Below are 57,671 nucleotides of genomic sequence, written 5' to 3'. Positions count from 1 at the left end.
AATGGGAGGGGCTGGAAGCGGACCTTTCACGCGCGCTCTGCGAAAAGCTCGCAGACAAATGTGAATTCAAGTCGATGGCATGGGATGGCCTTATTCCATCGCTCACCGAAAACAAGGTCGATTTCATTATCGGCGCTTTCTCGGTGACGGATGAACGCCGTAAGGTTGTTGATTTCAGCACACCTTACTACACCGAAGGCACTGTCGTCGTCGGTTCGAAGTCGGATACGGACAAGGTCGGCACCGTCGCGGCAAGCGATGGCTCGGGTGAAGTCGTTGATCAGGCAGCTCTGTCGGGTAAGATCGTCGGCGTCCAGACTTCGAGCGTTCAGTCGGCTTACATGACCAAGTATCTGCCCGATGTCTCGATCAAGAGCTACGACACGGCTGACAACTCGGTTGCCGATCTTGTTGCGGGTCGCGTTGACTATGTTCTTGCGCCGGATCTGTTTGTGCAGAATTTCCTGAAGACCCCGCAGGGCGAAGATTACGAAGTCAAGCTCGTTGCGCCAAAGAGCGTAGTGCTGGGTGAAGGCGTTGCCTATGCCGTCCGTAAGGGCGATACAGCAACGCTTGAAAAGGTCGATGCAGCACTTGCAGAACTCGACAAGGAAGGCGCTCTGAAGGCGCTGGTCGACAAGTGGATTTTCGAAAAGAAGTAATCCTTTAAGGAAACGAACGCCGGTAGCGGTGTTCGGCCTTCGCTTACAGCATCGTCCCAAGGTCCAAATCGACTTTGGCCAAATCGACTTTGGAATGACGGATGCGTAAATTTAATAAGCTGGAGCGCCCCTCTTGCGTCCATAGAGATGCGTGGCGCTCCGTGCGAAGCGTCTGGCTTTTTGATCGGATTAATCTGCATGGATTCTTATTGGCAACTGTTAGCCTGGGGAAGCGAGGGCTGGGGAGACGAGTTCGCACACGGACTTCTGATGACCTTGCAGGTCTCGGCCGTGGCATTTGCAGTCTCATTCCTCTTTGGGCTCACCGCCGCATCGGGGAAGCTTTCGCGAAACCGTTTCACGAAAGCGATTGCTGATCTTTATACAACGGTGGTTCGCGCTCTTCCGGAGCTGCTTGTTATTCTGCTGCTCTATTTCTCTGTCGCGACAGGTGCGGAACGGCTTCTCAAGGCGACGGGCCTTGTCGGCAATGATTTCCAGTTTAGCGCCTTTTGGGCCGCAATTATTGCGCTGGCTTTCGTCAACGGCGCATTCATGACCGAAGTGTTGCGTGCATCTTATCTGGCAATTCCGCGAGGGCAGATCGAAGCAGCACTATCCATCGGGATGCGTCGTCGTCAGATATTTACCCGCGTCACCTTCCCGCAAATGATGCGTCATGCCGTTCCCGGCATTGGCAATCTCTGGCTTTCGATAACCAAGGAAAGCGCGATCATTTCGGTTCTCGGTTCCTTCCATGAGTTGCTTTATACGGGCTACCGCGCTGCGGCATCCACCAAGCAATATGTGTTCTTTTATGGCCTCACGGCACTTCTGTTCCTGGGCATCACACTGGTTTCAGTTCTGATAATTGCACGGCTTGAAAAACGCCTGAGCCGGGGGCACGGATAATGGAATCGATCACTAAAATCATTGAGTTCCTGCCGCCGTTGATTAAGGCGATGCCGCTGACACTGCTTTTGACGGCAACAGCAGGCGTTATCGGTCTGATCTTTGGTACGCTTAGTGCGTTGGCGCTGCTTTCAAAGAGCCGCATTCTGAAATGGCCGGCTTTTGTCTACACCTTTATTTTCCGAGGCACGCCGCTTCTGGTGCAGCTTTATCTGATCTATTATGGGCTTGGGCAGATCCTGCCAGGCACATGGGTCAGACACAGTTTCCTGTGGCCATATATGCGTGATGGCCTGTGGTATGCGGTGTTTGCGTTGAGCCTCAATCAGGGTGCTTACAATGCCGAGGTTATTCGCGGCGCTATCAAGTCAATCCCACGCGGGCAGATCGAAGCAGCACTTTCTATCGGTATGAGCCGGTTCAAGATTTTGCGCCGCGTCACCCTTCCGCTGGCCTTCCGTCATTGTATGCCGGTTCTGACCAGTGATCTTATCATCCTGCTCAAATCCACTTCGCTTGCTTCCACAATTACGATCATGGAAGTGATGGGAACCGCACGCGCGTTGCAACGCAGTTCCTTGTCGATATTCGAGCCGTTGATTGCGGCAGGTATCCTCTATTTCACCGTTGTGTTCATCCTTACCCGGATCATGAACTGGGTCGAACGGCGCATGAGCAGTTCACGCGCGTCGATGGTCTGATCTGTTTCAGGAGCAATTTAAATGACGTCCATGGCACTGACCGTCAAAAATATTCACAAGAGCTTCGCTGGTGTCGAGGTTCTAAAAGGCATCTCTTTTGAAGCCAAGAAAGGCGACGTCATATCGCTGATTGGCAGCAGTGGTTCTGGCAAAAGCACTTTGCTGCGCTGCATCAACTATCTGGAAACTCCGGATGAAGGCGAGATCGCAGTTGCGGGTGAAGTGATCCGTACCAAGGTCGGACGCGATGGAAAATCCCATGCTGCCGATCCGCGTCAGCTTGAACATGTCCGCACGCGTCTGGGAATGGTGTTTCAGAGCTTTAATCTTTGGTCGCATCGAACGATCCTTGAGAACATCATCGAAGGACCGATCCATGTTCTGGGCATGTCGAAGGCGGAAGCTTTGGCAGAAGCAGAAGTTCTGATGGAGAAGGTGGGGATCACGCCCAAACGCGATCAGTATCCTACCCAGCTTTCCGGCGGACAGCAGCAGCGCGCTGCAATTGCTCGTGCACTCGCTATGAAACCTGAAGTCATGCTGTTTGATGAGCCGACTTCTGCACTTGATCCAGAACTGGTGACCGAAGTGCTGCAGGTTATCAAAAAACTCGCCGAAGAAGGCCGGACAATGGTGATGGTGACACATGAAATGGCGCTTGCACGCGAAATTTCGAGCGAAGTCATCTTCCTGCACAAGGGGCTGGTTGAAGAGCGCGGTTCCCCTGATATCGTGATGCGGAATCCGCAGTCGCAGCGCCTACGTCAATTCTTGCACATGAATTAAGGGGGGAGATCATGACCGATAAAAAATTGGGTTCATTTGAGGATGAACTGAAAGCTATCCGCAGGCATCTGCATAGCATTCCCGAGCTGGGATTAGAGGAAGTTGAGACTTCCGACTATATTGCATCCCGCTTGCAGGAATGGGGCTATGAACTGAGCCGCGGGCTTGCCAAGACTGGCATTGTTGCCTCTCTGCGCCGGGGCAATTCAAATCGCTCCATCGGTTTCCGCGCTGATTTTGATGCGCTACCAATTCTGGAAGAAACTGGTCTGCCTTATGCAAGCAAGAATGCGGGCAAGATGCATGCCTGTGGCCATGACGGTCATACCGCAATGCTGCTGGGCGCTGCATGGTCGCTTGCAAAGGATGAAGACTTTTCGGGAACTGTTCATTTCATTTTCCAGCCCGCTGAGGAAAATTATGGCGGTGCTCAGATCATGATCGAGGAAGGGCTCTTTGAACGCTTCCCTTGCGATCAGGTGTTTGCGCTCCATAACTGGCCGGGTTTGGAAGCCGGAAAATTTGCGTCCAAGGCAGGCCCGATTGCTGCTTCCATAGATGCACTGACACTGACGGTTAAGGGCAGTGGCGGACATGGTGCAGAGCCTGAAAAGACGATTGATCCAATCGTGGTCGCGTCAAGCATTGTCATGGCCCTGCAGACCATCGTCTCTCGCACAGTCTCGCCACATCAGGCCAGCGTGATTACCGTCGGTGCGTTTAATTCGGGTGCGGTTTGTAATGTCATTCCTGATACGGCCAAGCTTGAAATCTCGATGCGTGCAACCGACCCGGTCATTCGCAAGACATTGCGTGATAAGGTCGAGCAGGTCGCAAAGATGCAAGCAGCGAGCTATGGCGCAGATGTAAGCTTTGACTGGATGACCGGCTATCCGGCAACCATCAACGATGCGGCGGCATTCGAGCAGGCGAAGGCGACAGTGACGCAGCATTATGGCGAAGATGCTTTTGAAGAGCTCGACCGACCATTTATGGGCAGCGAAGACTTTTCCTTCATGCTGGAGAAGTCGGCTGGCGCATATCTCCTGATCGGAAATGGCGACAGCTCCGGGCTACACACGGCGACCTATAATTTCAATGATGAAATATTGGAGCGCGGAGTGTCCTTTTTCCATAATCTGGCTAAGGACAGCCTCAAAGTTTGAGTTATTCGGTGAGAGGCGCGGAGTTTCCCGCGCCTCTTTCATTCGATATTCAATGTGTTCCGACGGCTTTTCCATAAACCCGGATGACATTTCTGACGGCTTCGACCATCAGCGCATGGGACGTTGCTTCCACCTTGCCGGCTGCAACAGCTGGATAAAGCGTACCGAGATACTGGCTGATCAGCGTTTCCGGAATTTTGCGACCTTCAAGACGTTTGAGCAGTGCATTGACGGCTGCTGTGGCTTCCGGATGTGGCCAGTAATAGCGAATGCGGTCGCTATAGGAGAAATGGCGCTGAAGACGTAGCTCTTGCGCATCGCCATGATAATATTTCTCCCAGTTCTTGGGCTCGTTGAGAAGCAGCTTTTCAAGCTTGCCACGAACGGTCTCTTCTTCCGGCAGTTTGTCGAGGAAAGCTGCAATCTGATCAAGGCCGTAGAGCGCTTCACGCAGCGCGAACGTCAGGCCGGGTCCGACTTTCAGAATGGCAAAGCCATCATGAACCAGCGCCGACAGCGCCTCAACCGGCTGATAGTCGGTCGAATGGGCTTCAAAGACGAATTGCGGTGTCTGGTTGAGAACGCCGCTTAAAGCACTCGCTTTGTTGCTATCGTAATAGACAACGTTTTCATTGCCGAATTCCACGCCCGGCTGCACGACAACGCCGATGGCGCGCGCGAATGCATCCTCTAAGCCAAGGGCTGCAAAAGCCTTGCGGTGAATGGCGATGGTTTCAAGGGCTGCATCTGGCTTGGTCAGTTCCAGATCTTCGATTTCTTCCATCGCGCCGCCCGGGATCGGAACTTCCGTGCCGACAATATAGACAGGCAGATCAAAGCCGGATTCAGCGGCTGCTTTTTCCGCAACCTTGGCAAGACGTGCCGCACGTTCAGCGGTCACGACATCAGGCAGTGCAACCGGTTCACCAGCACAGCCCATGGAAGTGTCGAGGTGGATTTTGGTGAAGCCTGCACGCACAAAGCCATCCATCATCACTTCGGACTTGGCCATGGCTTCTTCAGCCGACAAGTGCTTCCACGGATTTGGGCCGAGGTGATCACCGCCCAGAATAAGGCGTTTGGTGTCAAAGCCGAGACGCGCTGCGATGTCTTCGACAAAACGGCGGAAATCAGCCGGTGTCATGCCGGTATAGCCGCCATCCTGATTGACCTGATTGCAGGTGGCTTCGATCAGAACGTCGGTGTTGGTTGCAATGCCTTCAAGAAGAGCTGCTTCGATAACCAGTGGATGTGCCGAGCAGATCGAGGTGATGCCTCCACGCGCACCGCTCGCGTAGCGGGCGGGAAGTTTGCTCAAGGTCTGCGTGCTGCTCATAACGGGACTCCATATATAATGTAAATTTCAGAGAGAAATGCGCTGAAGATTGTTATCCAGAGCAAGAACTTCTGGCAGTGGCGTTCCGGCACCAAGGTTCGGTGAAGCTACGCCCATCACATCGGCAGGCACAACACAGGCCGCGCGAATGGCTTCTTCAAGCGACACGCCGACATGCTGAACGAGATTGGCAAGGCAGCCGACCATATCGATATGGGCGCCCGCTAAGGAACCGGCTGCATTAACGAGTGCGCCATCGCGCACTTCAATGCGTTCGCCATAAAGTTCGAAATGATCCGGGCCGCCAATGGTCGACATAGCGTCTGATACAAGGAACATGCGGTCACGCTTTGGGCGCGCACGCCATGCGACGCCGACCATTTCCCATGTCACATGATGTCCATCAACAATGATGCCGACGAAAGCATCGCTGCCAATTGCAGTGCCGACCACGCCCGGCTCACGCGATGTCATTGGCGGCATGGCGTTGTAAAGATGGGTGAAGCAGCTGATGCCAGCTTCAAGCCCGGCGCGCGCCTGTTCCGTTGTGCCGTTGGTGTGACCGGCGGAAACCACGACACCCATATCAGCGATCTCGCGGATCGTGTCGCCCGGCACCACTTCCGGCGCCAGCGTCAGCATGACAGGCACATCCGCCTTGCGCAGAATTTTCAGCGCTTCAAGTGTGGATGCATCCATCGGGCGGATGAATTCAACGCGATGCGTGCCCTTGCGGGCAGGATTGAGATGCGGGCCTTCAATGTGCAGGCCGAAGAAGCCATCCATGCCCTTGCATTCAACGGCTGCATGGGCTGCCTGAATGATGCGCTCCGGCTCGCAGGTAATGAGCGTTGGCAGAACCCAAGCAGTGCCGAGTTTGCGCAGTGTTGAGATGATGTGCGCGATGCCCTTTGCACTGGTGTCCGAGTTCAGCATGACGCCGCCCGCACCATTGACCTGCAGGTCGATGCAGGCTGGCATCAGCACATGCGGCGTGAAGTCCGGCGTTTCATCCGACTTGCGCGGGCGAAGACGGCTGATACCATGCTGGCCGATCTCGGCCACCAGACCAGTCTGAAGTCGCCCATTCAGAAAGACATAATCGGGGGCGACAAGACGGGTCATTGGCTTTCTCCAGAATGATTAAGTGCATAGAGCGCAACGCCGCGAGCACCTGAACTATCACCGAAACGTGCAGTTCTGATGGCGGGTATGCGTGTGGGTCCAAGCTTACGCTTTTCAAATGCCTTTGAGACGCGTTCGGCAACACCGTCCATATTGGAAAGACCGCCGCCAAGAACGAAACAATCCGGATCGATGACGAGCTGCATGGTCAGAAGCGATTCCGCCATCAGATCAGCCCAGTCATCGAGCACCTTTTCTGCGCTCGCATCGCCATTGGACGCGCGCAATGTCAATTCCTGATTGGAGATGATCTCATCGAGCTTGATCTTGGAAATATCTGCAAGGCCCGTGCCTGAAACATAGCGTTCCATGCAACCCGTCTTGCCGCAGCCGCAAGGAATCAATGGCAGGTTCTGCTCGCTCAGAACGCGCGCAGGCATACCCGTGTGACCGATTTCCAGTGCAAGACCATTATAGCGCGGCGGAATCTCGCCATTGATGACCACACCAGCGCCCATGCCGGTGCCGACAATCAGGCCAATCATCGCTTCGCTGCCTTCGGCTGCACCGCCATGCGCTTCCGAATAGGCGAAAGCCATACAGTCGTTCATCAGCGGAAAGCTGCGCCCGAAACGTTTAATCAGTGCTGTACCCACATCGCGACCGGTGATCGGAATATTGGATGCAAAGCCGTGGCCGGTGGCTGGATCTATCCAGCCCGGCAGGCTGATGCCGACGGGCAGATTTGGATTGCCCGCCGTCTCGGTCAGCCATTCAATCTGCGCCGAAAGCCCATCGATAAAGGCCTCAAAGTCGCTGACAGGCGTTGGAATACGCCGTGTCAGAACCGTTTCCATATTTGCGTCGAACAGGCGGCCCTCAATTTTGGTGCCGCCCAGATCAATGGCGCCGCAGATCATGCTGACCTCGTGTTTCATGCTGCAAAGGGGTAAATCTTAACCCCGGAAACAACGCGTGTCAGGTTGCCCTGATCAATAAATGGATTGTCGATGTTGAGATCGAGTTCTGCCGACCAGCGGGCAGACCAGATTTGCGCCAGGAGCACGTAAAGTACGGCATCCCAGCGGCTGTCGCCGGTAAGATCAAGCGTAAGATCACAGCCTTCGCCACCAACGGTCGTAACAGTCGCTGTCGGGAACTGCTGAGCAATTTCAACTGCGATGTCGCGATCATAACGCGCGGTATGCTGATCCGGGTGAATGAAGACCACAACGCGGGTGTTGCCGACAACCGAAGCTTTTGGACCATGACGGAAGCCGAGCGTGCTGTCCCAGTTTGTCATGACCTGACCTGCGGTCAGCTCCAGAACCTTGAGTGCGCTTTCGCGGGAAACGCCGGTCAGTGCGCCGGAGCCCAGGAAAATTGCGCGGTCTGGATGCGGCGCAGGCGTTGCGTCGAGCTGTGCAAGTGCCTTAGTACCGGCAGCCGAGAGCTTGTTAAGCTTGTCGGCGACATTAGCTGTGCCATCAATGCAGGCGAGTGCCGACAAAAGCATTGTCGTGTAGCTCGACGTCATTGCAAAAGCCTGATCGTGCGTTGCTGCTGGCAGAACGATCACGCGCTGTTCGCCCGGGCCTTTCGCTGCGCGAACGGCCAGTGCGCTTTCGCCATTGCAGGTGATGTTGAGGCGGTGAGCCTTCGGGAAATGCTCGTCCAGCAGGTCGAGCGTTGCGATGGTTTCCGAGCTGTTGCCGCTGCGGCCAAACTGCACGACGAGCAGTTCGCCATCATCAGACAGCGTTTCGGACGGATTGGAAACAATGTCGGTGGTTGGAATGGCGTTAAGCGAAATCGCGCCAGCCTTGACCGATGCAAGAGCCTGACCGATGAAAGCCGAGGTGCCTGCGCCGCTGAAAACGATACGCTTGATACCCTTGGCGGCGATCCATTCACGGATTTCAGCCGACTGGGTGGCAAGAGGTGCTGCCCAAGCCTGCCAGATGCCCGGCTGTGCATGAATTTCCTGCCAGGTGTGGCTCGTTTCCAGTTTAGTCATTAACGCCGTCCTCTTGAGTACTGATGACACGTACACCGCGTTCGCGGATGCGGTTGGCTATTTCGTGATTGGGTTCAAGATCGGTTATGATCGCCGTAATCCGATCCATTGCGCAGATACGATGCAGCCGTGGTTTGCTGAATTTGGTCTTGTCGGCCAGAACGATGACACGGCCAGAAGCCTCGATCATCGCGCGGTTTTCATGGGCCTCGTCTTCCAGAAAAGTGCTGACGCCCGTTTCTGGCTCAATGCTGTCTGCACCCATGACAAAGGTGTCGAAGCGCATTTCCGAAAGAGCCGTATCGACCAGTCGTCCGGAGACCGACATGGTTTCGCGGCGGATGCTGCCGCCGGTCAGCATCACCTGATGCTGCTTGTGGCGAAGCACGGTCTGCGCAACGTCGAGACTGCGGGTCATGACGATAAGGGGTGCAAGATCGCCCAGATGCGCTGCCAGTCTTTCGGTGCTGGAGCCGTTATCGAACAGCACCGCGGTATCGCCTTCAAGGAGACTGACTGCCTTGCGTCCGATTGCATCCTTGGCGTCGAAATTGACGGCGCGACGATCAACCGGATTGGCTTCCACGCCAGCGGGCACCAGGCCAGGGCGCTGGGCAAGCGACAAAGCGAGATCGATGCGGAAATCGGCAAGGCCCGCATAACCAAAGCGCTGGCAGAAGCGGATGAGAGTTGGTTCTGAAGTACCAAGCTGGTTGCACAATTCGCGTGCAGTTGAGCGAATGAAGCCTACCGGATCGTTTTCGATCAACAGGCATATGCCACGCAGCTTCGGAGTAAGCTCCGGCACTGCTGCTTGCACAGTCTGATAGAGGTCTTCTGTCGGTTGCAACTCCGGCCCTTTCCTTGTGTTGTAATTTTCTATTGAAAAGAAAATTTTACTTCAACACAAATTTCTAATGTCAGTTGTTTATTTTAACACAAATTTTGTTTTGCTCCGTTTGCATGTCCGCCATTCCTGAGCACGGATGGCTGCTTAATCAGGAAGGCGGCTGCCTGCCATCGGCAATTGCCTTGAGGGCTGCGCGCAGTTCGGCAACTTTGGCTGCCGTGGTTCTTGTTGCACCCGGCACGGCGAAGCCGAAATTTTGCAAAATCTCATCCGCATCGATTGCCGCACTGCAGGATGCATGAATTTCAGTGAGATCAGGCAATGCCGCAGCGATCGCGGCGAGTGTTCCCATATTCACGCCCGAACCCGGCATGATGGTGATTTTGTTTTTGGCAGCACTCTGCATTTCCGCAAGGCGGTCGAGGCCGGATACGGCTTTCAAGGCGCCGCCTGAACTCAAAATCCGGTTGATGCCAAGCTCGATAGCTATTCGCACGGCTTCTGCCGCGTCAGGGGTAAGATCGATTGAGCGATGCAGTGCGATCTCAAGACCATCGGCTGCATTGACCAGTCGCTGCAATGCAGGTCTATCAAGCCTGCCGTCGGGCAGATTGGCGCCAATCACAACGCCCGCGAGGCCGAGAGCTCGTGTTGCTGCAATTTCGGCTTCCATGATCTGCAGTTCATCTTCGGTCCAGACGAAGCTGCCAGCGCGGGGCCGGATCATCACCACGATCGGAATTGGCGCTTTGGCTGAAAGCTGCATGAGACCGATGGAAGGCGTCAGCCCGCCGATTGCGAGTGCTGCGCAAAGCTCAATCCGATCTGCACCGCCTTTGATCGCGGCGTCCAGTCCTTCAGCATCATCGACGCAGACTTCCAGTAATATCCGGCTCAAAGCAATCCCCTCAGTTTTTCTTGTATTCTACCTTTGCCAGTATCGCCACACCGGCCAATCCTGCGATAGCCCCCATGATGGTGACAGTTCCGTAGCCAGCAAAGCTTGTTCCAATCGCAAAAAGCGCTGTGCCGATGCCACCGCCGACAAACATGTTGATTGCGATCAGGGAAGCCGACAGGCCGGGCCGATCGTGAATGATGCCAAGCAGATAGCTTATTGGCTGGCTCACGATTGCAGCAGCGCCGATCCCCCCAATCGCTGATGCGGCGTAAATCTCCCATCGTGTGGTGAGGAATGCAAGCCAGACAAGATAGATTGCGTAAAGCAATGATGCGACGAAGAAGATGCTGATCTGGCTTTTGCGACGGCCAATGCGCGCCCAGATCAGCATGAGGATTGCTTCAAGCCCTGCCACGAAGCCCATGACCATGCCGACATCCTCTACCGATCCACCACCGCGTCCGGTAATGATCAGCGGAAGTGCAATGGCATTCACATGCAAAACCGATGTTATGAGCGCGGTTCCGATCAACCGGATGAAAACGCCGGGTGAAATCAGGCGCTGAAGATCGGCAAGGCTTGATGGGTTTGTGCTTTGCGCGTTTGTGTCCGGCTTATGATCATGGGGCATCAGCGTCATGATCGACAGAAAGCAACCGAGCGAAAGCAGTGTTGCAAAGGAATAGGCGGTCAGAGGCGAGCCGGTTCCGGCCAGCACGGCACCGACAAGGCCGGGAACGAGAATCCACGCGATTGAAATCGCCATCCGAACAATTGTGATCGAATCGCTGAGTTCAATCGGTGTCATTCCAGCCGAGTGATTGCGGATATTGGCAAAAAGCAGTGTGCTGATGACATTGAAAAGTGCAATCGGGCCAATGGTTGCCAGTGCAAAGACCCACGGCGACGGAAACAGCCAGATCAGGCCGAAACCTGCAATGCCAAGGGCTGTAACGATAACCATCGGCGCGCGATAACGCCCGATGCGGTCAGAAACCAGTCCGATGGCAATGCTTGCCGCGAGATTGGCGACGACGGCACAGAAGGCCACGACAGAATAGGTGAAGTCGCTTAAGCCGATGACGCGGATGCCGACAATCGGCTGATATGGCGTTGTGGCCGCCCCCGCGAAACCAAAAAACAGGATCGCGATCGTGCTGGCACGCACGATCGGATATTGCCGGACAAGATCGAGGCTCGAGGTCGACATTCAGTGCGCCACTATTTTCACAATAGGCTTTGTCCTGCACGGCTGAAACCGCACAGGACATGAGGATCAGAATAGCGGATGACGGCGTGCCTGCACAGCAAAGCGCAGCCAATCCTTTTCCGATGCTGGTGTCCATGCCGCTTCCGCCACCGCCAGCAGGCGCGGGAAGGTGAGGTCGTTGAAATAGGCGTGCGTGGTGAAATGTTCACACCAGATACATGCCTGAACACCCTTGAGATGCTGCGCCAGTTCTGGCGGGAAATCGCCAGCAGCTTCGTAAGAATAGCTTTCTTCCGGCGTGGAAGCGCCCGCCCAGCCAGCGCCTGGCTCCCACCAGTTATGCGACTGTGCCATATCAAGATAATAGGCCTGACCCGGCGTCATGACGACGTCATAACCCTGCTTTGCAAGCTCAATGCCAATTTCGGGTGCCTGCCATGCCATCAGCAAAGTGCCTTCCGGCTGCACGCCGCCACCATGCGCGACTTCGTTCCAGCCAGCGAGAACACGGCCGCGCTGTTCCAGCATGATCTTGAGCTTGCGCATGAACCATGATTGCAGTTCAAATGTGCCTTCAAGCCCTTCGCGTTCCATCAATTCGCGTGCAATCGGCGAGCCGATCCATGAATTATCGGCCACCTCGTCGCCGCCGATATGGATATAGCGACCCGGGAAGAGAGCGACGATACTGTCAAGGATTGTCTTCACAAACTCCCATGTCGCTGGCATGGCAGGGTTGAGCGCATTGTTCGTGAAGCCCTGAACAGTCTTGTAGGACTCATTGGCTTCATTGCGATCTTGGAGATACGGTAGAGCGGTCAGTACCGCCTTGCAATGGCCGGGCATGTCGACTTCCGGCACCACTTCAATGCCGAGTGATTGCGCGTGTTCGACAACCGAGCGAATTTGTGCCTGCGTATAGAAACCGTGCGACGGTTCAGTCGTATCGCCAAGCTGCGGCAGCATTTCACTGTTCGGAGCGCGGGTTGCGCCAATCCCTGTCAGTTCCGGCAGTTCCGGAATTTCAATGCGCCATGCTTCATCATCGGTCAGATGCCAATGGAAGGTGTTGAGGCGATACCAGGCCATGATGTCGAGGAAGCGCGTGACTTCATCATGCGTCCAGAAATGACGCGAAACATCCAGAAGGCAGCCGCGCCAATCATGGCGTGGAGCATCTTCAATTCGACCCGAAGCCGGGAATTTGAAGCGTTCTGCATCCTGCTTTGCGCCATCAAGAATGTGTGCGAGAGCGACAAGACCATGGCGCGTGCCGTCGGCATCGGCGCTCGTAACTGTGATCAGATCAGCGGCGAAATCGATGGTGAAGCCGCTCTTTTTGATGCCCGTATCGGTTTTGATAGAAACGGCGCGGCCGCCTTCGACGGGCTTGAGCGAAAAGACCTGACGCGCTTGCGGGAACAACCGCGCATGGAGTGATTCCACCAGCGAAAGCGCACGCAGACCTGCAAGATCGGTGCCCTCTGCGGGATGCAGAGCAATTGGTGTGCTGCCTGCTTCAGCCTCGAACTTCACGGGCCATGGCAGCAGGGCAAACGGAAGCGTAAGACGGCCTTCCGGCAGACGCGGGCCGGGCAGAGGGAGGTTCTGTCCCGAAAGTGCGAGTTCGCCGGTCTCAATGTGGATCAAACGGCCATCGGCACATTTGAGATAAGCCGTCTTCGCTCCGTCGTTAACATGGAACGGTGAGCGATTAAGTGGTGCGACGCTCACCGTCCATGTTCCACCCGGCTTCAATGTGAAGCCTTTGGGCGCAGCTATTTCGTTGAAGCTGCCATCATGCAGGACAAAGTGTCCATTCGTGATCTGCGGCTCTCCAACAATGCGGGTGATGCTGGTGTAGCAAAGCGAGAAATCGGTCAGGGTTTCATCCGACAGGTTAAACACTTCGATTGTCATAGTTCCGGCTGGTGCGGGATTTGCGATCCACGAATTTTCAAGTCGGAATAGGCTAGGCATGCAATTCTCCACCAGCAAATTTAAACGCATTGCGAAGGGCTCAAGCTGCTTTCGACAAATGCGCGTTCCAGATATGTGCAATCCCGCTGAGTCTCGGTCGCGTAGGCTTCAAATCATGCGGTATTGAGGGTTTGGTTTTGTTAGTAACTATATCAGCGCCTTCAATGAATTTTGTCCATCCTAAAATTCACGCGTTTATGATTTAATGGTTATTAAATTCTTTTGTTGCGGATCTAGCATGACTTCATGCGCCTCATGCAGTGAGAATTTATGGCATAAACATAGTGGTTCAGCGCGTTCTGACAGGCGAACAACGAGGAATGATCTTATTTAATCAGTTGTTTTAATTAATGAAAATTACAATTTATGCGCTCGATGATTGCAGTTTGAACATATTGATCCGATTTCGAGCAATATGATTTCTTTTAAGGCAGATGTGCAGGAATGCTGTTTCTGAACCGCTTCAAGTCTGTGTGAAAAGTTTTTGTTTTGCTAAATTCGGTGTGTTTTTTCTTGACATTTTGTGGTGTAGATTTTCATCTTACTAAAAACCGCATGGGAGTTTATCGTGAAAGTCGGCATTGTAGGACTAGGCTATCGTCTGGGTTATTTGGGTTTTGTCTTCAATGCGCTCGATCCCGATTTTCAGATTGTCGGCTATGTCGATCCTGCCCCTGCGGGCATGGCAGAACTGGATGAGCATGGCATTTCGGCTGGCAAGCAATATGCAACGCCGGAAGAGTTGATCGCCAATGAGACGTTCGATCTTCTCATGATCGGCTCGCCAAACCACATGCATCTCGATCATATTCGTGTGGGTCTTGAAGCGGGTCTTACCGTTTTCACCGAAAAGCCGATAGTATCGTCCATTGAGCAAACCTATGCGCTGGCTGAACTCCTTGCCAAGCACGGTCAGGAGCGTTTGCTGGTTGGTCTCGTGTTGCGCTACGCGCCGATGTATCGCGATCTGATGCAGGCCAAGAATGACGGTCTGCTCGGCAATATCGTTTCGGTTGAAGCCGCAGAGCACATCTATCCATATCACGGCGCATTCTTCATGCGCGACTGGCGCCGCTATTCGAAGTGGTCGGGCAGCTTCCTTCTCGAAAAATGCTGTCACGATCTTGATCTCTACAACAGCGTGATCGGTTCGCGCCCTGAGCGGGTTGCAAGCTTTGGTGGCCGCAAGACCTTCATTCCGGAAAATGATCCGCGTCGTGAAGGCATCAACGACATGTCGCTGTTCCATCGCAAGCCGACGGGCTGGGAAGGTTCGGACAAGGTTTTCGATTCCGATGGCGACATCATCGATTATCAGGTTGCGATCATTGAATATGCCAACGGCGTCGGCATGAACTTCCACACCAATCTGAATGCGCCGGACCAGTTCCGCCGCTTTGCAATTTTCGGAACCCGTGGTCAGGCTGAGGGCGACTTCATTCGCGGCTATTTCGATGTTCATGAGGTGCTGAACGAAAAGCGCACCATTCACAAGGAATATGCAACACGCACCGAGCTTTCGCAGCATTACGGCGCTGACGAAAAGATGGCGGAAGAAGTGATCGCGCATGTCATGAATGCCGGACCGCTTCCTGTTTCGCCGCTTGATGCGATGGAAGCAGGCATTCTTGCCATGGCAATGGATGAAGCGCGCGAAAAGCGCACGGTCATCGATCTGCGTCCCGTCTGGGACCGCTTTGACGCAGCTCTTCAGAAAGTTTGATCTGATAAATGGGAATGCAACGCTCCAAAGTCATCTTTGCGTGGGTCATGCTTGCGCCGGCACTCATCTATGTGCTGGCCATTGTGGCCTATCCGCTGATCGACACCTTCATCTTGTCCTTCACCGATGCATCGCTGCGTCGCACAACCAATTGGGTTGGCTGGGCCAATTATGAAAAGATCGCCAATGCGCAGTTTCTGGCCGTCATTGGTCGGACATTCATCTGGACGTTCTTTTCGGTGATGATGAAGATCACGATCGGCATGTTTGGAGCGGTGCTTCTCAACATGGCTTTGCCGGGACGTGCATTGTTCCGCCTGATGATTATGCCGCCGTGGATCGTGCCGATGGCGATTGGCATTTTCATGTGGAGCTGGATGTATAACGGACAGTTCGGCATGATTTCCGGTATGCTCCAGCGCGCGGGATTTGTCGATGGACCGGTTGCGTTCCTCGCTTATGGCAGCACGGCTTTCTGGGCAACGATTGTCACTGACGTCTGGATCGGCGTGCCAATGGTGACGCTCTATTTCCTTGCGGCCCTTCAGGCGATCCCGAAGGATCTCTTTGAAGCTGCCTGGACTGATGGCGCAGGCCGCATGTACCGTTTCCGCAGGGTGACGTTGCCACTGATGCTGCCTGCCATCATCACCATGTCGATGCTCTCGACCATTGCGACATTCAATTCGTTCGACATCATCTGGATTCTGACGCAGGGCGGCCCGAACGGCTCGACCACCACGATGATTATCGATACCTATCAGACGGCTATTGGCTCGAAGCGTTATGGCGAAGGTGCGGCGCGTGCCGTCACCATCTGCATATTCCTCTCGCTGTTCTGCCTGGCCTATTTCCGTGTCACGCGGCGCATCAGCCCCGAAAAACTTACGTAAGGGGAAACATAATGAGCCAACCGCAAAATACGCCGCTTATCGACCGCTATACATGGTATGAAAAGATCGCTGCCTATGTGGGAATTGCAGTCTTCCTGTTTTTCCTGCTGGCGCCGTTCATCGAGGGCTTTCTGGTTTCGCTGAAGCCGCTCAATCAGTTGTTCTCGTCGCCCTATACCTTTTGGCCCGAGAATGGCAGTTTCAATGCCTATTTCTCGATGTGGAAGAGCGTGCCCGAGTTCGGACGCTATATCTTCAACTCTTTCTTTATTTCGTCGGTGGTCACGATCATCGTGCTTATTCTGGTGGTTCCTGCCGCTTACGCTTTCTCGCGTTTCGAGTTTCGCGGCGCAGGGCTGATCCTTGGTGGCTTTCTGGCGATCAACATGTTTTCTGGCGCGGTCCTGCTGATCCCGCTGTTCCGCCTGATGCGCAGTTTCCAGCTGCTCAACACCTATGCGGCGATGATCGTGCCGGGTGTGGCATTCCTCATTCCGGCGGCGATCTGGCTGCTTCGCACTTACATGATGCGTATTCCGCGTGAGCTGAATGAAGCTGCCTATATGGATGGCGCGAGCCAGTTCTATACGCTGCGCCGTGTCATTCTGCCGATCGCCATGCCGGGTATCATCGTTGTGGCGATCACCACCTTCATCGGTGCCTATGCGCAGCAGTTCATCTTCGCGCTGACGTTCAATTCCAAGGCGGAATACATGCCGCTGCCGGTTGGCCTCTTTGCCTTCTTCGGCAAGCAGGAAGTCGTGTGGAATGAGCTGATGGCGGCGTCCTTTGTGGGTATCGCACCGGCGATGATCATTATCTTCGTTTTACAGCGTTACCTGGTCGGGGGTCTGACTGCGGGTGCTGTGAAGCAATAGCAATCCGTCTACACAATCTACCAACATAAGGGAGTTTCCAGAGGTGACGACGATATTCAAAATGGGGGCTGCGGCGCTTGTTCTCGCAGGCAGCACGATGCTGGGCACGCTTGGTGCATCAGCAGCAGCGCAGGAGATCTCTTGGATCTATTGCGGCGACAAGCTCGACAAGACACATGACAAATATATCAAGGCCTGGGAAGAAAAGAACCCGGATTGGAAGATCGCTGTTGAAGTGGTCGGCTGGGCACAGTGCCAGGACAAGGCAACCACACTTGCTGCTGCAGGCACGCCGCCAGCAATCGCCTATGTCGGTTCGCGCACGCTCAAGGAATTTGCTGACAACGACATGATCGTGTCTGTTCCGATGACGGATGAGGAAAAGGCAACCTATTTCCCACACGTTGTTGAAACTGTCACCTATGACGGCACCCAGTGGGGCGTTCCGATCGCGCTTTCGACCAAGGTTCTTTACTGGAACAAGGACCTGTTCAAGCAGGCTGGTCTCGATCCTGAAAAGCCACCACGGACCTGGGCTGAAGAAATCGAATTCGCCAAGATCATCAAGGAAAAGACCGGCATTCCAGGCTATGGCCTGTCTGCCAAGACCTTCGACAACACCGTTCACCAGTTCCTGCATTGGGTTTACACCAATGACGGCAAGATCGTGAACGACAAGGGTGAAGTCGTCATCAACAACCCGCAGGTTCTTGCTGCACTCAATGCCTATAACGACATCAAGGCATATGCGCAGGAAGGCCCGACGGCTTACGAACAGAACGAAGTTCGTGCGATCTTCCTCGACGGCAAGGTTGGCATGATCCAGGGCGGATCGGGTGCTGCTGTTCGCCTTCAGGACGTGAAGTTCAACTGGGGTATCGCAACGCTTCCGCTTGGCCCAGATGCCAAGGGTCCGGGTACGCTGGTCGTGACCGACTCTCTCGCAATCTTCAAGGATTCGGGCGTTGAAGAAAAGGCAGCCGAGTTCGCCAAGTACATCACTTCGCCTGCCGTTCAGGAAGAATATGAACTGGCAACCGACGAAGGCCTGACGCCAATGCGTCCGTCGCCTGCAGTTGATAAAGTGATGGTGGACATTCCTTACTGGCGCCCTCTGATCGAAGGCATTCAGTACGGTGGTGCAGAGCCACTCTTCACCGACTGGCGCGGTTTCCAGAACGTCATGATTGCCATGGTTCAGTCAGTCATTACAGGCGATGCAAAGCCTGAAGATGCACTGAAGAAGGCAGATGAAGAGCTGAAGAAGCTGAACTAAATCGATAAATGATCCGCCCTGCCGCGATTAACGGCAGGGCGGTGTATCGGACACGAATTTGCGGCCGCAGGAGAGCAGCGTGGGAAAATTATCCCTCAAGAATATTGTCAAGAGCTTCGGCCAGTTTGACGTCGTCAAGAACGTATCCCTTGAAGTGAACGAAGGCGAGTTCATGGTCTTTGTCGGACCATCGGGCTGCGGCAAGTCCACACTTCTGCGCATGATCGCAGGCCTTGAGGATACGACATCGGGCGATATCGTCATCGATGAAAAGCGCGTCAACGACCTGCCTCCGGTCAAGCGCGGCATCGCGATGGTGTTCCAGAGCTATGCGCTCTATCCGCATATGAGCGTTTACGAAAATATCGCATTCCCACTGCGTGTCGAAGGTGCCGACAACGCCACCATCAAGCGCAAGGTGGAACATGCGGCCTCGATCCTGCATCTGGATCAGCGTCTTGAACAGAAGCCTGGCATGTTGTCCGGCGGTCAGCGCCAGCGCGTGGCCATCGGCCGTGCGATTGTGCGTGAACCGAAGATTTTCCTGTTCGATGAGCCGCTCTCAAACCTTGATGCAGCGCTTCGCGCCGATATGCGTATCGAATTGACAAAGCTGCACAAGCAGCTTGGTGCAACCATGATCTATGTGACGCATGATCAGGTTGAAGCCATGACCATGGCCGATCGTATCGTTGTGCTTGAAGGTGGCAACATCTCGCAGGTTGGTACGCCGCTTGAACTGTATCATCGCCCACGCAACAGCTTCGTTGCCGGCTTCATCGGCAACCCGCGCATGAATATGCTGCCGGTGACGTTTGCTGGTTTTGAGAGCAATGGTTATGCCCGTGTGAAGCTCGCAGACAATGAACTGGTTCTGCCGGTTCTTTGTGAAGAAGCGGCTCGTCCGGAAGTTGGCCAGACGCTCACACTGGGCATTCGTCCCGAGCATGTGACGATTGGCGAAGGCTCGACCACGATCACCGTGCGCTCTTCCGTGGTTGAGCGCCTTGGACAGCAGACTATTGTTTACAGCGTGCCGGAAGGCATGAGCGAAACCTTCTGTATCATCACGCCCGGCACGGCACCAATCAGCGGTGATGCCACAATCAGGATTGGTATTGATCCGCAGTCCTGCCATTTGTTCGACAGCAAGGGCATTGCGTTTACGCGCCAGGGTGATTTTTCAGATCTGGCTGCGGCCTGAAAATAAGCGTCCGGTCAAATGTCAACATTTGGCCGGATCGGCTTTCAACCCAGATTACGGCGGTCTGATGGATAGCTATAATGAAGTGGGAAAATCAATCCGTAAGGAATGATGGATACTTCAACCGCGGGCTCGTGCTCTGCGGCTCTGTTCGCTCTGGATAGGCTTTGCTGTTTAGTTTCGCCTTTTTTGGACAGGGCGATGATGATTGATCCCCAGGCAACGAAGGGCAGCAAGGCTATCGCGATATAGACATAGCTTGTGTAATCCATTCGACCATGATGACTTGGCTTATATAGCTGAACAAGAAATCCCCTTCTCAAAGGCGGATCGTTTTTAGCTTTCTTTTCTCTATTCCGCTGCCACCATGGCTACACCCGTATCGATTGTGTAGTGGGTTGGGCGCAGCGAGACATATCCGTTGCGAATTTCAAGAACATGCGAATAGATGCTTTCACCGTTTTCCAGCGTTGGAAGTTTTTCTTCATGCATGATGCTGATGACAATAGCGTCAGGGCAGCGCGTCTTGAGTGCTGTGTGGAACCGAAGTTTCGATGCAGGATCAAGTGCGCCTGTAGCTTCATCAAGGAAGATGACAGCAGGCTTGTGCAGCAGAATGCGTGCCAGCACCAGCTTCTGCTTTTGTCCACCGGAAAGCACCATATCCCATGGCGAGCCGTCGGCATCCGCGTCGTTCATACGTTCGATAAATTCGCCAAGACCAGCTTCATGCAGCACAACAGCAATAGATAGATCGTTGAATTCTGCTTCATCATCAGGAAGGCAGACGAGTTGCTTCAGTGAGACCGAAGGAAATTTTGCTTCCTGTGTTGCATAAATTGACTTCGCATTTTGCGGATAGATGATGTCGCCGGTGCCATAGGGCCAAAGGCCGTTCAGTGCCTTGATGAACGAGGTTTTCCCTGAGCCGGACTCTCCACGCATGTAAACCCAGTCTCCACTGCGGATGTTTATCACGCCGGAACGTAGGAAAGGTGCTTCGCTGTCTGGTCCCTGCATAAGCGTGAGATCACGGACGGAAAGACCAAAGCGTGCATGCTGGGTGGAGAATTTGAAGCGGTTGACGCCCGACGTTGCATAGAATGCAGCTGGCTCCTGAACACTATCGATTGCCTGAGCAAGACCCGTCACACGAGCGGCATTCGCCCGAAGATTGGCAATGGCTGGCATGACCTGAATAAACCACGAGCAATCATTGATCATGGCTGCAACAAGTTCCGCGCCAGTCACATAATTACGGAAGCTGACAGCGCCACTCATATAGGGAACAAGGCCCGGAATATAAGCAATGATGCGGTTCGACATGAACCCATAGGCTTGCGAGAAGGCGAGATAGGCAGCATCGAAGCGATTGAGCTTGTTCCAGGTGCCATCAACGTCTTTGTAAAGACGCTTGTTCACGGACCGCTGGACGGATTCGCCTTCAGAGGCTGATATCTGGAAACTGCGGCGCAGAAGCGTGGTCCACTCTCCACGATAGGAACCTTCAGCTTTCTGCATACCGAGATTAAGACGCTCCAACTGGCGACCAATCTTGATTGCAATCAGTGTGCCGATTGGCACATAGATAATGATCGCTGTGAAAGCCAGAATTGCACCACCGTAAGAGCCGAGGAACTCAAGACCGGTTACTTCGGTCGAAATCTCCAATAGCTTCTGGCCAACGAAGAAGGCCGAAAGCACGACGCCAACAACACCCATCACAAGACCGATTGCGCCGCCCGTCATACCCTTGATGGATTCCTGCAGGCGCTGGTCAACGTTGTCGGGAAGGTTTGAGCCCTTGCCCTGCTGCAGATGGAAATGGGTGTGATTACGATCCAGCATCGCATCAGAGAAGCTGTCGTTCAGCCATTTGCGCCATTTGCGGTGCAACGTCGTAGACAAAAGATGCCGGAAGCCGACCAGAAGCACGTCCTTGGCCAACATCAACAGGATCAGCATGCCAGCATTCATGGCAATTGCCATAAGCGGGTTCTGAACTGGGGCGCTTTTGACATTGACGATAGAGTTCATCAGAAGCCCCGAAGCCTCGGCGACCCAGACAGTGGTTTTGCTGATGAAGGCGGTGAAAATGAAGATCGCGATTGTAAGGGCCCAGGCTTCTTTCCAGCGGTCGGATACCCAATAGGCGCGCATAAGGCCCCAGAACGATGTCATCTGGGACACGGCAGAGCTACTCCTTACCTGAAAGGACTGCTGTTCTATCTGCCGTATTTTTTCCAATATGCACCTCGTATCGATATGGCCTGCCAATGCGATTGTAACGCTATGTAACAGATTGCAACAAACTGTGGTTAACGAAGTGTTAATAGTCAACACAAACAGCGATCACATTTGCGGGTGCTTTTTGAAACACATTGCAAGGAGCTGAAATCATTGTGTTAATGACAACTTTCAATTTACGTGAAATCTGTGTTTAGCAAGGAGTGTGGCGTGCAGGTCACGCTCGCTTTGGCGCGCAATCTCGATTGTTTGCCGAAGCAGTGCTTCGAGAATTGCTGCAAATCACCTTTGTTTCGTGATCGATCTAGGGTCGCCGCGTCAGACCATTCGGGATATTTGACTGTCATAATCAACAATATTGAATGTGTTTGATCCCAATCAAAGAGATTGAAACGGAGTCAGTCTAAATCTCCAACAGCGCGGTTCTTCGGGCACCATCGTGATGCTGCAGAGGCCGGCCCATGGAGATGAAATTAGATGCGTAAGTTTGCAATCCCATTCGCAGCATTCGGACTTTGCTTTGCGATGGCTGCTCCCGCTTTGGCCGAAAATATTGAGGTTCACATGCTCAATAAGGGTGCTGAAGGTGCAATGGTTTTCGAGCCTTCCTACATCAAGGCAAATCCCGGCGACACGATTACATTTATTCCGGTCGACAAGGGACACAATGTCGAGTCGATCAAGGATATGATCCCGGCGGCTGCGGAAAAATTCAAAAGCAAGATTAACGAGAATTACGTTCTGTCCGTCTCCGAACCCGGCGCATATTTTGTCAAGTGCACGCCGCACTATGCGATGGGCATGGTTGCTCTGATCGTTGTCGGTGACAATCCAGCCAATCTTGACGAAATCGTTGCTGCCAAGAAGCCCAAACCCGTTCAAGCGCGTCTCGAAAAGGCAATTGCCAGTGCGAAATAATGGGTTTCAAATATGCAGCCGTGCTGCATAACTCTATAATGCTAGAGCGCAGGTAAATTCGAGATAGATACGATGCGCTCTGGCTGCGGTTCCATGATGAGGACGTCATGACAATAAAGGAAGGCCTGCTGGCCACCCCCGCAGCCTCAACTGCCCAAACAGCCCCCATAGGAATGCCCTCCGAACGTCGTGGTGCGATTGCGCGCGGCTATAAAAAGACTGGCCCCGCGATCTTCAGCTATGGGTTTCGCCCGTTTTTTCTGGGTGGTGCAATTTGGGCCGTTCTGGCCATGCTGCTCTGGATACTCTCCCTCACATTCGGTCTGACGGTTGGCGGCGCCTATGGCGCGCTCAACTGGCACGCCCATGAGATGGTGTTCGGCTTTTCGTCTGCCATTCTTGCTGGATTTCTTTTGACGGCTGTTCCGAACTGGACAGGCCGCTTGCCCGTTTCGGGAACATCGCTTGCCCTGCTGTTCAGTGTCTGGCTCCTAGGGCGATTGGTTTTTTTGGTTCCCGATCTTGTTAATCTCTATATCGCAATCGGCATTGAAAGCCTCTTTCTGCCGTTGCTTCTATTTATCGCGTCGCGCGAAATCATTGCCGGCCATCAGTGGAAAAACCTCAAGGTTCTGATCGGCGTGGCAATCGTTATGCTTGCCAATTTCTGCTTCCATTATCTGGCGATAACGAATGGCGACATAGCCACTGCCAATCGTGCCGGAATTAGTGCTTATGTGCTTCTGGTTATGTTAATCGGTGGACGGATCATCCCAAGCTTCACGCGCAATTGGCTTAATCGTATGGGGGCCAAGCGCTTTCCGGTGCCGTTTAATCGCTATGATGGTCTTGCTATTCTTGTCGGTGCCATCGCCTGCGTGAGCTGGATTGTAGTTCCAGAGCATTCGTTGACAGCTGTCATCGCAATCATCGCCGCTGGTCTGCATCTTGTACGGCTTTATCGCTGGCGCGGATGGAGCGTGGCAAAAGACAAGCTCGTTCTTGTCCTGCACGTTGCCTATTTCTTTGTGCCTGCCGGTTTCGTTGCGATAGCGCTGGCAGCACTCGAACAGCTTAATCCGTTTTCGGCTCTTCACGTTATGACCGTGGGTGTCATTGGCTGTATGATGTTGGCAGTGATGACCCGTGCCACCCGGGGGCATACGGGACGTGAACTTGTCGCTTCGCCCACAACACAAATTGCCTATCTGTGCCTGATATTGTCAGCGCTGATCCGCCCAATCGCGGAAATGATGCCAAATTTCTTTCATACTTTCCTTGCGGCATCGGCGCTTCTCTGGATGCTGGCCTTTGGGCTGTACGTTCTCGAATATGCACCCATGCTGATGACGAAACGGCGACAGCGTACTGAATAATGGCTGGTGATAATGGGCCGTTATACGGCCCATTCAACATCCGTGGTGAAGGCAATGGTCAACCAGCGATCTGGGCCTTCACCGCCAAGCGCATCGCCGACTTCATCGCGCAATGCATCCCACTCTTCGAGCTTTCGCGCGGGCTGATCGGGTGGTACGATGAAGTAGAGTTCGATCTGCTTGCCGCGCCCAACCTTGGCGACATAGGCGCGATAAGACTTGAAGCCATTGCGCTCAACGACCTCTTTTGCAACCTGATCCACATGCTGTTTGAGATCGAGAGGGGTCACAAGCAGCATGTCTGCAAGCGCCTGTTTGATGGTTCCAATCGGCATAGGAATGATGGCGATACAGACAAGGGCCAGAACAGCGGGATCGATATAAGGCGTCACCCAGTCGAGCCGGGTTCCCTGAATGAAATAACCGACCAGAAAGGCGATCAGGAGTGCAGCGGTAATGCCGCCCGACATGATCCACGCCTTGGCATCAAGCGCAATGAAGTCGGATTTCAATTTGCGGTTGGCACGGGTTTCGAGCCATGCCATGCCGAGGCAGGCAATCAGAGCAACAACTGCGTAGAAGATCGCGTAACTGAATTCGAGATCGCGGCCACCATGCATCAGACTGCCGATGGCATTGATGAGTGCGTAGATGGCAACGCCGGTCAGCATGATGCCATTGAGGCCCAGAACCATCGGCTCAAGATGCCAGAAACCCATGGTGAAGCGATCACGCAATTTCCCGCTTGGAGGCTCTGGTAGCGCAGACAATGCAATTAGCCGGGCAACAACAAGTGCAAGCCCGCTCATTGCAGCGTCGGCAAACATGTAGACCCCGTCAAAGACAATAGAAAATGAGCCAGACAAAAGGCCGAAAACGACACCAAAGCCTGCAACAAAAATAGTAACTGCTATGGATATTTGAAGAATAGATTGTTCACTACGCAATTTTTACTCCGAATTGACACGCAGTGCGCAGCAATAGACGTTGGGAGGAGAAATGCGATTGCCGGACTGCGGCTGAAATCTATAGGAATCTTCTTGAAGAGGCAAATCTGCCTTGGGGAAACTTATTCGAAGTGAAAGTCTCCCGGTGTTTCCTTCGGGAGACTTTTTAGTCAGATTACTGCGACTGCTGGTCCTTGACGAAGGTGCGATCGGTCTCGCCTTTGAAGAAGTCACGGCCATAGATAATCAGGCAGAGCACAACGCCGGTGGCAAAAGCCCAGCCAGCACCGCGCGTCGCCAGAACGGCACCAGTGACACCGGCGATGCCGAGATCACGCTGAGAGCGGGCTTCCATCACGCCGATACGCACCGAAACATAGCCCTGAATGAGCAGCGTCAGGGTTAGCGCCACGCCCAGGATCGGCTGCACGAGTGTCACGATGGGCATCAGGAACAAGCCGGTATTGGTGCCCCAGCGGAATGAGCCTGCGCCGCCGAAGATCGAGTGCATGGACTTCTTGCCTTTGGAGAAGCGTTCGCAGATGACGACCTGCATCGCAGCCCACACCGGTCCGCACATGGTTACATCGGGGCCGAGCACCGACATGCCGGTGTTTCGGATACCGAAAACGAGGTGGGCGCGGTCGGCGCTGTAATCGATCTTTTCATCCGGGCGCTGAAGCTGTGCTTCGCCGAGGATCGATTTGGTTTTCAGCACGTCACCGAAGAGAACGATATAGGTTGCGAGAACCGTCGGCAGAGCCGTCAGGAACATCGAGAGCGGTGGCATACCGAGACCAAAGATCGTGTATTCACGCCAGAGCGTCGTGAAATCCGGCGACGAGATTGTCCACTGGAATTCAGGCCATTTTGCTTCGCCAAACAATGGAGCAACAATAACGGCAAGTAAGATGCACGGCAGAACACCGAGCTTTCCGATCAGGCCGAAAAAGCCGCCATTGCGGGAAAGGCGTGCGAACTGCGGTGAGAACATCAGATAGAAGCACAGGCCGATCGAGATCGCGATGGTGAACGGGAAAATGTCGAAGTTGCCGCCAATTTTGAACACGGAAATGACCGCTGCAAAGCCTGCACCAATAATGATGCCGGATTTAATTGCCTGCGGAATAGCGGCAATGACGCGGTTTGCGATGCCTGTCGCGCCGATGAATATCGACAGTAGCCCCAATGTCATCTGGAAGGAGACAAGGGCATGAATGCGTTCCGGACCTTCAGGGAAGGTGGCGCAATATGCCATGATGAGTGGCACGGCAGGGGTGATCCAGCCCGGAACGACCGGGTCGCCGAGCAGGTGATGTGTGAGGTAGAACAGGCCGTTGAGAACGACGACGGCGAGCGCCACTTCAAATGGCATTCCCAGCAGTTCCGCCATCAGTGGAATGGCCGAGAGGTCGACCGCACACATCAGAAGGCCCTGACAGTAATCAGGCCACTCGAATTTATAATGAACGAAAGGCAGACGGATTTTGAACGGTCCGGCAGGCCAATATGGCTGCTCCTGACCATCGATGCGTTCAGTGCTCAAGATTTTACTCCGAAAGGACGAAACAGAGCTCCGGAAGAACAGCCATCAGGCGCGCTCTTCCGGGATGCTCATTAAATTAGATGTTTGGATCAGAATGCTTCGCGATAAAGCGCCAGCGCGTCAGCTTCCGTCACATCAACAGGGTTGTTACCCAGAAGACGTGTTTGAAACATTGCATCACGGGCAAGCGTTTCGAGGCTTTCTTCGGTGACGTCAACGTCACGCAGGCGGCGTGGTGCGCCAGAGCGGTTCATCAGGTCTTCCATAAAATCAACGAAAGCTGCTGAACGTTGTTCTGTCGTGCCTTCCGATTTGCCGAGCAGCAGGTCTGCAAGCTCTGCATAAAGTTCAGCTGCGCCCGCCATGTTGAAGCGCAGAACCGGTCCGAGCATCAGGGCGTTGGAGAGACCATGGGGCACATGATAGTGACCGCCGAGTGGGTAAGCCAACGCGTGAACGGCGCCAACCGGCGAGTTCGAGAAGGCCTGACCGGCATAGTTTGCGCCAAGCAGCATGGCTTCACGGGCATGGCGATCTTTGCCGTTTTCGCAGGCTGCAACCAGATTGGCCGACAGGAGTTTCAACGCTTCACGCGCGAAAGCGTCAGAAAGCGGATTTTTCTTGATGCGGCTGGTATAGGCTTCAATCGCGTGAACCATGGCGTCGATGCCGGTGGCTGCTGTGTGAAGCGCTGGCAGACCGCAGGTCAATTCTGCATCTAGAATGACGAAATCTGCATAGAGCTGGCGGGAAACGACACCCATCTTGGTGGTTTCGCCGGTGGTCAGGATCGTGATGTTGGTCACTTCCGATCCGGTGCCAGCAGTGGTTGGGATCTGGATCAGCGGCAGGCGCGTGCCCTGCACTTTGCCAATGCCGTAAAGCTCGGACAGTTCCTGCTCGGAGACGATAAGCACCGCAGCAAGCTTTGCAATATCCATCGAAGAGCCGCCGCCGAGGCCCAGCACGATATCGCAACCGGCTGTCTTGGCCTGATCGACACATTCAAACAGAACCGATTCCGGCGGATCGGCAACGACGGCATCAAAAATGCTGATGCCGAAGCCAGCCTTTTCAAGCGAAGCAAGCGCTTCGTTGAGAACGCCAGCCTTGTGCAGGCCCTTGTCGGTTACGATGAGGATTTTGCGTTCTGAGAAACGCTCGCCCAGAATTTCGCCGAGACGCATTGCAGCCCCCCACTCGACAAGCATTGAGCCGACCGTGTCGAACGAAAATGGCTTGATACCTACAGTCATAATTTCCACCCTTATTCATATTTCCCCAGCGCCGAGGTCTCTCATTCCTCGCCGGCACAAAGGCGCTGGGTTTCAAGCGGTCCGGCTTTCACGTATAGGAAAGCCAGACCGACAGTTTTCCGATGCAGCCGGTGCAGCGGTCGTCTGAAGAGATGCTTGGGAGGACCTCTTCTTAATTGTTCAATATATTGAACAATGTTCAGGATTTAATAGATCGATACAGGATATAAAGCCCGGCTGTCAAATTATCCCTTCGACCAAGACGAAGGATTTTAATCGATTCAATAGTTGCCTTGACGAGCACGTTCAGCAGGCCATTGATTTCGTTAAACTCTTTGTCGCGCAGGCCACACGGCTTTGTGAACCTAGAGCGCATCCCGAAAAGTGCTAAGCGGTTTTTGGAACAAGATGCGCTCAAAAACAAACGGGTAGTGTATTTCCAATATTTGCTCAGCACATGAACCGAGGGACGCAAATGCTGGAATCAGACCACTCGGATGCGGCTATGCCCAAAATCCTTGTACTGGACGGCCTGACAAGCTGGAATGTAAGCTCGGACCGCGCTTATTCATGCGAGCAAGGGAGGGCTTCATGGAAGTAACGATCATAACAGGTGCATCCGATGGCATCGGCGCTGAAACCGCGCGACAGCTCAGTGCGCGGGATGGTGCGAGGGCAGCGCTGGTTCTGGCTTCGCGCAATGCCGAGAAGTTGCAGGCACTTGCTGCTGAGCTTGAACAATCGGGTAGTCAGGTATTGGTCGTTCCAACCGATGTCACCGATCACAATGCCTGTATTGCGCTTATCGAAAAGACGGCCGCTGCGTTTGGGCGGATCGATACGCTGATTGTGAATGCGGGCATGTCGGCTCATGCCAATTTTGCCGAGATCAAACCGGAAGACTTGCAATGGATGCATGATCTGATGGAGCTTAACTATTGGGGCAGCGTCTGGCCGATCCATGCAGCACTCCCGCATCTGGCCAAATCCAAAGGCCGCATCGTTGCGGTTTCATCTGTTGCCGGGCTGATAGGTGTGCCGGGGCGCACCGCCTATAGTGGCACCAAATTTGCGCTCTCAGGGTTTTGCGAGGCGCTGCGATCGGAGCTTGAGCCGAGCGGTATTTCGGTGACGATCGTTTATCCGGGTGTTGTCAAAACTGACATTCGTAACACAGGTTATAGTGCCAGCGGTGGTGCTCTTGGAATGAGCGGTGTGCGCGAAGACGATATGATGTCTGTTCAGCGGGCCGTCGAGCTGATGCTGGATGGAATCACCAATCGCAAACGCGAAGTGTTGATGACGCGTCAAATGCGTTTGGGGCGCTGGCTGAAACTTCTGGCACCACATATAGTGGATCGCATGGCTTTGAAGGCCATAAAGCCCGAGTTTCGGCCCAAACCGATCAAGCCTGTGGAATAGTCGGCTACATATCCCTGCTATTCACAGGCTGGACGAAACAAAGGCTAGATTTAGTTTTTTTGATCCGTCTATCCATTGACGACTTTTTAACTTCAGATACTATATCTTGTGTTCAAGGTTCTTACGATTCGTGAGGATCAAAAGCGAAGATGGGAATACGGTGCGCGGTATCCATGATGGATGTTGTTAAGCCGTAGCTGCCCCCGCAACTGTAAGCGGCGAGTTCAAATCCAGATGTCACTGGCACAGGCCGGGAAGACGGATGCGAGCGATGAGCCGTGAGCCAGGAGACCTGCCTTGAACGAGAACGTCCACGGGCGGGGTGTCCGGTTGGCGCGCGATAAGTTATGGCATTGTACTGCCATGTCTTTTGGTGCCCCGTATATCCCTCTCATAAGCTTCGGGGTGACAAGCATGTCGAGTAATTCAAGACCAAACAGTTCCGGTCCGCCATTTACGGGCTAGTTTGGAGGATTCGCGCTGTTAAAGCGCGTTGTACCTCTCAGTTTTCGTTGCTTTTCACGCGCATTTCATCATGCGCGAACGCCTTTTTGCGCCTTCATTCGTGTGAGGCGTAGTGGATCAAAACATCTGTCTATACGCATTCTCCAACGCCAAATGCTTCTGCGACAGTGCTGGAAATGCTCCATCCCCAGTGAGGAAAAAATGAACGTTACCGTCTATAGCAAGCCCGCCTGCGTCCAGTGCACCGCAACCACCCGCGCGCTCGACCGTCAGGGCATTGAATATGCTGTCATCGACATTTCCGCCGATGCCGATGCGTATGATCTCGTTCAGGGCCTCGGATATCGTCAGGTGCCGGTAGTTGTTGCTGGTGAATCCCATTGGGCCGGTTTCCGGCCGGATATGATCAGCTCGCTGGCGTAACGCCGGTCTGCTGCCGGAGTTTGTTATGGGCCAGATCGTCTATTTTTCCAGCCGTTCGGAAAACACGCATCGCTTTGTGATGCGTCTGGGGATGCGCTCAAAGCGTATTCCGCTGGAAAGCTATGAAGACAATGCTGGTCTGTTGCGGGTGAACGAGCCTTTTGTACTCGTAACGCCAACCTATGGCGGCGGCGGTGCGAAAGGCGCTGTTCCCAAACCGGTCATCCGTTTTCTCAACGATGCGGATAACCGATCCCTCATTCGCGGTGTTATCGCCGCCGGGAACAGTAATTTCGGTGAAGGCTTTGGCCTTGCAGGTAAAATAATTTCGGAAAAATGTCAGGTTCCCTACCTCTATCGCTTTGAGCTTTTGGGAACGGATGAAGACATTGGCAATGTTAAAGACGGGATGGAACGATTTTGGACACGGCAGACACAACCCTGACCCGTGAGCGCGAGACGGTCGCCGCTTCGGAAAAGCAAGAGTCATCCCCAGCATCGGGGGCTTCATCGGGCGGCAAGCCGCAGAAGCCCACGGAGACATCGCTGGATTATCATGCGCTAAACGCCATGCTGAACCTGTATGACGATGACGGCAAAATTCAGCTGTATCGTGACCGGCAGGCTGCGCAGCAATACTTCCTTCAGCACGTCAATCAGAACACGGTGTTCTTTCACAATCTGCGTGAAAAGCTCGGCTATCTGGTCGATGAAGGCTACTACGAGAGGGAAGTGCTGGATCAGTATTCCTTCAACTTCGTGCGTGATCTTTTCGATCATGCCTATGACAAGAAGTTCCGCTTCCCGACCTTCCTCGGTGCGTTCAAATATTACACCAGCTATACGCTGAAAACCTTCGACGGTAAGCGCTATCTCGAGCGCTACGAAGACCGCGTTTGCATGGTGGCGCTTGCGCTTGCGCGTGGCAATGAACAGCACGCACGCGAAATGGTCGATGAAATCATTGCGGGCCGTTATCAGCCGGCAACGCCGACCTTCCTCAATGCAGGCAAAAAGCAGCGCGGCGAACTGGTCTCGTGCTTCCTGTTGCGCGTTGAAGACAACATGGAATCGATTGGTCGCTCCATCAATTCCGCCCTGCAGCTTTCAAAGCGCGGTGGCGGTGTGGCACTGAGCCTGACCAATATTCGTGAATCCGGCGCACCGATCAAACAGATCCAGAACCAGTCTTCGGGCATCATTCCGGTGATGAAGCTGCTGGAGGATTCATTCTCTTATGCCAACCAGCTTGGCGCACGCCAGGGTGCGGGCGCGGTTTATCTGCACGCCCATCACCCCGACATCATGCGCTTCCTCGATACCAAGCGCGAAAATGCAGACGAAAAAATCCGCATCAAGACGCTGTCGCTTGGCGTTGTAATCCCGGACATTACGTTCGAACTCGCAAAGAACGACGAAGATATGTACCTCTTCTCGCCTTATGACGTCGAGCGCGTCTATGGCGTGCCGATGACCGAGATTTCGATCACCGAAAAATACCGTGAAATGGTTGATGACGGCCGTATCCGCAAGAAGAAGATCAACGCGCGTGATTTCTTCCAGGTGCTAGCGGAAATCCAGTTTGAATCCGGTTATCCTTACATCATGTTCGAAGACACGGTGAACCGCGCCAATCCGATTGATGGACGCATCACCATGAGCAATCTCTGCTCGGAAATTCTTCAGGTGAGCGAAGCCAGCATCTTCAATGATGATCTTTCTTATGAGCATCTCGGCAAGGATATTTCCTGCAATCTCGGCTCGCTCAATATTGCAGCAGCTATGGATAGCCCGGATTTTGGCAAGACCATCGAAACCTCAATCCGTGCTCTGACGGCCGTTGCAGACATGAGCCATATCGGTTCTGTCCCTTCGGTTGCGCGCGGCAATGATGAAAGCCATGCTATCGGCCTCGGCCAGATGAACCTGCACGGCTATCTCGCTCGCGAACGTATTTTCTATGGTTCGGAAGAAGGCGTCGATTTCACCAATATCTACTTCTACACGGTGGCCTATCACGCAGTTCGCGCTTCCAATCTGATCGCTGTTGAACAGAAAAGCTCGTTCAAGGGCTTTGAGAAATCGAAATACGCGACAGGCGAATATTTCGACAAATATACCGATCAGGTCTGGGAGCCTGCAACTGAGAAGGTTCGCGAGATTTTCGAGAATGCCGGTATTGCGATCCCGACGCAGGAAGACTGGCAGGAACTGAAAAAGGCCGTCATGGAAGGCGGGCTTTATAATCAGAACCTGCAAGCCGTGCCGCCAACAGGCTCGATCTCCTACATCAACCATTCGACCTCTTCGATCCATCCGATTGTTTCCAAGATTGAAATCCGTAAAGAGGGCAAGATTGGCCGCGTTTATTACCCGGCTGCTTTCATGACGAATGATAATCTCGAATATTATCAGGATGCCTATGAGATTGGCCCGGAAAAGATCATCGACACTTATGCAGCGGCAACGCAGCATGTCGATCAGGGTCTGTCGCTGACGCTTTTCTTCCGTGATACCGCCACCACACGCGATATCAACAAGGCGCAGATCTACGCCTGGAAGAAGGGCATCAAGACGATTTATTACATCCGCCTGCGCCAGATGGCGCTCGAAGGTACGCAGGTTGAAGGCTGCGTTTCCTGCGCCCTATGACCAAGGTGAAATCTATGAACATGCAGTTCAAAAACAACAATGCGAAAAAGCCGGCGGTTGTGCGGGCCATCAACTGGAACCGCATCGAAGACGACAAAGACCTTGAAGTCTGGAACCGTCTGACCGGCAATTTCTGGTTGCCGGAAAAGGTGCCGCTTTCCAATGATATTCAATCATGGGAAACGCTGAAAGCGGAAGAAAAGCAGCTCACTATCCGCGTGTTCACAGGCCTGACGCTTCTGGATACGATCCAGAACGCCGTCGGTGCTGTGACACTGATGGATGACGCCTCCACGCCGCATGAAGAAGCTGTTCTGTCGAACATTTCCTTCATGGAAGCGGTGCACGCGCGTTCTTATTCGTCGATCTTCTCGACGCTGTGCCTGACGCCTGATGTGGACGACGCCTATCGCTGGTCGGAAGAAAACGAATTCCTGCAAAGGAAGTCACAGCTGATCCTTGAGAATTACAAGGCTGAAGATCCGCTCAAGAAGAAGATTGCCAGCGTGTTTCTGGAAAGCTTCCTGTTCTATTCGGGTTTCTATCTGCCAATGTACTGGTCGAGCCGTGCCAAGCTCACCAACACGGCTGACCTCATCCGCCTTATCATCCGAGATGAAGCCGTTCATGGTTATTATATCGGCTATAAGTATCAGCGCGCGCTTGAGAAGCTTGATGAAGCCAAAAAGCAGGAGATCAAGGATTTTGCCTTCGATCTGTTGCTGGAGCTTTACGATAATGAAGTGCGTTATACCGAAGCGCTATATGATGGCGTTGGTCTGACCGAAGATGTCAAAAAGTTCCTGCATTACAATGCAAACAAGGCGCTGATGAACCTTGGTTACGAAGCCCTGTTTCCGGCGGAAGCCTGCAAGGTCAACCCGGCGATCCTCTCAGCGCTTTCGCCGAATGCCGACGAAAACCACGACTTCTTCTCCGGTTCGGGTTCTTCCTATGTGATCGGCAAGGCTGTTGCGACAGAAGATGATGACTGGGACTTTTAATTAGAAAAGCGCGCTGTGAGAACAGCGCGCTTTTGTTTGGCTATTGGGACTCGTTTAGCTCTTCGGGCTCAAATCCATCGAGAACCACTTCTCAGACATTTTCGAAAGTGTTCCATCTGCCCGCATTTCGCCGATGGCTTTATCGAGCTTGGCTTTTAACTCAGGCTCGTCTTTACGCAATCCGATGCAGACATTTGTTGCCTGAATGCCGCCGACCAGAAGTGGCCCGGTGATCTTAAGCGCACCATTGCTTTTTTCGGCACGGTCGCGAGCGAAAACGACATTGTCATACTGACCATCGACGCGGCCTGATTGCAGATCAAGCTTGACCTGTTCCGATCCCTTATAGGTGCGGACTTGAACGGCATCGCCGAAATTTTCTTCTACAAACTGCAGCTGGCTGGTCGAAAGTGAAGCGCCGATTGTCTTGCCTTTCAGCGCTTCTTTAAGATCAGCGAGTGCTTTTTTACCTTCTTCCGTATCCGTGGAGAGGCTTTCACCTGTGTGAGGCAGGTTGGCTAATGGTCCGTCAGCCGGAACCAGGAAAGTATTCGGCGTGATTACATATGGGTCAGAGAAATCGATGGCTTTGCGGCGCTCCGGGTTTGGTCCCATGGTCAGGACCACATCAAACTTGCCAGCGAGAAGCGACGGAATCTGGCTGTCCCAATCCTGCGCTACGATCTTGCAATCAAGTTCAGCCCGCTTGCAGACTTCCTTGATAACATCCAGATCAAGCCCCTGAAGCTCTCCACCAGGGGTGGTCAGGTTGAATGGCGGAAAGGCACCTTCTACGCCAACAGTAACGGTCTTCCATTCTTTCGCGAGCACGCTTCCACTGTAAAGGACGGAGAGAGTGCATAGACTGATAGCGGCGATTTTCTTGAACATAGTTCCCTCGTTCTTATGATTGTTTCGGGGTGGAGTTTGTCTGGTGCGACTTTCCACGCCTTTCCTCAACATTAAGTGTGTACCCACTGACGAGTGATGAAAAGCGGAATTTGGTTCATGTATATGAATTTAGTTCTGAATAATGAAAATCATCATACGCTGATCAACAAGCAGAAAACCCCGACCTGAAACTCAGGTCGGGCTTTAAGCGTTAGCGATAGAATTATAGTATTATCAGCCGTTTAGCTTGGCATAACGTGCGATGTCCGCATGCGTGGCGAACCAGATATCCTTATGTTGCCGAATGTGGCCGATCAGTTCCTTCAAGATCCAAATGCGGGACCGATGGCCGATGATATCCGGATGCATCGTTAGCTGGAAAATCCCCCCTTCTTCATAAGCGGCATCAAACTCGCGAATGAAAATCTGGAGAATATCGTGCGGTGCAATCTGTGGGCGCAAACCGCCCCAACGATCCATGACGAGATAGGCAGCATCATCACGAATCCATTCGACTGGCAGTTCGGTCACACCGGTCGGCTCGCCATTAAGCAAAAGCTCATAACAATCGACGTCTGCCATCAGCGAAGAATCGTAGAGCAGGCCCATTTCGGCGGTAATCTGGAGAGTATTGTCGCTGAAATCCCACGATGGCGTCCGGATGCCCACGGGTCTGATACCGGTGATCGTCTCCAGCGCATCAGCAGAACGATGTTGAAGATCGCGCTCGGTATCGCCATCAAGCAAAGTATTGCGCTCATGAATCCAGCCATGAAGGGCGATTTCATGCCCCTCATCAATTATAGCGCGCTGCTCGTCAGGATAATGGATCGCCGAAACTGCAGGCACAAAGAATGTTGCGGGAATGCAGTTGTTCCGCAGCAATTCACGAATGCGTGGAATGCCTTGCCTCGGGCCGAATTGTCCTTGTGAAAGAGCAGAAATCGATTTGCCGCCATCACGCAATTCGAATGTGTCGTGGTCGGAGTCGAACGACAGTCCAACTGCACATTTTGCACCATTTGCCCAAGCCGATGGCTTGAAGCTGCGGCCAGCGCGTGCACGGTTCATGATAGTCTGCAGCCGCTCTTCTGGCCACGTCCATGTTGGAACAGGTGTATCAGTCGTCATGTTGTTGGTCCTCCACTAACCGATACGGTCTGGCCTGTGATCCAGCTTGCATAGGGCGAAGCGAGAAAGAGCACTGCATTGGAAATATCTTCCGGTAGTCCGATACGACGCAGCGGAATTTCATTGATCATGGCAGCCTGACCATCGTCGCCATAAGACGCCCACTGACGCTCATAGTCGGGGCTTGTGCGCAGGAAGCCGGGAGCTACGGCATTGACGTTGATCCCGCATGGGCCGAGTTCATGGCCAAGCTGGCGCGCGAGACTAATAAGGGCGGCTTTTGCGCTGGCATAGGCTTGGATACCGGTCAGGCTGACGCCAAGCCCCGCACCGCTTGAAATGAATACCATCTTGCCCGCGCCACGGTTTTTCATAGCGGGAACGACGGCTTTGCCGACAAGAAATGCGCCACGCACATTAATGTCGTAGATACGATCCCAGTCGGCAGCAGGGACTTCTTCAAGGGGACGCTTTTTCTGCCCAAGAACCCCACCTGCCACATGCACGAAAATATCAAAGCCACCGTCTTTGTCAGCGTCCGCAATCAATTCTGCAATCGCGGTTTCATCGGTTACGTCAAGATGGGCCGCACGGATTGACCCGCCGCGTGCCGGACGTGCTTCATTAACGAGTTTCGCCAGTTCATCATCAAGAACATCCGTTGCAGTAACCGATGCGCCATCTGCGGCGAACGCCTCACATATGGCACGGCCAATTCCCCTCGCGGCCCCAGTGACCAGGACTCTTTTCTCTTTGAAATGTATATCCATTTTACTGCTTGTCTGTTGTGGATGGTTTATGTCCGAGGCGAGCGCTCAGCTCAGCGGCGTGTTTGATCACGGCGTCGATCATACGTTGCCGGCAAGCAGTGAAACGCGATGAAATCGTTGCCATATTCAGCGTGGCAATCACCTCTCCGCTGGCATCAAAAACCGGTGCAGCAACGCCTGAGCCGCCGATGACCGCTTCTTCGTCACAAATTGCGTAGCCGTTTTCTCGCGCGGCATCGACAATGCGGCGGATCTGCACGCGGTCTATTACTGTCTTCTCGGTGAGCGGTATGATGCGTTCTTTGGCGAGATAGCTTGCTGTCTTTTCAGGCTGCCAATGCGCGAGAAGGATGCGGCCCATAGCCGTGCAGTAAGCGGGGTCCGAGCCTGTGAGGTCAGAATCGAAGCGCACCACCTGATGGCTCGCACTCTTGGCCAGAAGCTTGACGCGGCCATCCTTGCGTCGCGCGCCGAGAAATACCGTCTCGCCTTCGTTGTCGCGCATGGCATCCATGATCGGCTGTGCTGTTGCTATCAGATAGGCGTCGCTACCGCTGCACCAGCCGGGGCCGTTCCGGAAAGCATCATGAATTTTATAGGACTCGGTGTCGTCACGGACCACGTAGGCACGTGCAACTAAGGTCGCGAGCAGATTGAAGGTGCTGCTCTTTGGATAACCCAGTTCGGCAACAATCGCCTTCAGTGTTACCGGTTTGTGAGCGCGAGCAAGGAATTCGAGAATTTCAAGAACCCTGACTGCCGATTTAACTTCGCCGTTGTTTTCAATGTTCATATAGGTGAACCAAATTCCTGTTGTGGAATAATGTGGCAGACATACGATCACAAGGCAACACAAAAGGAGCACGTTTTGAAATGAAGACTGAAAACAAAGTTGCCATCGTCACGGGCGGCGCGCGAGGCATCGGCAAGGCATGTGCTCTTGATCTGGCGCGAGCTGGTTATCATGTGACGCTGGTCGATCTGCTCGAGGCGGAGCTCGCTGATACGGCAGCCGAGATCGAAGCTCTGGGCGTGCGTGCCCTTCAATGTGTTGCTGATGTCTCTAGCCATAAGCGGGCAGGTGAGATTGTCGCCCACACAATTGAAACCTTCGGGCGCGTCGACTTCCTGCTCAACAATGCCGGGCGTTCCGCTCCTGTCGGCATTCTTGATATTACAGAAGACGAATTCGACCGTGCAATCGCGATCAATCTGAAAAGCTGCTTCAATTATATTCAGCATACTGCACCACATATGCTGAAGCAGGGCGGTGGCCGGATTGTTTCAATGTCGTCGCTCAACGCCTATTCGGGCGGTGTAACGGCAGCGGTTAGCAAGTTCGCTTATGCGGCAGCAAAAGCCGGTATCCTTGGCATGACTCGTTCGCTTGCCAAGGAACTGGGGCCAAACATTGCGGTTAACGCCATCTGTCCTGGTGTCATTCGTACGGAGATCGACACGAATGTCACCGAACGCGCAGATGAAGTTATCAAGGGAATTGCATTGGGACGGCTAGGTTGTGCCGACGATGTGGCACGCATGGTAACTTTCCTTGCGACATCGGAGCCCTGCTTCATTACGGGGCAGGCTTTCACAGTCGATGGCTTTCAATTCAATGTTTGACGTGCCGTGCAAGAGACATGGATGAAGATGAGCTTAAAAGCTCATAACGCAGTCCGAGGCTGCATCGGCCTTAACCGATGCAGCCTCCGCTGCCGAGTGAGTAGCCTTCGTCTTTCGGAGCGTATCGTTACCTATCCGCATAATGGCTTATCAAACCGGAAACTCTTGCTGGCCATAATGTCACTTCTGATATGTCTTTTGAGCAATTTCACTTATATCTGTTGCCACAAGTTTAGAGTACCTCTAGGTCCCGCTCGGGAGGAGCGTTCTCTTCTGTGGCAGCAGTCAGATCGAACTGTTTCAGCCATAAAAGCCGATAAAACAGAAGCCGAAATTTTGGTCTTCTCGATTGTCCTAGACCTGCTTCTTCCGACTGAAATGTTGAAAATTGAGCCGAGAGCGTGGACCTCAAGTTGAAGAACCATCACGACATCTGGGATATCGTCGACGCAAAGAGCGCCGCCTATTTCGAACTGAGCGATACGGTTTGGGATAACCCGGAAACCAATTACGAAGAATACAAGTCGAGCGACGCTCATGCAGCTCAGCTGGAGGCCGAAGGCTTTCGCGTGCAGCGTGGTATCGCAGGCCTGCCAACCGCTGTGATGGGCGAGGCGGGTGAAGAAGGTCCGGTCATCGCCATTCTGGGCGAGTTCGATGCACTTCCAGGCTTGAGCCAGCTTGCCGGTGTAGCGGAAGAGCAGCCGATTGAAGCGGGCGGCAACGGACATGGCTGTGGCCATAACCTGCTTGGTTCCGGTTCGCTTCTGGCTGCCGCCGCAGTGAAGGAATATCTCGAGGCAAACGGCATCAAAGGACGTGTACGCTATTATGGCTGCCCTGCCGAAGAGGGCGGATCAGCCAAGGGCTTTATGGTGCGCGAAGGCTTGTTCGACGATGTCGATATTGCGTTCTGCTGGCACCCGGCGCCTTTTGCAGGCGTAAACGATCCGGTTTCACTGGCTTGCAACGAAATCAATTTCAACTTCACCGGTCGCGCAGCCCATGCGGCATCCGCTCCGCATCTTGGGCGCAGCGCGCTTGATGCCGTCGAGCTGACGAATGTCGGCGTGAATTATATGCGCGAGCATATGCCGTCATCAGCGCGCATTCACTATGCTGTCACTGATACAGGTGGTTATGCCCCCAATGTCGTGCAGGCAAAAGCAAGCGTGCGCTACCTGATCCGCGCGCTCGATTTGCCGCAAATGCAGGTTCTGCTGGAGCGCGTCAAAAAGATCGCCGATGGTGCGGCTCTGATGACCGAAACAACGGTCAAGAGCGACATCGTCAGCGGTGATGCCAATCTTATTGGCAATCCGGCGCTGGAGCAGCTGATGCAGCGTGAGCTTGATCGCCTTGGACCGCCGGTTTTTGATGAGCAGGATCGCGAAACCGCAAAGCGTTTTCAGGCAACACTGACCAAAGAAGATATCTCCGATGCGTTCCGCCGCTTCGGTGTTCAACCAAACGCTGAAATTGCGCTTTGCGAAGGCATCTATGAGCCTTATAAGGGCGATAACTCGCTCGTTGGCTCCACGGATGTTGGCAGTGTAAGCTGGGTTGTTCCAACTGTGCAGATGCGCGGTGCAACCTGCGCAATCGGCACGCCGCTTCATTCATGGCAGATGGTTGCACAAGGTAAGTTGCCTGCGGCGCATAAAGGCATGGCCCATGCGGCGAAGATTATGGGAAGTACGGCTATAGAGCTGTTCCGCAACCCGGAGCAGATTGTTAAAGCCAAAGAAGATCATGAGAAGAAGCTCAATGGGGCGGTTTTTGTGAATCCGATCCCGGATAGTGTTCAACCAGCTTTGCCTGCGTCTGATAAATGAAGCCGTAAGCCCAAAGCACGATGCTTAGATTCAATAGTCTAGCTCGACCTTTGTACGTCCAGTTGGACGTATAGCGCTCTAAAGAAATACCCGGAAAGCAATATGACGTTGATTTCGCAATCCCCCACATGGCCTGATGCATCATGAAGGCGTTTCTCGATATTCTGAGCTTCGGGCCTGACGGCTGGGGCTATGTGCTGGTAATGGCTGCATTGGTGAGTGTTTCGCTCGCTGTGCTCGGCTTTCTTCTTGGCGCAATCATTGGCGTGTTTGCTGCCTGGGCGAAAATTTCCGGTGGTCTTGCGCTGCGCGGAATTGCCGATGGTTACACGACCATCATTCGCGGTATTCCCGACCTTCTGGTGATCTATCTGTTTTATTTCGGCGGCAGCGCTGCGGTAACGGCTATCGGTCGCTTCTTTGGTGCGCAGGGCTTTATCGGCTTTCCGGCATTCCTAGCTGGCGTGCTTGCGATTGGTATTTCCTGCGGGGCGCATCACACGGAAGTTCTCCGTGGTGCATTCCGTGCGGTATCCAAGGGAGAGCTTGAAGCAGCCTCCGCCTGTGGCATGGGACAGACGCTCAAGTTCCGTCGCATCATTGCGCCGCTGGCACTGCGCCATGCGTTGCCGGGCTTGGGCAATGTCTGGCAGGTAGCACTTAAAGAATCCGCTCTGATCTCTGTTGTGGGCGTTGTCGACATTCTGCGTCAGGCACAGATCGGCGCTGGTTCGACCGGCCTGCCGTTCAACTTCTTCCTCATTGCCGGCGCGCTGTACCTGCTGATCTCGTCGGTTTCCGGCACCATACTGCAAGCAGCTGAACGCCATTTCTCGCGTGGCGTCCGGAGGGCAAAATGAACCTTCAATTCTACTCTGAAGCCTTCTTTCAGATGATGAGCGGCGTGCCGCTGACCCTTCAGCTTGCTGCAAGCTCGATTGTCTTTGGCGCGATTCTGGCCCTGCTTTTTGCCATGATGCGCCTGTCAGGTGTCGCTGTTCTTGATTGGATTGCCCGGCTTTACGTTTTCGTATTTCGTGGCACGCCGCTTCTGGTGCAAATCTTCATTATCTATTACGGCCTGAGCCAGTTTCCGGTCATCCGTTACTCATTTCTGTGGCCAATCCTGCGTGAGCCTTATTGGTGCGCGATCATTGCTCTGACTTTGAACAACGCCGCCTATGCCAGTGAAATCATCCGTGGCGGCCTTTTGTCGGTGCCAAGTGGGCAGATTGAAGCTGCAAAGGCTTGCGGCATGTCACGCTTCACCTGCTTCCGCCGTGTTGTCATGCCGCTGGCAATCCGCCAGGCATTGCCTGGCTATGGCAATGAAATGATCTCCATGGTCAAGGCGACGTCGCTGGCCTCCATCATCACTTTGATGGAAGTGACAGGCATCGCCGCCAAGCTGATCGCTGAATCCTATCGCGCAATTGAAGTGTTCGTTATTGCGGGCGCTATCTATCTTGCCATCAACTTCGTTCTGACACGCGTGCTCATGTTTGCTGAATACAAGCTTACGCCTTATCTGCGCCAGCCCGTCGTCAAGATCACCACCGAAGGAAAAACATCGTGAGTAAAGTTGTGTCTCAAACGGCCCCGGTGGCGTTGAAAGTTGAAAACCTGCGCAAGAGCTTTGGCGCTAATGAAGTGCTCAAGGGCATCTCGATGGAAGCGCGCGAAGGCGAAGTGATTTCGATCCTCGGCTCTTCGGGCTCCGGCAAGTCAACCTTTCTGCGCTGCATCAATCTGCTGGAAATTCCCACCTCGGGTATGGTGACTGTTTCCGGTGAGACCATTCGCATGGCGAAGAACTCGAAGGGCGAAGCCTATCCGGCGGACAAGAAGCAGGTCTCACGCATCCGCTCCGAGCTTGGCATGGTTTTCCAGAGCTTCAATCTCTGGTCTCACAAGACCATTCTCGAGAACATCATTGAAGCGCCGATCTATGTTCAGGGCCGTTCGCGCGCTGAATGCGTGGAAGAGGCAGAAGCATTGCTCGCCAAGGTTGGCATCGCCGACAAGCGTGATTTCTATCCGGCACATCTTTCCGGCGGCCAGCAGCAGCGTGCAGCTATTGCGCGTGCGCTCGCGATGAAGCCAAAAGTCATGCTGTTTGACGAGCCGACATCCGCGCTCGATCCAGAACTGGTTGGCGAAGTGCTGCGCGTTATGCGGGGTCTGGCGGAAGAAGGCCGCACCATGCTGGTTGTCACGCACGAAATGGGTTTTGCCCGCGATGTATCCAATCGCGTGGTCTTCGTTCACCAGGGCCTGGTCGAAGAAGATGGTGTGCCTGAAGAGGTGTTCGGAAATTCCAAATCTGAGCGTTTCCGCAAGTTTATCAGCCACGAAAATGCAGCCTGATTATTTCAAACAACGCTGATTTATGCCAAAAGGCACGTCAGCAAATAACTGCGTAAGGTTAAGTCAAATGAAGACCACAGGATTGTTCAAAGCCCTGTTCGTTTCGGCACTGGTTCTCACAACCGCTTCTGCACATGCAGAAGGGAAAAAGTGGGACAAGATCACGATCGCTACGGAAGGCGCTTTCCGTCCGTATAACTTCACCAAGCCAGACGGCACGCTGGATGGTTACGAAGTTGATCTCTACAAGGATCTCTGCGCACGCATGAAGGTTGAATGCACGATGGTTGCGCAGCCTTTTGATGGCATCATTCCAGCACTCAATGCTGGCAAGTTCGACGCCATCATGGCTGGCCTGACCGCTACGCCAAAGCGCGAAGAAACCATCGACTTCACCGTTTCCTACGGCCTGACACCGCAGACCTTCGCAACGTTGAAGGACAGCCCGTTTGCCAAGCTGCCACACACTGGCGAAACGCTTTATCTCGCCAAGGATGAAGAAGCGAACCAGAAGGCAATCGACGAGATCGCTGCTGAAATCAAGGGTCGCACCGTCGGTGTTCAGACCGCTTCGCTCGGCCTCTCGCTGCTGGACAAGTACTTCAAGGATTCAACCGATATCCGTGAATACAAGACCACCGATCAGCATGACCTCGACCTCAAGTCGGGCCGCGTCGATCTGGTTGTTGCCTCGCTGGCTTACCTCTCCGATGCAGCCAAGAAGCCGGGCAATGAAGACATCGTCATGACCGGTCCTTACTTCAAGGGTGGCATTCTGGGTCGCGGCGTTGCAGTTGGTATCCGCAAGAATGAGCCTGAATTGCAGAAGATGTTCAATGAAGCCATTGAAGCAGCCAAGGCTGACGGTACGATCAAGAAGCTTTCTGAAAAGTGGTTCGGCTTCGACGTAACCCCATAATCGGGACGATTAGTCCGATTTAAACGCCGCCCCACCGGGCGGCGTTTTTTATGGCGGATAGCCTTTGTGTGCGGCAAGCTTTTGAATTGATTTTATGTATTATCCAACGCACAACCATTTCATACGGTTCTGCATGCCTTCGGGTGTTGAGTGAAGAAAGAAGCTGCCGCGTTGACAGACGACATTGCCCATACTGAGCTGATTGCCGTTCTAACTGCCGTAACGGGTGAGCAGCCACGCGTTATGACAGTGCGCCAAGGGCAGGCTTTGCCATCCGGGCCGTTTGAGACTGAGCATCGTTCGCTCCAATCAGGCCTGCGCGCCTGGGTGCAGGCCGAAACCGCTCATCCTGTTGGCTATCTTGAGCAGCTCTATACTTTTGCCGATCGTGACCGTCACAAGCTCGGCGAGCGGACAATTTCAATCAGCTATCTCGGGCTTGTGCGTGAAGGCGATGCGGCGTCCGGTCAGGCCAGCTGGCGAGGCTGGTATGACTATCTGCCGTGGGAAGACCATAGGCAGGGTGTGTCTGAGATTGTCGGCCACCTGAGCAATGGTCTTCGTGTCTGGGCGCATCAGGCCGTTTCTGCGGAACTGACGGCACAGCGCCTGCGGCGCATAGGTTTTTCGTTCGGGCTGAATGGTGAGCGCTGGAACGAAGATCTGGTGCTTCAGCGCTATGAGCTTCTCTATGAGGCGGGCTTAGTCAGCGAAGCCGGAAAAGGCGATGAGGAGAACGGCAGGCATATGTTTGCCGATCACAGGCGGATTCTTGCAACCGCCATCGCGCGGTTGCGTGCGAAGATCAAATATCGCCCTGTCGTATTCGAACTGATGCCCGACAATTTCACGCTTTTGCAGCTTCAACGCACCGTCGAAGCTCTGGCCGGATTGCGGCTGCATAAGCAGAATTTCCGCCGCCTGATCGAACAGCAGGACCTTGTTGAAGAGACGGGCGAAAGCGATAGCGAAACCGGTGGCCGCCCGGCCAAACTCTTCCGTTTCCGCTATTCGATTGTCGAAGAACGCGCACTTTCCGAGCGCCATGTTGCAGGAACAAAGCTCCCTCTCTCTCGCGATTGACAATATGCTCGAATCGAGTATAACGTCACATCTATGAAATACTCATAATGAGTATAACAGATTTTTCCGCTATGGCGGAATTGATAGCATTTCCAGCAAAAGTGCGAAGCGGTTTTGCCTCGGATAATGCGTAAAAAAAACAGTTACAGCGGTTCCAACCATTCATTCTTAAATGGAACCGCTGTATGTGCTGCTCGGGAGGCTGACATGAATGAGTTTGTACCTGTTTCAAAGCTTTATGATCGCGTGGCGTCTGTCCTGCCCCGGGTTGAGTGGATGCGCTTTGAAGACGATGTTGCGGCCATTCTTGAACTCAAGCGCCAACGCAATGCAGTTATTCTCGCGCATAATTATCAGACACCGGAAATCTTCCATTGCGTGGCGGATATTGTCGGCGACAGTCTCGCACTTGCCCGCAAGGCGATTGATGTCGAAGCCGATGTGATTGTGCTGGCGGGCGTGCATTTCATGGCGGAGACCGCCAAGCTGCTCAATCCCAAAAAGACTGTTCTGATCCCGGATATGGGTGCTGGCTGCTCGCTCGCGGATTCGATTACGCCGCAGGATGTAGCGCTTTTGCGTGAGGCGCATCCGGGCGTACCGATCATTACCTATGTCAACACATCGGCTGCTGTGAAGGCTGCATCCGATATTTGCTGCACGTCGGGGAATGCGAAAAAGGTCGTCGAGTCGCTTGGCGTGCCGCGCGTGCTGATGATCCCTGATGAATATCTTGCACAGAACATTGCGCGTGAAACCAATGTCGAAATTTTAGCCTGGCATGGTCATTGTGAAGTGCATGAACGCTTCACGCCGGACGACATTCGCGAACTGCGCCAAAGCCATCCCGGCGTCATGGTGTTGGCACACCCAGAATGTCCGCCTGAAGTGGTGGAGGCGGCCGATTTTGCCGGTTCGACGGCTGTGATGTCGGACTTCGTCGGTGAAAAGAAGCCGCAACGCGTAGTGCTTCTGACCGAATGCTCAATGAGTGACAATGTGGCTGTCGACCATCCGGATGTTGAATTCATCCGGCCCTGCAATCTCTGTCCTCATATGAAGCGGATCACGCTTGGCAATATTCGTGATGCGTTGGAAAACAACAGGCATGAAGTCACCGTTGACCCGGCGATTGCTGAACCTGCACGCCGTGCTGTCGAGCGGATGCTTGCGGTATGACGACGGCCCCTGTCATCGTTATAGGCAGCGGCCTTGCAGGCTTGATGAGTGCACTTTCAGTTGCCTCCCATCGCGTCTTGCTGGTGTCTGCCGGAACCCTTGGCCTGGCTGGCTCCAGCCCGCTGGCTCAGGGTGGTATTGCCGCAGCTCTTGGCGCCGATGATAGTGCAGCTCTGCATATTGCAGATACGCTGGCGGCAGGTGACGGGCTTTGCGATCCGACGGTAACAACGCATATTATCGAGGCCGCTCCTCAAGCGATTGCAATGCTTGAGGAATATGGGGTGCGCTTTGATCGCAAGCCCGATGACACCTATTCTCTGGGGCTTGAGGCCGCCCATGCCCGGCATCGCATTGCTCATGTTGATGGGGATGCGACAGGCGCAGGAATCATGCGCGCACTTATTGCCAGAGTTCTCGCCACGCCATTGATCACGGTGCAGGAGAATACAAAAGCGCTGCGCCTTATCACGCATGAAAAACGGGTTTGCGGGGTTGAGCTTGAAGGCGTCGGGCCAGTCGCAGGCTGTGCTGTCGTCCTGGCCACGGGTGGAACGGGCGGCTTGTATGAGGCGACGACCACGCCGCCTGGCAATCTTGGTCAGGGAGCGGCGTTGGCTGGTCGTGCGGGTGCGGTTCTTGCAGATATGGAATTCGTGCAGTTTCATCCGACCGCTCTGGCCGTTTCAGCGCAGCGATTGCCGCTGATCAGCGAAGCTGTACGCGGCGAGGGGGCAATCCTTGTCGATGATCGCGGTGAGCGTTTCATGCAGCATGTCCATGGACAGGAACTTGCTCCACGCGATGTTGTTGCGCGTGCGATTGGAGAGCAGCTTGCACATGGTCGGAACGTTTTTCTTGATGCACGGGCTTGTCCCGGCAAACGGTTTGCAATGCGGTTTCCGGCTATTGATGCACTCCTGAAGCGGCATGGTATCGATCCATCCAGCGATCTGATCCCGGTGAAGCCTGCCACCCATTATCATATGGGCGGGGTGGCGACTGATTGTGATGGTCGCACCAGCCTGCAGGGATTGTGGGCTGTGGGGGAAGCCGCCTGTACCGGGCTTCATGGGGCAAACCGTCTGGCAAGCAATTCGCTTCTTGAAGCGGCTGTCATGGGTTTGCGGGCAGGCCGTGCCATCGCGCAAGAGCCGAAGGGTTCAGTACCCTTGCTTGCAGCCACCAATGCACCGCTATCGAGCGATGCCTCCGTCATTCGCCCAATTGTCTCACGCTCACTTGGTCTGCTGCGCAATGAAGATGAACTGCGCGCCGCAATTGCTGCGCTGCTTCCGCTTGTGAAAACCAATGATGCGGCAGCTGTGGCACTTGTTATGAGTGTTGCGGCATTCGAGCGGCAGGAGTCTCGCGGTAGCCACGCACGCACGGATTATCGCAGCAAAAATGTGCAGGCTCAGCGCAGCTTCTACACCTTTGAACAGGTTTTTGCACTCGCACGCGAAATTGCCATAGATCAACCTTTGTCGAGGATCGCATGATGGACCTCCCGCGTCTTTCCCCCTTGCTTGTCGAACCGCTGGTTCGTGCGACCCTTCTAGAAGATCTGGCACTGGCAGGCGATATCACGAGCAACGCAGTTGTACCTGCTGATCATCGCTCTACAATGGTTTTCAGCCTGCGGCAGCCGGGCGTGATCGCTGGTTTGGACGCAGCGGAAACTGCATTCCGGCTGGTTGATCCCGCGATTGTCTTTGATCGGTTGAGCAGCGATGGCACCTCGCATCAGCCCGGTACGGAGATCGCTCGCGTATCGGGTTCGTCACGCAGTATCCTTGCGGCCGAACGCACGGCGCTCAATTTTCTGGGGCATCTTTCAGGTGTAGCCACAGCAACAGCCAATCTGGTCAAGGCTGTTGCGGGGACGAAAGCTGCAATCGTCTGCACGCGCAAGACCATGCCGGGGCTGCGTGCTTTCCAAAAATATGCCGTGCGGGCAGGCGGTGGCATGAACCACCGGTTTGCGCTTTATGATGCCGTGCTCATCAAGGATAATCATATTGCAGTTGCGGGTGGTGTGAGCGAAGCAATCTCCCGCGCCAAGGCCAATGCAGGCCATATGGTCAAAATTGAAGTGGAAGTCGACACACTGGAGCAGTTGCTTGAAGCAATGGCGATCGGCGTCGATGCGGTATTGCTCGACAATATGTCACCCGCGCAATTGCGCGAAGCAGTGGGCATTATCGATGGCCGGGCGATTGCTGAGGCTTCAGGTGGGATTACGCCGGAAACCGTTGCAGCCGTTGCTGCAAGCGGTGTCGATCTGATCTCAATAGGCTGGACGACGCATAGCGCGCCGAACCTTGATATTGGTCTTGATTTCAGCTTCGCGTGAGCGGCAAAGCCTATTCGCTTAAGTGATGGGTGAATGTGTCGCCGGAATAGTTGGTGCGCAGAAGGCCCGCTTCACTCAACCTTGGCATCAGCTCATCAAGTGCGAGATGCATGGATGACGTCGAACCGCCGGGTGCGGTGATGAAACCGTCGATAGCGCCGGCATCAGACCATTTCTGGATTGCGTTGGCAGCGTCATCGACCGTGCCAATGATCTGCCAATGGGCAGCACTGATCACTTCCGGCCTGCGGAGCAGGTCTTCAAGGCTAAGCGTCTCTTTCAGCAAAAGGCGCTGCAGCAATCCCGCATGGGTTTTACTGCGTACCTTTTCTGGTGGCGGAGGCAGATCCGAGGGGCGGATCAGGCGACCTTCGGGCCAGTCGGTAAGATCAAGGCCGGTCATATCCCGAATATAGGCAATCTTGCGCGTGCGGTCGCCGCGCGCGTGGGTATAGGAAAAAAGCTCTTCCGCCTCTTTGCGCGTTGGTGCGAGATAGAGGCTGAGGCCCGGAAGCAGACGCACATCGTCGGCATTCCGACCGTGAGATTGTGCCAGAGAACGCAGGTCATTGCGCAGATTAATCGCCGCATCAATATCGGGCGTTGCCGAGAAAATCGCATCGGCGACTGACGCTGCAAAATTGCGTCCGGCTGGTGAAGCACCCGCCTGAACGAGCGGGATCGGAACATTCTCCAGTGAAGGAATATTGAGCGGGCCTTTGACTTTAAACGAAGCGCCCTCATGGTTGATTGGTTGGATACGTGCTGGGTCGGCATAGTTGCCGCTGGCCCGGTCACGCTTGAGAGCAGAGCCGGGGAAGCTTTGCCAGAGCGCTTGCACGACATCGGTAAACTCTGCTGCCCGTGCATAGCGTTCGTCGGATGTCGGCATTTCATCGAGACCAAAATTCACATTGCCATCAAGGGCGGTGACGATGTTCCACCCCGCACGCCCGTTGCTTAAGTGATGCAATGACAGAACCTGCCGTGCGACGGCATAGGGCGGCATGAAGGTGGTCGAAATCGTCGTGAGTAGACCGATTTTGGATGTTTCGCGCGCAAGTGTTGCCATCAGCAAAGTCGCATCCAGACTGGCAAACCCGGGCGTGGTTTCCATGATCTGGCTGTTGAGAAACAGATTGTCGGGACGAAACACGAAGTCGAGCTTTGCAGCCTCCGCGCGCCGCGCGATGTCGACGTAAAAGTCCGAGCCGAACACACCTTCAATATCGCTATTGTCGTGGCGCCAGCCATCATTGCTAAGCCAGGTGGGAGCGAGCGACATGCCGATGTGGAGCGTTTTGCGAGGTGTCATGACAAAATCCGGTCAGTTTTTCAGCAGAAAACCGCGAGCCGAAAGCTCGCGGTTTGATTGATTGATGCAAGAGGTCAGAAGCTGCCCTTGATGCCGATGCCGAAAGTGCGTGGCATTGTCATGCTGGCCTGTGTCGTTGCTCCGCTTAGACCGCGCGTTGCTTGCTTGGATGTTGGTACACGTTCGTTGAAGATATTCTTCACAAATCCGTAGAGCTGGAATTTTTCGTTAAAGTCGTAGCTCACGCGTGCGTTGGCGATTGTGTAAGCATCAATCCAGTAGGATGGGGTGTTCGCGACATCGGAATAGTAGCTGTCGATGTAGCGCACATCACCGGAAACATTGAGTTTTTCGGTTACATTCCAACTTGCACCGAAATTCAGCATATAGCCCGGCGATTTGGCGAACTCGTTATCTGCATAATCAGGGTTGCTCGAAATCTCATCGATTTTCGTGCGCATGATGCCCGCCCCTGCCTTGAGGGTCAGATTATCGAGGATCTGATAATCGGCGCCGAGTTCAAGCCCGTAGGCATGTGCCTTTTCCGCATTGATCGTATATGATTGGGTGATGCCGGGAGAAATGACAACCGGAATATTATACTGGGCATTCTTGAAGTCCATGTAGAACACGTTGCCGTTTATAACGAGCTTGTTGTCCAGGAACTCCGCGCGGGTGAACAATTCGTAGTTCCACAGAGTTTCCTCATCGAACTTGTTCCATTTGCTTGTCGCAGGGTTGGCTGTATTCATATAAAGCGAAACACCGCCGGGATTATAACCGCGACTGATAAGACCACCGACTGTAAGGTCAGGGGTGATGGCATAGGCCAGCGATACTTTAGGCAAGAAAGCCGAGAAGGATTCATCGAAATTAATCGCGTCGAGCGCATAGACCGAGACGCCATCGCGTTGAATTTTGTCGTGCTGGAAGCGTGCGCCTCCAGTCAAGGTCCATTGCTCATTCATACGCCAGCTCAGCTCACCAAACAGGCCAACATTCGTTTTCTTATCGTCAAACGTCGAGATATAGTTGTTGACGGCGACCTTATTGGCGGCGTTCACCAAATCGAGTAGCTCGTCGGTCTTCGTATGGGCGAAATAAACACCGGCGACGCCGCTTAGGACATCCTCCTGATCTCCAAAAGTGAGGCGTGTTTCATTCGAAATATTGGTTTGGTCGATATTGGCATCACCATTATGCGCGATACCAACTCTGCGTTCGACCGCTGAATCTGAGAACTGTGTCTGGTTGTGGAGTTTGAAGCCGTTATCAAATTCGTAGCTGACATCCAGGATGCCGGTATTGGTACGCTGATCCCACGACGGCAAGGTGGCGCCACTGTAATCGAGATCATAGTAAAACGGCGTGGCCGCTTCATAGGTTGGGCGATTGCTCTTGTTGAAAGAGTAGGTGAGCTTTGCCTCAAGGCCGGGGATTTCCGCAGGCTGCCAGAGCAGCTTCGAGCGAATGTTCAGCGATTGGAAATCCTGATCGGTGCCGGAAGAGTAGAAACCGGGATTGACATAATCGATGAAGGTGTCGCGACCCGAATAATCAATTGCCAGACGGCCAGCGAGCTCATCCTTGTAGAGCGGGCTATTCAGCATGATAGAAGTGCGCTTGGATTTATAGCTGCCGATCTCGACCTGATATGCGCCTTCCTGCTCAAAAGTAGGGTCTTTGGTATTGACCACGATTGCACCGGCAATCGCATTTGCGCCCTGCGATGTGGTCTGCGGCCCGCGGAAAACCTCGATGCTGTCGAGATCCCAGATCGAGGTGGAGCCAAAGATGAACTCGTTATAGTTCAAGTAATGACCATCAAGATTGATCGTTGCGCGGGGGACGGTGCCCGAGAAGAAGGCCGTCGCACCATTGTTGGGTCCCTGCGTGTCCTGACCACGAATGACCGGTGCGCCAACAGTGTCGGTATAAACAACATTGGGTGTTCCGCGAACCGCTTCCGATACGGAAGTGTCGCCAGTTTTTTCCTTGTCGATTTCCTTTGCCGTAATCACGGTCACGGATGAGGCGGTGTTCTTGATATCACGCGCAACTTTTTCGCCGGTGATGACGAGTGTGTCGAGCACCAGTCCTTTGGAGCTTCCTGGTGCGTCCGCATCTTGCGCGAAGGCTGATGAGCTTGAAATCGCTGCCAGCGTCAATGCGCTGACGCCGTAGAAAAAGCTGCGGGAGGAGCGGGTAATCATAAGTCGCCTCAAAACATGAGTGTGTAAGTCATGTTCTGTTATGCTGACTAAAGAGATTCCGCAATAAGGAATGCATACCGCAATACAGTATGAATGCAAGCTTGTTGAGCATGTTGCCAAATCGCAACATGTTCTGGGGTGGGATGGTTTGCGTGGCATTGTGCGACGAGGACTTTGTCGGCTTAGCTATCTGGAAAGGCATGACTTTACTTACCCATCGGGCTAAAGAAAGGGGTGAATCTATGGGAGGCATGACAATTGGAAGATCAGGATCAATCCGTGAGTGAGGAGATGGAAGTCGTTAGCGACAAACGTTCCGGCACGATTCAGTCTGTTTCAATTGCTGCCCGATTTCTGAAAATTCTTGCCAATGCCGAGAATGAGCTGCCTTTGGGGGAGGTCGCAAAACGAGCTGGAACCGGCGGCTCGACAGCGCATCGCTATTTGCAAAGCCTTGTAAAAGAAGGGCTTGCCAAGCAGGACCCGGTCAGTGGCTTTTATGATCTTGGCCCAACGGCACTGAGCATTGGCATCGGCGCGCTTCGGCGGGTCGATGCGGTGGAGATTGCTGCACAGCACATGAAAGCTCTATCGCAAAGTCACGCGATGAGTGGGGGGGTGGCGATCTGGACTGACCGAGGGCCAACGCTGGTTCGCTGGTATCGCAGCGCCTATTTTTCCGTGAATCCGCTGGCGCTTGGAGACACCTTGCCGATCGACAATACCGCCTGCGGCCATATTTTTCAGTCCTATCTTCCAAAGGCCACGGTCGATGCAGCGCGCAAGGTGCAGCCCGCGCATTTTCGCGGAACGCCGCCGTCCAAAGCCCTGCTTGAAAAGGTGCGTGAAGACCGCTGGTCCGAGATGACCAGCCATCTTTTGTCGAATGTAACGGGTCAGGCTTCGCCTGTGCTCGATGCCCAGGGAGAAATTGTCTGTGTGATGACTACGGTTGCCGATCTCGGCCAGTTGCGCACGGATGAGGAGCGCCGTGCGCTTTTCCATGAAGCTTGCATCGTCAATGAATCGACAGGTGGCCTCATCGTCGATACCAAACTGGAAATGCCGAAGAGCTAGAGCGCATCCCGAAAACCGGGTCCGGTTTTCAGAGTGGAGTATGTGCTATTCCGCTGGCTCGATATGGGCGGTGCTGCTTTTCGGAACGATCAGCGGCGTCCCCGAAACCGGGTCCGGAATGATGATCGAAGACAGCCCGAATGCGTCTTTAACCAGTTGTTCGGTGACGATTTCAGACGGCTTGCCCTGCGCTATAATCGCGCCTTCCCGCATGGCAATCAGGTGGGTCGCATAACGACAGGCGTGGTTCAGTTCATGGAGTACGGCGACGACTGTTCGCCCTTGTCTATTAAGCTGCGCAAGCAGATCAAGCAGCTCAATCTGGTGTGCGATATCGAGATAGGTTGTTGGCTCATCCAGAAGCAGGATTGGTGTTTCCTGTGCCAGAACGAGCGCAATCCATACGCGCTGGCGCTGGCCACCGGAGAGTTCATCGACAAGCCTTCCCGCCAATTCGGTGATGCGGGTGGCGTCCATCGCTTGCGCCACAGCCAGTTCATCAGCTTCTGACCATTGCCTCAAAAATGACTGATGCGGGTAACGGCCGCGAGCCACCAGGTCTGCAACAGTGATACCTTCCGGTGCAGTCGAGCTTTGCGGCAGCAACCCCAGCCGTCGGGCGGTCTCTTTTGCAGGCAAACTCGCGATATCGCCGCCGTCGAGAATGATCTTCCCCTGACTTGGCTTGAGCAATCGCGACAATGCTCTGAGCAGGGTAGATTTTCCACAGGCATTCGGGCCGACAATCACGGTGAATGACGCATCCGGAATAGATACCGACAGATCGGTTGCAACCGTTCTCTCGTCGTATTTCAGGGTCACGGCTTCAGCATGAAGGCGGTGCGTCATTGCGGCTCCTCGTTGGGTCGTCGGCAGGGTTTGCGTGTCACTCTGCATTGCCTCGTATTGCATTGTAGAATGCGTTCTGCAATATGGAGTGACGCGATCATGTTTTATGATGCGCCTTCTCATCCCATTGCATAACGCGGCAACGAAGTATCAGCTATGGCACTTAGTAAGAATGTTCTCAAGTTTCTGGTAATGCTTGCGTTGCTGGTTTGGCCCTTCAAATCGGCGCTTGCGGAAGATGCAGCATGGCCCCGAACCATCGAACATCATTCGGGCACGCTGACGCTGAAATCCAAACCTTTGCGGATTATCTCGACTGCGCCGAGCCTGACGGGTATTCTGTTGGCCATCAATGCGCCGCTGGTTGCCAGTGCGGCAACCACGCCAAGCCCGTTGACCGATGAAAAGGGCTTCTTTTCGCAATGGGCCAAGGTGGCGGATGAGCGTGGCGTAGAGGTTCTCTACTCCAATCTGGAATTCGATATTGAGGCAATTATCGCAACCGAGCCTGATCTGGTTGTCGTTTCAGCGACAGGTGCCGACAGCGTTCTGCCCCAATATGCAGAGCTTGTCGCGCAAGGCATCCCGACCATGGTGGTCAATTATTCCAATCAGAGCTGGCAGGATATTGCGAAGCAACTCGGCAAGGCCACAGGTCTTGAGGATGAGGTTGCCGCAAGCGTTGCGCGCTTTGATGATTATGCTGCGAAGGCTGCAGCGGAGATCACAGCGCCTGTCGATCCGGTAACGATTGTCGGTTATAATATCGGAAACAGCTACTCGATCGGCAAACAAACAAGTGCACAGGCACAATTGCTGGAAGCGCTTGGGTTTAAGGTCGCTGGTTTGCCGGATGCTCTCACAAAGCAAGTCACACGCAGTTCGGATTTTGATTTCATCTCGCACGAGAACCTTTCCGCTGCTGTAACCGGCAAGAGTGTGTTTCTCCTGCGCGGGTTGAATGGCGATGTACACTCATTTCTGAGTGACCCGGTGCTTGCCAATCTGGATGCGGTGAAAGGCAACCAGGTCTATTCGCTTGGGCCGACATCCTTTCGCATCGACTATTATTCGGGCATTCAGATGATCGATATGGTCGTCCCGCATTTCCGTAAATGATCGCCGGCTTGTTTGAACAAAAGAGAGTTTGTGGATTCTCTCGCATATCGGAGAGGCAACGCCGCTTATGGGGGCTAATTGCGGGGCTTGTGGTGCTGCTACTTGCCGTCTTCGCAAGCCTGGTGCTCGGTTCGCGTTCGATCTCGCTTGTCGATACCGTGCAGGCGCTCTGGATGCCAGATCTTCAAAATAATGAGCATCTGATCATCCGCGAATTGCGGGTTCCGCGTACCATTATTGCCATTCTGGTCGGGTTGGCGCTGGGCGTCGCAGGTGTCGTGATGCAGGCTGTGACCCGCAATCCACTGGCTGAGCCGGGATTGCTGGGCATTAATGCAGGGGCTGCGGTTGCGGTCATCCTTGGGATCGTGGCGTTCAACCTGACAAGTGTTTCACAATATGTCTGGTTTGCCTTTGCTGGTGCGGGCCTTGCCGGGGTCGCGGTTTTCTTTCTGGGGCAGGAAAGGCGCGCTGGGACGAACCCCGTTCGTCTGGTGCTGGCTGGTGCTGGAATATCCGTCGTTCTGGCTTCTGTTACGGGCATTCTCATCATCAATGCGCCAACATCTGTTTTGGATCAATTTCGTCACTGGTCGGCTGGTTCTGTCGAAGGCAGAGGATATGATGTCATTGCGGTCCTTGTTGTTTCGATCGCTGCCGGATTGATTGCAGCATTCTCGATTGCTGGACGCTTGAACGCGCTTGCGCTTGGAAAAGAACTGGGTGCTGCACTGGGCGTGGATGTCTATCGCACCTGGTTCCTTTCCTGCCTGTCTGTCATGCTTCTTGCTGGTGCTGCAACAGCGGGTGCCGGGCCGATAGGATTTGTGGGATTGGTGGCTCCACATCTCGCCCGGATTGTGGTTGGGCCAAACTACCGCTGGATTTTACCGTATTCAGCGCTGTTCGCAGCCATTCTATTGCTCGGCGCAGATATTATCGGGCGCGTGATCGCAGCACCTTCAGAGGTTGCGGCGGGCATCGTTTCGATGCTGCTCGGTGGACCATTCTTCATTTTCGTTGTTCGCAGATTCCGGCTGTCAAAACTATGAGTGCTCAACGTCGATCTGTCCTGCGTTTCGGTTCATTTTCCATTCAATGGCGAATGAGAACATTGGTTGTTTGTATTCTGCTGATTGTGCTCGCCTGCGCTATGGGCGTCATGCATCTGGGTACAGGCAGCATGGGTTTTACCCCCAATGATATTCTCAAAAGCGTCACGGGCCATGGTCTTAATCCAACGACCGACCGAATAATTTTTCGCGTGCGCCTTCCTCGCTTGATAACCGCACTTTTCGTTGGTGCTTCACTGGGTATGGCGGGATCGATCTTTCAATCCATCTCACGTAATGCGCTTGGATCGCCCGACATCATAGGATTTACGACGGGCGCGGCAACGGGCGCTATCGTCCAGATAATCCTCTTCAATTCCGGGCCATTTGAAACTGCATTGGCTGCTGTTTTATCCGGTATTGGCACAGCGCTGATTGTGTTTCTGCTCGCAATGAAAGGCCGAACGACGGGTGGTTATCGGCTTATCCTGGTTGGCATTGGTGTGGGGGCGGTTCTGTCCGGTTTAAATACGGTGATGCTTGTCGCAGGTGATCTTGATCAGGCGGCATCGGCACAGCTCTGGCTTGCCGGCTCACTGAACACCCGAACCTGGTCTCATGCGTTGCCTGCCGTCATCGGCTTTGCGGCGATCCTGCCGGTTGCGATTTATCATGCCCAGCGGATTGATCTGATCGAAATGGGGGACGATGCCGCACGTCAGCTGGGTGTCGCAACTGAATCGACACGGCTAATCATGGTTTTAGCCGCTGTTGGCCTGACATCAATTGCAACGGCTGCAACTGGGCCGATAGCCTTTATCGCGCTTGCTGCCCCGCAGATGGTGCGACGGCTGACGCGTGCAGCCGGTGTGCCGCTTGTTGCGAGCGCGCTTATGGGCGCGACATTGCTGATAGGGGCTGATCTCGTCAGCCAGCATTTTCCGCTCAATGTAAAAATGCCAATAGGTTTGACGACAGGTCTGCTCGGTGGCGTCTATCTCCTGTGGCTGCTGGCAAGCAATCGTCGTACGCTTTAGAGCGCATTCCGAAAAGTGTGAAACGGTTTTTGGAGTACAAAAAGCAAAAATCCCGGACGAAGCCGGGATTTTGTTGCCTATACTTAACGGAAAACTGGAGCGGGCGAAGGGATTCGAACCCTCGACCCCAACCTTGGCAAGGTTGTGCTCTACCCCTGAGCTACACCCGCTCGCGCCAGTCGTTTCCGTCAGGCAGGCGCTATATGGCCCAACGCTTTTGATATTGCAACAGGGAAAATGTTCTTTCCTGAAAAGAAAACTCTGAAATGACATAAGATATTGATATTAGTAGTAAAAATTATTCATCGCCCCGTTGTGAATAAGATGCTATGCCTTTGCAACTTAGGCTCAGCCTCGGCAAATCAGTGTGAATCAGCTGCATTCGAATGCATATATTTTTGCTTTCACGATTCCTCGCGATGCTTCGAGCCGGTTCGGAAGCAATCGCTCTGCTTGTGCCAAATACGGCTATTGCGTCTTTGGTCTGCGTGATTAAGTGTATAACAACGCTTCTATAATGGTCTTTTGAAAAGACCGCGCATTCAGGGAACAGAATCTTATGACTATGACATCGGCCGAGCTGCATGAATATTTGAAAAACCTCGATATCGAGGTGAAGACGGTGGAGCATCCACCTTTGTTCACAGTCGCCGATTCACAAAGTCTGCGTGGCGAAATCGCCGGAGGTCACACCAAGAATCTGTTTCTGAAGGACAAGAAAGACAATTTCTTTCTGGTGACAGTGGATGAAGAAGCAGTGGTTGATCTCAAGTCGATCCATCAGATCATTGGTGCTTCCAGCCGCGTTTCCTTTGGCAAGCCAGAGAAGCTGATGGAATACCTCGGCGTGGTGCCTGGCGGCGTTACGGTCTTTGGCGCGGTAAACGATACAGGGCACAATGTCCAGGTTGTTCTCGATGCAAGTCTGATGGAAAACGACATCATCAATGGGCATCCTCTGACGAACGAAGCCACGACA

Annotated in this window: 51 protein-coding genes, 1 tRNA gene and 1 riboswitch (2 of these 53 running past the window's edge); of the genes, 32 read left to right on the top strand and 20 right to left on the bottom strand. The window is 53.8% G+C overall.

All coding sequences use genetic code 11. The features are described 5' to 3' along the window. From ABWV94_RS08565 to ABWV94_RS08545, 5 genes are all read left to right on the top strand, one after another. Nucleotides 1–662 carry the 3' portion of a transporter substrate-binding domain-containing protein gene (locus ABWV94_RS08565; RefSeq protein WP_353413173.1) on the top strand. It extends 142 nt beyond the left edge of the window, so 662 of the gene's 804 nt are visible here — the last part of the coding sequence; its start codon lies off the left edge, out of view; the stop codon is at nt 660–662. A 198-nt stretch (nt 663–860) separates the two neighbouring features. Continuing rightward, nucleotides 861–1,574 carry an ABC transporter permease gene (locus ABWV94_RS08560; protein WP_007877634.1) on the top strand — a complete coding sequence of 238 codons (714 nt, stop codon included), beginning with the start codon at nt 861–863 and terminating at the stop codon, nt 1,572–1,574. After that, on the top strand, nt 1,574–2,275 hold the full coding sequence (locus ABWV94_RS08555; RefSeq protein ID WP_112812682.1) for an ABC transporter permease: 702 nt from the start codon (nt 1,574–1,576) through the stop codon (nt 2,273–2,275). The genes ABWV94_RS08560 and ABWV94_RS08555 overlap by 1 nt, the downstream gene beginning before the upstream one ends. Nucleotides 2,276–2,296: 21 nt before the next feature. Continuing rightward, the gene (locus ABWV94_RS08550) at nt 2,297–3,061 is read left to right on the top strand and encodes an ABC transporter ATP-binding protein (protein ID WP_007877642.1); all 765 of its coding nucleotides are present in this window, start codon (nt 2,297–2,299) and stop codon (nt 3,059–3,061) included. Between the two features lie 11 nt (nt 3,062–3,072). Further along, nucleotides 3,073–4,227 (top strand): M20 aminoacylase family protein, encoded by a 1,155-nt coding sequence (locus tag ABWV94_RS08545; RefSeq protein WP_112812683.1) that lies wholly within the window; start codon nt 3,073–3,075, stop codon nt 4,225–4,227. 49 nt (nt 4,228–4,276) lie between these two features. Here ABWV94_RS08545 and ABWV94_RS08540 read toward each other — a convergent pair whose 3' ends face one another. The 8 genes from ABWV94_RS08540 to ABWV94_RS08505 all read right to left on the bottom strand — a co-directional run bounded on the left by ABWV94_RS08540 (nt 4,277) and on the right by ABWV94_RS08505 (nt 13,646). Beyond that, nucleotides 4,277–5,563 (bottom strand): D-tagatose-bisphosphate aldolase, class II, non-catalytic subunit, encoded by a 1,287-nt coding sequence (locus tag ABWV94_RS08540; RefSeq protein ID WP_353413169.1) that lies wholly within the window; start codon nt 5,561–5,563, stop codon nt 4,277–4,279. A gap of 27 nt (nt 5,564–5,590) precedes the next feature. After that, nucleotides 5,591–6,688 carry an N-acetylglucosamine-6-phosphate deacetylase gene (gene nagA / locus ABWV94_RS08535; protein WP_353413167.1) on the bottom strand — a complete coding sequence of 366 codons (1,098 nt, stop codon included), beginning with the start codon at nt 6,686–6,688 and terminating at the stop codon, nt 5,591–5,593. Continuing rightward, on the bottom strand, nt 6,685–7,608 hold the full coding sequence (locus ABWV94_RS08530) for an ROK family protein (RefSeq protein ID WP_353413165.1): 924 nt from the start codon (nt 7,606–7,608) through the stop codon (nt 6,685–6,687). The genes nagA and ABWV94_RS08530 overlap by 4 nt, the downstream gene beginning before the upstream one ends. A 14-nt stretch (nt 7,609–7,622) precedes the next feature. Beyond that, nucleotides 7,623–8,705 (bottom strand): SIS domain-containing protein, encoded by a 1,083-nt coding sequence (locus ABWV94_RS08525; protein ID WP_112814322.1) that lies wholly within the window; start codon nt 8,703–8,705, stop codon nt 7,623–7,625. After that, complete coding sequence (locus ABWV94_RS08520) at nt 8,698–9,555, bottom strand: DeoR/GlpR family DNA-binding transcription regulator (protein WP_007877652.1); 858 nt, start codon at nt 9,553–9,555, stop codon at nt 8,698–8,700. Before ABWV94_RS08520 ends, ABWV94_RS08525 begins: the two co-directional genes overlap by 8 nt. A 148-nt stretch (nt 9,556–9,703) precedes the next feature. Next, complete coding sequence (locus ABWV94_RS08515) at nt 9,704–10,453, bottom strand: copper homeostasis protein CutC (RefSeq protein WP_353413162.1); 750 nt, start codon at nt 10,451–10,453, stop codon at nt 9,704–9,706. A gap of 10 nt (nt 10,454–10,463) precedes the next feature. Beyond that, a complete protein-coding gene (locus ABWV94_RS08510) occupies nt 10,464–11,666 on the bottom strand; it encodes an MFS transporter (RefSeq protein ID WP_353413160.1) in 1,203 nt (400 codons plus the stop codon). Nucleotides 11,667–11,732: 66 nt separating this feature from the next. Then, a complete protein-coding gene (locus ABWV94_RS08505) occupies nt 11,733–13,646 on the bottom strand; it encodes a family 20 glycosylhydrolase (protein ID WP_353413158.1) in 1,914 nt (637 codons plus the stop codon). Nucleotides 13,647–14,214: 568 nt separating this feature from the next. On the opposite strand from ABWV94_RS08505, the gene ABWV94_RS08500 reads away from it, so the two are divergent. The 5 genes from ABWV94_RS08500 to ABWV94_RS08480 all read left to right on the top strand — a co-directional run bounded on the left by ABWV94_RS08500 (nt 14,215) and on the right by ABWV94_RS08480 (nt 19,620). Continuing rightward, on the top strand, nt 14,215–15,369 hold the full coding sequence (locus ABWV94_RS08500; protein WP_105520042.1) for a Gfo/Idh/MocA family protein: 1,155 nt from the start codon (nt 14,215–14,217) through the stop codon (nt 15,367–15,369). 8 nt (nt 15,370–15,377) lie between these two features. Beyond that, on the top strand, nt 15,378–16,262 hold the full coding sequence (locus tag ABWV94_RS08495) for a carbohydrate ABC transporter permease (RefSeq protein ID WP_353413155.1): 885 nt from the start codon (nt 15,378–15,380) through the stop codon (nt 16,260–16,262). Between the two features lie 11 nt (nt 16,263–16,273). Further along, nucleotides 16,274–17,140, top strand: coding sequence for a carbohydrate ABC transporter permease (locus ABWV94_RS08490; RefSeq protein ID WP_007877662.1), 867 nt, complete (start codon nt 16,274–16,276; stop codon nt 17,138–17,140). Between the two features lie 61 nt (nt 17,141–17,201). Beyond that, on the top strand, nt 17,202–18,416 hold the full coding sequence (locus tag ABWV94_RS08485; protein ID WP_039860362.1) for an ABC transporter substrate-binding protein: 1,215 nt from the start codon (nt 17,202–17,204) through the stop codon (nt 18,414–18,416). Nucleotides 18,417–18,495: 79 nt separating this feature from the next. After that, complete coding sequence (locus ABWV94_RS08480; RefSeq protein WP_353413153.1) at nt 18,496–19,620, top strand: ABC transporter ATP-binding protein; 1,125 nt, start codon at nt 18,496–18,498, stop codon at nt 19,618–19,620. Nucleotides 19,621–19,971: 351 nt separating this feature from the next. Here the strand turns inward: ABWV94_RS08480 and ABWV94_RS08475 are convergent, their stop codons facing one another. After that, nucleotides 19,972–21,810, bottom strand: coding sequence for an ABC transporter ATP-binding protein/permease (locus ABWV94_RS08475; protein ID WP_353413151.1), 1,839 nt, complete (start codon nt 21,808–21,810; stop codon nt 19,972–19,974). 534 nt (nt 21,811–22,344) lie between these two features. Here ABWV94_RS08475 and ABWV94_RS08470 point away from each other — a divergent pair. After that, nucleotides 22,345–22,785 carry a pseudoazurin gene (locus tag ABWV94_RS08470; RefSeq protein ID WP_007877676.1) on the top strand — a complete coding sequence of 147 codons (441 nt, stop codon included), beginning with the start codon at nt 22,345–22,347 and terminating at the stop codon, nt 22,783–22,785. Between the two features lie 107 nt (nt 22,786–22,892). Beyond that, on the top strand, nt 22,893–24,161 hold the full coding sequence (locus ABWV94_RS08465) for an NnrS family protein (protein ID WP_353413149.1): 1,269 nt from the start codon (nt 22,893–22,895) through the stop codon (nt 24,159–24,161). 20 nt (nt 24,162–24,181) lie between these two features. On the opposite strand, the gene ABWV94_RS08460 is transcribed toward ABWV94_RS08465, so the two are convergent. From ABWV94_RS08460 to ABWV94_RS08450, 3 genes are all read right to left on the bottom strand, one after another. Then, nucleotides 24,182–25,108: a cation diffusion facilitator family transporter gene (locus ABWV94_RS08460; RefSeq protein WP_105520036.1), complete on the bottom strand. Its 927-nt coding sequence runs from the start codon at nt 25,106–25,108 to the stop codon at nt 24,182–24,184. 175 nt (nt 25,109–25,283) lie between these two features. Continuing rightward, the gene (locus ABWV94_RS08455) at nt 25,284–26,654 is read right to left on the bottom strand and encodes a hypothetical protein (protein ID WP_353413146.1); all 1,371 of its coding nucleotides are present in this window, start codon (nt 26,652–26,654) and stop codon (nt 25,284–25,286) included. An 89-nt stretch (nt 26,655–26,743) separates the two neighbouring features. Continuing rightward, nucleotides 26,744–27,910 (bottom strand): iron-containing alcohol dehydrogenase, encoded by a 1,167-nt coding sequence (locus ABWV94_RS08450; RefSeq protein WP_353413144.1) that lies wholly within the window; start codon nt 27,908–27,910, stop codon nt 26,744–26,746. A gap of 591 nt (nt 27,911–28,501) precedes the next feature. On the opposite strand from ABWV94_RS08450, the gene ABWV94_RS08445 reads away from it, so the two are divergent. The 5 genes from ABWV94_RS08445 (at nt 28,502) to nrdF (ending at nt 33,876) form a co-directional block, all read left to right on the top strand. After that, complete coding sequence (locus ABWV94_RS08445; protein ID WP_353413142.1) at nt 28,502–29,332, top strand: SDR family oxidoreductase; 831 nt, start codon at nt 28,502–28,504, stop codon at nt 29,330–29,332. Between the two features lie 98 nt (nt 29,333–29,430). After that, nucleotides 29,431–29,646, top strand: a riboswitch (cobalamin riboswitch). 352 nt (nt 29,647–29,998) lie between these two features. Beyond that, on the top strand, nt 29,999–30,220 hold the full coding sequence (nrdH, locus tag ABWV94_RS08440) for a glutaredoxin-like protein NrdH (RefSeq protein ID WP_007877694.1): 222 nt from the start codon (nt 29,999–30,001) through the stop codon (nt 30,218–30,220). A 25-nt stretch (nt 30,221–30,245) separates the two neighbouring features. Then, nucleotides 30,246–30,665 carry a class Ib ribonucleoside-diphosphate reductase assembly flavoprotein NrdI gene (gene nrdI / locus ABWV94_RS08435; protein ID WP_353413140.1) on the top strand — a complete coding sequence of 140 codons (420 nt, stop codon included), beginning with the start codon at nt 30,246–30,248 and terminating at the stop codon, nt 30,663–30,665. Then, complete coding sequence (gene nrdE / locus ABWV94_RS08430; RefSeq protein ID WP_113499930.1) at nt 30,641–32,872, top strand: class 1b ribonucleoside-diphosphate reductase subunit alpha; 2,232 nt, start codon at nt 30,641–30,643, stop codon at nt 32,870–32,872. The genes nrdI and nrdE overlap by 25 nt, the downstream gene beginning before the upstream one ends. A 14-nt stretch (nt 32,873–32,886) precedes the next feature. After that, nucleotides 32,887–33,876 (top strand): class 1b ribonucleoside-diphosphate reductase subunit beta, encoded by a 990-nt coding sequence (gene nrdF / locus ABWV94_RS08425; protein WP_113499953.1) that lies wholly within the window; start codon nt 32,887–32,889, stop codon nt 33,874–33,876. A 54-nt stretch (nt 33,877–33,930) separates the two neighbouring features. On the opposite strand, the gene ABWV94_RS08420 is transcribed toward nrdF, so the two are convergent. From ABWV94_RS08420 to ABWV94_RS08405, 4 genes are all read right to left on the bottom strand, one after another. Beyond that, nucleotides 33,931–34,767: a transporter substrate-binding domain-containing protein gene (locus tag ABWV94_RS08420; protein WP_007877698.1), complete on the bottom strand. Its 837-nt coding sequence runs from the start codon at nt 34,765–34,767 to the stop codon at nt 33,931–33,933. A 234-nt stretch (nt 34,768–35,001) separates the two neighbouring features. Beyond that, entirely contained in the window at nt 35,002–35,898 is an 897-nt protein-coding gene (locus ABWV94_RS08415; RefSeq protein WP_353413137.1) for a polysaccharide deacetylase family protein, read from the bottom strand. Beyond that, entirely contained in the window at nt 35,895–36,668 is a 774-nt protein-coding gene (locus ABWV94_RS08410; protein WP_353413135.1) for an SDR family NAD(P)-dependent oxidoreductase, read from the bottom strand. The genes ABWV94_RS08415 and ABWV94_RS08410 overlap by 4 nt, the downstream gene beginning before the upstream one ends. 1 nt (nt 36,669) lies before the next feature. Beyond that, on the bottom strand, nt 36,670–37,461 hold the full coding sequence (locus tag ABWV94_RS08405; protein ID WP_353413133.1) for an IclR family transcriptional regulator: 792 nt from the start codon (nt 37,459–37,461) through the stop codon (nt 36,670–36,672). 80 nt (nt 37,462–37,541) lie between these two features. Between ABWV94_RS08405 and ABWV94_RS08400 the strand changes: the two genes are divergently transcribed. The 10 genes from ABWV94_RS08400 (at nt 37,542) to nadC (ending at nt 48,030) form a co-directional block, all read left to right on the top strand. Further along, nucleotides 37,542–38,291: an SDR family NAD(P)-dependent oxidoreductase gene (locus ABWV94_RS08400; protein ID WP_353413131.1), complete on the top strand. Its 750-nt coding sequence runs from the start codon at nt 37,542–37,544 to the stop codon at nt 38,289–38,291. A gap of 401 nt (nt 38,292–38,692) precedes the next feature. Beyond that, a complete protein-coding gene (locus ABWV94_RS08395; protein WP_353413129.1) occupies nt 38,693–40,126 on the top strand; it encodes a M20 family metallopeptidase in 1,434 nt (477 codons plus the stop codon). A gap of 143 nt (nt 40,127–40,269) precedes the next feature. After that, a complete protein-coding gene (locus ABWV94_RS08390) occupies nt 40,270–40,986 on the top strand; it encodes an ABC transporter permease (protein WP_079213390.1) in 717 nt (238 codons plus the stop codon). Further along, on the top strand, nt 40,983–41,702 hold the full coding sequence (locus ABWV94_RS08385) for an ABC transporter permease (protein ID WP_007877709.1): 720 nt from the start codon (nt 40,983–40,985) through the stop codon (nt 41,700–41,702). The genes ABWV94_RS08390 and ABWV94_RS08385 overlap by 4 nt, the downstream gene beginning before the upstream one ends. Next, entirely contained in the window at nt 41,699–42,493 is a 795-nt protein-coding gene (locus tag ABWV94_RS08380) for an ABC transporter ATP-binding protein (RefSeq protein WP_079213391.1), read from the top strand. Before ABWV94_RS08385 ends, ABWV94_RS08380 begins: the two co-directional genes overlap by 4 nt. A 67-nt stretch (nt 42,494–42,560) precedes the next feature. Then, complete coding sequence (locus ABWV94_RS08375) at nt 42,561–43,412, top strand: transporter substrate-binding domain-containing protein (protein WP_007877714.1); 852 nt, start codon at nt 42,561–42,563, stop codon at nt 43,410–43,412. Between the two features lie 171 nt (nt 43,413–43,583). After that, the gene (locus ABWV94_RS08370) at nt 43,584–44,495 is read left to right on the top strand and encodes an NUDIX hydrolase (RefSeq protein ID WP_079213392.1); all 912 of its coding nucleotides are present in this window, start codon (nt 43,584–43,586) and stop codon (nt 44,493–44,495) included. 207 nt (nt 44,496–44,702) lie between these two features. Next, complete coding sequence (nadA, locus tag ABWV94_RS08365; protein WP_353413126.1) at nt 44,703–45,674, top strand: quinolinate synthase NadA; 972 nt, start codon at nt 44,703–44,705, stop codon at nt 45,672–45,674. Beyond that, on the top strand, nt 45,671–47,176 hold the full coding sequence (locus ABWV94_RS08360) for an L-aspartate oxidase (RefSeq protein WP_353413124.1): 1,506 nt from the start codon (nt 45,671–45,673) through the stop codon (nt 47,174–47,176). Before nadA ends, ABWV94_RS08360 begins: the two co-directional genes overlap by 4 nt. Next, a complete protein-coding gene (nadC, locus tag ABWV94_RS08355) occupies nt 47,176–48,030 on the top strand; it encodes a carboxylating nicotinate-nucleotide diphosphorylase (RefSeq protein ID WP_353413527.1) in 855 nt (284 codons plus the stop codon). The genes ABWV94_RS08360 and nadC overlap by 1 nt, the downstream gene beginning before the upstream one ends. 10 nt (nt 48,031–48,040) lie before the next feature. Here nadC and ABWV94_RS08350 read toward each other — a convergent pair whose 3' ends face one another. Further along, the gene (locus tag ABWV94_RS08350; protein ID WP_353413122.1) at nt 48,041–49,345 is read right to left on the bottom strand and encodes an NtaA/DmoA family FMN-dependent monooxygenase; all 1,305 of its coding nucleotides are present in this window, start codon (nt 49,343–49,345) and stop codon (nt 48,041–48,043) included. Nucleotides 49,346–49,419: 74 nt separating this feature from the next. Continuing rightward, nucleotides 49,420–51,558 carry a TonB-dependent receptor gene (locus tag ABWV94_RS08345; protein WP_353413120.1) on the bottom strand — a complete coding sequence of 713 codons (2,139 nt, stop codon included), beginning with the start codon at nt 51,556–51,558 and terminating at the stop codon, nt 49,420–49,422. A gap of 291 nt (nt 51,559–51,849) precedes the next feature. Between ABWV94_RS08345 and ABWV94_RS08340 the strand changes: the two genes are divergently transcribed. Then, on the top strand, nt 51,850–52,635 hold the full coding sequence (locus ABWV94_RS08340; RefSeq protein ID WP_064321248.1) for an IclR family transcriptional regulator: 786 nt from the start codon (nt 51,850–51,852) through the stop codon (nt 52,633–52,635). Between the two features lie 45 nt (nt 52,636–52,680). On the opposite strand, the gene ABWV94_RS08335 is transcribed toward ABWV94_RS08340, so the two are convergent. Then, complete coding sequence (locus tag ABWV94_RS08335; RefSeq protein ID WP_064321247.1) at nt 52,681–53,484, bottom strand: ABC transporter ATP-binding protein; 804 nt, start codon at nt 53,482–53,484, stop codon at nt 52,681–52,683. A gap of 156 nt (nt 53,485–53,640) precedes the next feature. Here ABWV94_RS08335 and fepB point away from each other — a divergent pair, with 156 nt between their 5' ends. From fepB to ABWV94_RS08320, 3 genes are all read left to right on the top strand, one after another. After that, nucleotides 53,641–54,603 carry a Fe2+-enterobactin ABC transporter substrate-binding protein gene (gene fepB / locus ABWV94_RS08330; RefSeq protein ID WP_353413117.1) on the top strand — a complete coding sequence of 321 codons (963 nt, stop codon included), beginning with the start codon at nt 53,641–53,643 and terminating at the stop codon, nt 54,601–54,603. An 89-nt stretch (nt 54,604–54,692) separates the two neighbouring features. After that, the gene (locus ABWV94_RS08325) at nt 54,693–55,655 is read left to right on the top strand and encodes a FecCD family ABC transporter permease (RefSeq protein ID WP_353413115.1); all 963 of its coding nucleotides are present in this window, start codon (nt 54,693–54,695) and stop codon (nt 55,653–55,655) included. Between the two features lie 53 nt (nt 55,656–55,708). Beyond that, entirely contained in the window at nt 55,709–56,692 is a 984-nt protein-coding gene (locus tag ABWV94_RS08320; protein ID WP_353413113.1) for a FecCD family ABC transporter permease, read from the top strand. Nucleotides 56,693–56,787: 95 nt separating this feature from the next. Here the strand turns inward: ABWV94_RS08320 and ABWV94_RS08315 are convergent. Next, a tRNA-Gly gene (locus ABWV94_RS08315) sits at nt 56,788–56,862 on the bottom strand. Nucleotides 56,863–57,251: 389 nt separating this feature from the next. Here ABWV94_RS08315 and ABWV94_RS08310 point away from each other — a divergent pair. Next, nucleotides 57,252–57,671 carry the 5' portion of a prolyl-tRNA synthetase associated domain-containing protein gene (locus tag ABWV94_RS08310; protein ID WP_353413111.1) on the top strand. It continues 96 nt past the right edge of the window, so the window shows 420 of its 516 coding nt (coding positions 1–420); it begins with the start codon at nt 57,252–57,254; the stop codon falls past the right edge of the window.

The sequence above is a fragment of the Brucella sp. NBRC 12953 genome, from assembly GCF_040369775.1.
Lineage (GTDB): Bacteria > Pseudomonadota > Alphaproteobacteria > Rhizobiales > Rhizobiaceae > Brucella > Brucella pseudogrignonensis.
Note: the sequence above shows the minus strand (reverse complement) of the source record. Positions and strands in the feature narration are given on the sequence as shown.

Coding starts and splice junctions, on each gene's coding strand:
- nrdH (WP_007877694.1), top strand. CDS start 29,999: ATGAACGTTACCGTCTATAGCAAGCCCGCCTGCGTCCAGTGCACCGCA.
- ABWV94_RS08345 (WP_353413120.1), bottom strand. CDS start 51,558: ATGATTACCCGCTCCTCCCGCAGCTTTTTCTACGGCGTCAGCGCATTG.
- ABWV94_RS08385 (WP_007877709.1), top strand. CDS start 40,983: ATGAACCTTCAATTCTACTCTGAAGCCTTCTTTCAGATGATGAGCGGC.
- ABWV94_RS08505 (WP_353413158.1), bottom strand. CDS start 13,646: ATGCCTAGCCTATTCCGACTTGAAAATTCGTGGATCGCAAATCCCGCA.
- ABWV94_RS08360 (WP_353413124.1), top strand. CDS start 45,671: ATGACGACGGCCCCTGTCATCGTTATAGGCAGCGGCCTTGCAGGCTTG.
- ABWV94_RS08375 (WP_007877714.1), top strand. CDS start 42,561: ATGAAGACCACAGGATTGTTCAAAGCCCTGTTCGTTTCGGCACTGGTT.
- ABWV94_RS08390 (WP_079213390.1), top strand. CDS start 40,270: ATGAAGGCGTTTCTCGATATTCTGAGCTTCGGGCCTGACGGCTGGGGC.
- nrdF (WP_113499953.1), top strand. CDS start 32,887: ATGAACATGCAGTTCAAAAACAACAATGCGAAAAAGCCGGCGGTTGTG.
- ABWV94_RS08550 (WP_007877642.1), top strand. CDS start 2,297: ATGACGTCCATGGCACTGACCGTCAAAAATATTCACAAGAGCTTCGCT.
- nrdI (WP_353413140.1), top strand. CDS start 30,246: ATGGGCCAGATCGTCTATTTTTCCAGCCGTTCGGAAAACACGCATCGC.
- ABWV94_RS08490 (WP_007877662.1), top strand. CDS start 16,274: ATGAGCCAACCGCAAAATACGCCGCTTATCGACCGCTATACATGGTAT.
- ABWV94_RS08420 (WP_007877698.1), bottom strand. CDS start 34,767: ATGTTCAAGAAAATCGCCGCTATCAGTCTATGCACTCTCTCCGTCCTT.
- ABWV94_RS08495 (WP_353413155.1), top strand. CDS start 15,378: ATGGGAATGCAACGCTCCAAAGTCATCTTTGCGTGGGTCATGCTTGCG.
- ABWV94_RS08465 (WP_353413149.1), top strand. CDS start 22,893: ATGACAATAAAGGAAGGCCTGCTGGCCACCCCCGCAGCCTCAACTGCC.
- nadA (WP_353413126.1), top strand. CDS start 44,703: ATGAATGAGTTTGTACCTGTTTCAAAGCTTTATGATCGCGTGGCGTCT.
- ABWV94_RS08545 (WP_112812683.1), top strand. CDS start 3,073: ATGACCGATAAAAAATTGGGTTCATTTGAGGATGAACTGAAAGCTATC.
- ABWV94_RS08525 (WP_112814322.1), bottom strand. CDS start 8,705: ATGACTAAACTGGAAACGAGCCACACCTGGCAGGAAATTCATGCACAG.
- ABWV94_RS08405 (WP_353413133.1), bottom strand. CDS start 37,461: ATGAACATTGAAAACAACGGCGAAGTTAAATCGGCAGTCAGGGTTCTT.
- fepB (WP_353413117.1), top strand. CDS start 53,641: ATGGCACTTAGTAAGAATGTTCTCAAGTTTCTGGTAATGCTTGCGTTG.
- ABWV94_RS08560 (WP_007877634.1), top strand. CDS start 861: ATGGATTCTTATTGGCAACTGTTAGCCTGGGGAAGCGAGGGCTGGGGA.
- ABWV94_RS08415 (WP_353413137.1), bottom strand. CDS start 35,898: ATGACGACTGATACACCTGTTCCAACATGGACGTGGCCAGAAGAGCGG.
- ABWV94_RS08445 (WP_353413142.1), top strand. CDS start 28,502: ATGGAAGTAACGATCATAACAGGTGCATCCGATGGCATCGGCGCTGAA.
- ABWV94_RS08485 (WP_039860362.1), top strand. CDS start 17,202: ATGGGGGCTGCGGCGCTTGTTCTCGCAGGCAGCACGATGCTGGGCACG.
- ABWV94_RS08540 (WP_353413169.1), bottom strand. CDS start 5,563: ATGAGCAGCACGCAGACCTTGAGCAAACTTCCCGCCCGCTACGCGAGC.
- ABWV94_RS08450 (WP_353413144.1), bottom strand. CDS start 27,910: ATGACTGTAGGTATCAAGCCATTTTCGTTCGACACGGTCGGCTCAATG.
- ABWV94_RS08350 (WP_353413122.1), bottom strand. CDS start 49,345: ATGACACCTCGCAAAACGCTCCACATCGGCATGTCGCTCGCTCCCACC.
- ABWV94_RS08510 (WP_353413160.1), bottom strand. CDS start 11,666: ATGTCGACCTCGAGCCTCGATCTTGTCCGGCAATATCCGATCGTGCGT.
- ABWV94_RS08400 (WP_353413131.1), top strand. CDS start 37,542: ATGAAGACTGAAAACAAAGTTGCCATCGTCACGGGCGGCGCGCGAGGC.
- nagA (WP_353413167.1), bottom strand. CDS start 6,688: ATGACCCGTCTTGTCGCCCCCGATTATGTCTTTCTGAATGGGCGACTT.
- ABWV94_RS08410 (WP_353413135.1), bottom strand. CDS start 36,668: ATGGATATACATTTCAAAGAGAAAAGAGTCCTGGTCACTGGGGCCGCG.
- ABWV94_RS08340 (WP_064321248.1), top strand. CDS start 51,850: ATGGAAGTCGTTAGCGACAAACGTTCCGGCACGATTCAGTCTGTTTCA.
- ABWV94_RS08320 (WP_353413113.1), top strand. CDS start 55,709: ATGAGAACATTGGTTGTTTGTATTCTGCTGATTGTGCTCGCCTGCGCT.
- ABWV94_RS08470 (WP_007877676.1), top strand. CDS start 22,345: ATGCGTAAGTTTGCAATCCCATTCGCAGCATTCGGACTTTGCTTTGCG.
- ABWV94_RS08335 (WP_064321247.1), bottom strand. CDS start 53,484: ATGACGCACCGCCTTCATGCTGAAGCCGTGACCCTGAAATACGACGAG.
- ABWV94_RS08530 (WP_353413165.1), bottom strand. CDS start 7,608: ATGATCTGCGGCGCCATTGATCTGGGCGGCACCAAAATTGAGGGCCGC.
- ABWV94_RS08555 (WP_112812682.1), top strand. CDS start 1,574: ATGGAATCGATCACTAAAATCATTGAGTTCCTGCCGCCGTTGATTAAG.
- nadC (WP_353413527.1), top strand. CDS start 47,176: ATGGACCTCCCGCGTCTTTCCCCCTTGCTTGTCGAACCGCTGGTTCGT.